The organism is Frigidibacter sp. MR17.24, assembly GCF_037095655.1.
Classification (GTDB): domain Bacteria; phylum Pseudomonadota; class Alphaproteobacteria; order Rhodobacterales; family Rhodobacteraceae; genus Frigidibacter.
Map to the genome: position 1 here is coordinate 910463 of NZ_JBAWKE010000002.1, position 55405 is coordinate 965867.

52 protein-coding genes (1 of these 52 only partly in view) are annotated in these 55405 nt (G+C 69.7%); 19 read left to right on the top strand and 33 right to left on the bottom strand.

Annotated elements, in window-relative coordinates; all coding sequences use genetic code 11:
* On the bottom strand, positions 1-91 hold the 5' portion of the coding sequence (locus tag V8J39_RS11660; protein ID WP_336461049.1) for a uroporphyrinogen-III synthase. Its footprint begins 632 nt before the window's first position; the window shows 91 of its 723 coding nt (coding positions 1-91); its start codon is at positions 89-91; its stop codon lies beyond the left edge, outside the window.
* Between the two features lie 93 nt (positions 92-184).
* On the opposite strand from V8J39_RS11660, the gene tsaD reads away from it, so the two are divergent.
* The 4 genes from tsaD to V8J39_RS11680 are packed head-to-tail and all read left to right on the top strand — an operon-like array spanning position 185 to position 2998.
* Complete coding sequence (tsaD, locus tag V8J39_RS11665) at positions 185-1357, top strand: tRNA (adenosine(37)-N6)-threonylcarbamoyltransferase complex transferase subunit TsaD (RefSeq protein ID WP_336461050.1); 1173 nt, start codon at positions 185-187, stop codon at positions 1355-1357.
* Entirely contained in the window at positions 1354-2304 is a 951-nt protein-coding gene (locus V8J39_RS11670) for an NAD(P)H-dependent glycerol-3-phosphate dehydrogenase (RefSeq protein ID WP_336461051.1), read from the top strand. The genes tsaD and V8J39_RS11670 overlap by 4 nt, the downstream gene beginning before the upstream one ends.
* A gap of 2 nt (positions 2305-2306) precedes the next feature.
* Positions 2307-2573 (top strand): YciI family protein, encoded by a 267-nt coding sequence (locus V8J39_RS11675; protein WP_336461052.1) that lies wholly within the window; start codon positions 2307-2309, stop codon positions 2571-2573.
* Complete coding sequence (locus V8J39_RS11680; RefSeq protein ID WP_336461053.1) at positions 2573-2998, top strand: EVE domain-containing protein; 426 nt, start codon at positions 2573-2575, stop codon at positions 2996-2998. Before V8J39_RS11675 ends, V8J39_RS11680 begins: the two co-directional genes overlap by 1 nt.
* Positions 2999-3270: 272 nt before the next feature.
* On the opposite strand, the gene V8J39_RS11685 is transcribed toward V8J39_RS11680, so the two are convergent.
* The 4 genes from V8J39_RS11685 to V8J39_RS11700 form a co-directional block, all read right to left on the bottom strand.
* The gene (locus V8J39_RS11685; RefSeq protein WP_336461054.1) at positions 3271-3612 is read right to left on the bottom strand and encodes a DUF2853 family protein; all 342 of its coding nucleotides are present in this window, start codon (positions 3610-3612) and stop codon (positions 3271-3273) included.
* 121 nt (positions 3613-3733) lie between these two features.
* Complete coding sequence (locus V8J39_RS11690; protein ID WP_336461055.1) at positions 3734-4351, bottom strand: trimeric intracellular cation channel family protein; 618 nt, start codon at positions 4349-4351, stop codon at positions 3734-3736.
* An 83-nt stretch (positions 4352-4434) separates the two neighbouring features.
* Positions 4435-5826, bottom strand: coding sequence for an adenosylhomocysteinase (ahcY, locus tag V8J39_RS11695; protein WP_336461056.1), 1392 nt, complete (start codon positions 5824-5826; stop codon positions 4435-4437).
* Between the two features lie 115 nt (positions 5827-5941).
* A complete protein-coding gene (locus tag V8J39_RS11700; RefSeq protein WP_336461057.1) occupies positions 5942-6397 on the bottom strand; it encodes a hypothetical protein in 456 nt (151 codons plus the stop codon).
* Positions 6398-6678: 281 nt separating this feature from the next.
* On the opposite strand from V8J39_RS11700, the gene V8J39_RS11705 reads away from it, so the two are divergent.
* Complete coding sequence (locus V8J39_RS11705; RefSeq protein ID WP_336461058.1) at positions 6679-7284, top strand: HD domain-containing protein; 606 nt, start codon at positions 6679-6681, stop codon at positions 7282-7284.
* Between the two features lie 106 nt (positions 7285-7390).
* Here V8J39_RS11705 and V8J39_RS11710 read toward each other — a convergent pair whose 3' ends face one another.
* From V8J39_RS11710 to regB, 3 genes are all read right to left on the bottom strand, one after another.
* The gene (locus tag V8J39_RS11710) at positions 7391-7708 is read right to left on the bottom strand and encodes an H-NS histone family protein (RefSeq protein WP_336461059.1); all 318 of its coding nucleotides are present in this window, start codon (positions 7706-7708) and stop codon (positions 7391-7393) included.
* 835 nt (positions 7709-8543) lie between these two features.
* On the bottom strand, positions 8544-10262 hold the full coding sequence (locus V8J39_RS11715) for a PAS-domain containing protein (RefSeq protein ID WP_336461060.1): 1719 nt from the start codon (positions 10260-10262) through the stop codon (positions 8544-8546).
* A gap of 178 nt (positions 10263-10440) precedes the next feature.
* Positions 10441-11850 (bottom strand): sensor histidine kinase RegB, encoded by a 1410-nt coding sequence (gene regB / locus V8J39_RS11720; RefSeq protein ID WP_336461061.1) that lies wholly within the window; start codon positions 11848-11850, stop codon positions 10441-10443.
* Positions 11851-11984: 134 nt separating this feature from the next.
* Here regB and V8J39_RS11725 point away from each other — a divergent pair, with 134 nt between their 5' ends.
* On the top strand, positions 11985-12629 hold the full coding sequence (locus V8J39_RS11725; RefSeq protein WP_336461062.1) for an SCO family protein: 645 nt from the start codon (positions 11985-11987) through the stop codon (positions 12627-12629).
* Positions 12630-12646: 17 nt separating this feature from the next.
* On the top strand, positions 12647-13234 hold the full coding sequence (locus V8J39_RS11730) for an ActR/PrrA/RegA family redox response regulator transcription factor (protein WP_336461063.1): 588 nt from the start codon (positions 12647-12649) through the stop codon (positions 13232-13234).
* 86 nt (positions 13235-13320) lie between these two features.
* On the opposite strand, the gene infB is transcribed toward V8J39_RS11730, so the two are convergent.
* From infB to V8J39_RS11765, 7 genes are all read right to left on the bottom strand, one after another.
* The gene (gene infB / locus V8J39_RS11735; RefSeq protein WP_336461064.1) at positions 13321-15846 is read right to left on the bottom strand and encodes a translation initiation factor IF-2; all 2526 of its coding nucleotides are present in this window, start codon (positions 15844-15846) and stop codon (positions 13321-13323) included.
* Positions 15843-16484 (bottom strand): RNA-binding protein, encoded by a 642-nt coding sequence (locus V8J39_RS11740; protein WP_336461065.1) that lies wholly within the window; start codon positions 16482-16484, stop codon positions 15843-15845. Before V8J39_RS11740 ends, infB begins: the two co-directional genes overlap by 4 nt.
* 12 nt (positions 16485-16496) lie before the next feature.
* A complete protein-coding gene (gene nusA, locus V8J39_RS11745) occupies positions 16497-18113 on the bottom strand; it encodes a transcription termination factor NusA (RefSeq protein WP_336461066.1) in 1617 nt (538 codons plus the stop codon).
* A gap of 3 nt (positions 18114-18116) precedes the next feature.
* On the bottom strand, positions 18117-18722 hold the full coding sequence (gene rimP / locus V8J39_RS11750) for a ribosome maturation factor RimP (protein WP_336461067.1): 606 nt from the start codon (positions 18720-18722) through the stop codon (positions 18117-18119).
* A 149-nt stretch (positions 18723-18871) separates the two neighbouring features.
* Entirely contained in the window at positions 18872-19273 is a 402-nt protein-coding gene (locus V8J39_RS11755) for a (deoxy)nucleoside triphosphate pyrophosphohydrolase (RefSeq protein ID WP_336461068.1), read from the bottom strand.
* Positions 19273-20637 (bottom strand): bifunctional glutamate N-acetyltransferase/amino-acid acetyltransferase ArgJ, encoded by a 1365-nt coding sequence (gene argJ / locus V8J39_RS11760; protein WP_336461069.1) that lies wholly within the window; start codon positions 20635-20637, stop codon positions 19273-19275. The genes V8J39_RS11755 and argJ overlap by 1 nt, the downstream gene beginning before the upstream one ends.
* A 48-nt stretch (positions 20638-20685) precedes the next feature.
* A complete protein-coding gene (locus V8J39_RS11765) occupies positions 20686-21597 on the bottom strand; it encodes a peptidylprolyl isomerase (RefSeq protein WP_336461070.1) in 912 nt (303 codons plus the stop codon).
* A gap of 202 nt (positions 21598-21799) precedes the next feature.
* Between V8J39_RS11765 and secA the strand changes: the two genes are divergently transcribed.
* Positions 21800-24607: a preprotein translocase subunit SecA gene (gene secA / locus V8J39_RS11770; RefSeq protein WP_336461071.1), complete on the top strand. Its 2808-nt coding sequence runs from the start codon at positions 21800-21802 to the stop codon at positions 24605-24607.
* A gap of 191 nt (positions 24608-24798) precedes the next feature.
* Positions 24799-25749, top strand: coding sequence for a hypothetical protein (locus V8J39_RS11775; protein ID WP_336461072.1), 951 nt, complete (start codon positions 24799-24801; stop codon positions 25747-25749).
* 37 nt (positions 25750-25786) lie between these two features.
* On the opposite strand, the gene radC is transcribed toward V8J39_RS11775, so the two are convergent.
* The 3 genes from radC to dnaK form a co-directional block, all read right to left on the bottom strand.
* On the bottom strand, positions 25787-26563 hold the full coding sequence (gene radC / locus V8J39_RS11780; RefSeq protein ID WP_442902582.1) for a RadC family protein: 777 nt from the start codon (positions 26561-26563) through the stop codon (positions 25787-25789).
* 170 nt (positions 26564-26733) lie between these two features.
* Positions 26734-27900 carry a molecular chaperone DnaJ gene (gene dnaJ / locus V8J39_RS11785; RefSeq protein WP_336461073.1) on the bottom strand — a complete coding sequence of 389 codons (1167 nt, stop codon included), beginning with the start codon at positions 27898-27900 and terminating at the stop codon, positions 26734-26736.
* Positions 27901-28049: 149 nt separating this feature from the next.
* A complete protein-coding gene (dnaK, locus tag V8J39_RS11790) occupies positions 28050-29969 on the bottom strand; it encodes a molecular chaperone DnaK (RefSeq protein WP_336461074.1) in 1920 nt (639 codons plus the stop codon).
* 179 nt (positions 29970-30148) lie between these two features.
* On the opposite strand from dnaK, the gene V8J39_RS11795 reads away from it, so the two are divergent.
* Positions 30149-30781 (top strand): alpha-ketoglutarate-dependent dioxygenase AlkB family protein, encoded by a 633-nt coding sequence (locus V8J39_RS11795; RefSeq protein WP_336461075.1) that lies wholly within the window; start codon positions 30149-30151, stop codon positions 30779-30781.
* Here the strand turns inward: V8J39_RS11795 and V8J39_RS11800 are convergent.
* The gene (locus tag V8J39_RS11800) at positions 30778-31236 is read right to left on the bottom strand and encodes an SRPBCC family protein (RefSeq protein WP_336461076.1); all 459 of its coding nucleotides are present in this window, start codon (positions 31234-31236) and stop codon (positions 30778-30780) included. The two genes, V8J39_RS11795 and V8J39_RS11800, sit on opposite strands and share 4 nt — an antisense overlap.
* Positions 31233-32057 (bottom strand): ABC transporter permease, encoded by an 825-nt coding sequence (locus V8J39_RS11805; RefSeq protein ID WP_336461077.1) that lies wholly within the window; start codon positions 32055-32057, stop codon positions 31233-31235. The genes V8J39_RS11800 and V8J39_RS11805 overlap by 4 nt, the downstream gene beginning before the upstream one ends.
* A gap of 203 nt (positions 32058-32260) precedes the next feature.
* On the opposite strand from V8J39_RS11805, the gene cysQ reads away from it, so the two are divergent.
* From cysQ to V8J39_RS11845, 8 genes are all read left to right on the top strand, one after another.
* A complete protein-coding gene (gene cysQ, locus V8J39_RS11810; protein WP_336461078.1) occupies positions 32261-33058 on the top strand; it encodes a 3'(2'),5'-bisphosphate nucleotidase CysQ in 798 nt (265 codons plus the stop codon).
* A 9-nt stretch (positions 33059-33067) separates the two neighbouring features.
* Positions 33068-33892: a 3-deoxy-manno-octulosonate cytidylyltransferase gene (locus V8J39_RS11815; protein ID WP_336461079.1), complete on the top strand. Its 825-nt coding sequence runs from the start codon at positions 33068-33070 to the stop codon at positions 33890-33892.
* A gap of 38 nt (positions 33893-33930) precedes the next feature.
* Complete coding sequence (locus V8J39_RS11820; RefSeq protein WP_336461080.1) at positions 33931-35184, top strand: glycosyltransferase family 2 protein; 1254 nt, start codon at positions 33931-33933, stop codon at positions 35182-35184.
* 148 nt (positions 35185-35332) lie between these two features.
* Positions 35333-36229, top strand: coding sequence for a UTP--glucose-1-phosphate uridylyltransferase GalU (gene galU, locus V8J39_RS11825; RefSeq protein ID WP_336461081.1), 897 nt, complete (start codon positions 35333-35335; stop codon positions 36227-36229).
* A 106-nt stretch (positions 36230-36335) separates the two neighbouring features.
* Positions 36336-37592 (top strand): glycosyltransferase, encoded by a 1257-nt coding sequence (locus V8J39_RS11830; RefSeq protein WP_336461082.1) that lies wholly within the window; start codon positions 36336-36338, stop codon positions 37590-37592.
* A 33-nt stretch (positions 37593-37625) separates the two neighbouring features.
* Positions 37626-38636: a glycosyltransferase family 2 protein gene (locus V8J39_RS11835; RefSeq protein WP_336461083.1), complete on the top strand. Its 1011-nt coding sequence runs from the start codon at positions 37626-37628 to the stop codon at positions 38634-38636.
* Positions 38633-40333 carry a DUF5927 domain-containing protein gene (locus tag V8J39_RS11840; protein ID WP_442902583.1) on the top strand — a complete coding sequence of 567 codons (1701 nt, stop codon included), beginning with the start codon at positions 38633-38635 and terminating at the stop codon, positions 40331-40333. The genes V8J39_RS11835 and V8J39_RS11840 overlap by 4 nt, the downstream gene beginning before the upstream one ends.
* Before the next feature lie 19 nt (positions 40334-40352).
* Positions 40353-41765, top strand: coding sequence for a sulfotransferase family 2 domain-containing protein (locus V8J39_RS11845; RefSeq protein ID WP_336461084.1), 1413 nt, complete (start codon positions 40353-40355; stop codon positions 41763-41765).
* A gap of 84 nt (positions 41766-41849) precedes the next feature.
* On the opposite strand, the gene V8J39_RS11850 is transcribed toward V8J39_RS11845, so the two are convergent.
* The 7 genes from V8J39_RS11850 to V8J39_RS11880 form a co-directional block, all read right to left on the bottom strand.
* Positions 41850-42314, bottom strand: coding sequence for a PTS sugar transporter subunit IIA (locus V8J39_RS11850; RefSeq protein ID WP_336461085.1), 465 nt, complete (start codon positions 42312-42314; stop codon positions 41850-41852).
* Positions 42315-42355: 41 nt separating this feature from the next.
* Positions 42356-42931 carry a ribosome hibernation-promoting factor, HPF/YfiA family gene (gene hpf, locus V8J39_RS11855; protein ID WP_336461086.1) on the bottom strand — a complete coding sequence of 192 codons (576 nt, stop codon included), beginning with the start codon at positions 42929-42931 and terminating at the stop codon, positions 42356-42358.
* A 308-nt stretch (positions 42932-43239) separates the two neighbouring features.
* Complete coding sequence (gene lptB, locus V8J39_RS11860) at positions 43240-43998, bottom strand: LPS export ABC transporter ATP-binding protein (RefSeq protein WP_442902592.1); 759 nt, start codon at positions 43996-43998, stop codon at positions 43240-43242.
* Between the two features lie 2 nt (positions 43999-44000).
* On the bottom strand, positions 44001-44582 hold the full coding sequence (locus V8J39_RS11865) for an LptA/OstA family protein (RefSeq protein ID WP_336461088.1): 582 nt from the start codon (positions 44580-44582) through the stop codon (positions 44001-44003).
* The gene (lptC, locus tag V8J39_RS11870; protein WP_336461089.1) at positions 44579-45292 is read right to left on the bottom strand and encodes an LPS export ABC transporter periplasmic protein LptC; all 714 of its coding nucleotides are present in this window, start codon (positions 45290-45292) and stop codon (positions 44579-44581) included. Before lptC ends, V8J39_RS11865 begins: the two co-directional genes overlap by 4 nt.
* A gap of 19 nt (positions 45293-45311) precedes the next feature.
* Complete coding sequence (locus tag V8J39_RS11875; protein ID WP_336461090.1) at positions 45312-46292, bottom strand: KpsF/GutQ family sugar-phosphate isomerase; 981 nt, start codon at positions 46290-46292, stop codon at positions 45312-45314.
* A 9-nt stretch (positions 46293-46301) separates the two neighbouring features.
* Complete coding sequence (locus V8J39_RS11880) at positions 46302-46916, bottom strand: ribonuclease D (RefSeq protein WP_336461091.1); 615 nt, start codon at positions 46914-46916, stop codon at positions 46302-46304.
* Positions 46917-47066: 150 nt separating this feature from the next.
* Between V8J39_RS11880 and V8J39_RS11885 the strand changes: the two genes are divergently transcribed.
* Positions 47067-48287 (top strand): M20/M25/M40 family metallo-hydrolase, encoded by a 1221-nt coding sequence (locus V8J39_RS11885; RefSeq protein WP_336461092.1) that lies wholly within the window; start codon positions 47067-47069, stop codon positions 48285-48287.
* 62 nt (positions 48288-48349) lie between these two features.
* Here the strand turns inward: V8J39_RS11885 and V8J39_RS11890 are convergent, their stop codons facing one another.
* The 6 genes from V8J39_RS11890 to V8J39_RS11915 form a co-directional block, all read right to left on the bottom strand.
* Complete coding sequence (locus V8J39_RS11890; RefSeq protein WP_336461093.1) at positions 48350-48568, bottom strand: formate dehydrogenase subunit delta; 219 nt, start codon at positions 48566-48568, stop codon at positions 48350-48352.
* Positions 48561-49349, bottom strand: a complete 789-nt coding sequence (gene fdhD, locus V8J39_RS11895) for a formate dehydrogenase accessory sulfurtransferase FdhD (RefSeq protein WP_336461094.1) — start codon at positions 49347-49349, stop codon at positions 48561-48563. Before fdhD ends, V8J39_RS11890 begins: the two co-directional genes overlap by 8 nt.
* Before the next feature lie 8 nt (positions 49350-49357).
* The gene (fdhF, locus tag V8J39_RS11900) at positions 49358-52252 is read right to left on the bottom strand and encodes a formate dehydrogenase subunit alpha (RefSeq protein ID WP_336461095.1); all 2895 of its coding nucleotides are present in this window, start codon (positions 52250-52252) and stop codon (positions 49358-49360) included.
* Between the two features lie 97 nt (positions 52253-52349).
* On the bottom strand, positions 52350-53879 hold the full coding sequence (locus V8J39_RS11905) for a formate dehydrogenase beta subunit (protein ID WP_336461210.1): 1530 nt from the start codon (positions 53877-53879) through the stop codon (positions 52350-52352).
* Between the two features lie 2 nt (positions 53880-53881).
* Positions 53882-54343 (bottom strand): formate dehydrogenase subunit gamma, encoded by a 462-nt coding sequence (locus tag V8J39_RS11910; protein WP_336461096.1) that lies wholly within the window; start codon positions 54341-54343, stop codon positions 53882-53884.
* Positions 54344-54436: 93 nt separating this feature from the next.
* Positions 54437-55330, bottom strand: a complete 894-nt coding sequence (locus V8J39_RS11915) for a LysR family transcriptional regulator (RefSeq protein WP_336461097.1) — start codon at positions 55328-55330, stop codon at positions 54437-54439.
* Between the last annotated feature and the right edge of the window lie 75 nt (positions 55331-55405).

The following is a 55405-nucleotide window of genomic DNA, read 5'->3' on the forward strand; positions in this document are numbered from 1 at the left end:
CGGTCTCAATCCCCTCCAGGTCGCGCGTCACCTCCTCCGCGAAGCGGGCCGCGGCGGCGGCGGGGCGGGTGAGCAGCAGCGAGGGCGTCATCAGGGCGGGGCTCCCGGCATTGTAAGGGCGCAGGCGCGATGCTACCTGCCGTCTCGTCCGGTGTAGTGGGCCGGGCCCGAAAGGCAACGCGAGATGGCCGGCACGATCACCTTCCTGGGGCTGGAGAGCAGCTGCGACGACACGGCCGCGGCGGTGGTGCGGCTGACCGGCGCGGGCCCCGAGATCCTCAGCTCGGTCGTCTCGAGCCAGACCGAGCTGCATGCCGAGTTCGGCGGCGTCGTGCCCGAGATCGCGGCCCGGGCCCATGTCGAGAAGCTGGATCTCTGTGTCGAGCAGGCGCTTGAGGATGCAGGGCTAAGCCTTTCGGATGTCGACGGAATCGCTGTCACGGCCGGGCCGGGTCTGATCGGCGGGGTGATGGCCGGGGTGATGTGCGCCAAGGGTCTGGCGATCGGCTCGGGCAAGCCGCTGGTGGGGGTGAACCACCTGGCGGGCCACGCGCTGACGCCGCGGCTGACCGACGGGCTGGCCTTCCCCTATCTGATGCTGCTGGTCTCGGGCGGGCATTGCCAGTTCCTGCTGGCCGAGGGGCCCGAGCGGTTCCGGCGGCTGGGGGGCACGATCGACGACGCCCCGGGTGAGGCCTTCGACAAGACCGCGAAGCTGATGGGCCTGCCGCAGCCCGGCGGCCCGTCGGTCGAGCGCGCGGCCGCGGCGGGCGATGCGGGGCGGTTCGACTTCCCGCGCCCGCTGATGGACCGGCCGGGCTGCGACATGAGCTTTTCTGGGCTGAAGACCGCGTTGATGCGGGCGCGCGACGCCGCGGTGGCCGAGGCGGGCGGGCTGACGGAACGCGACCGGGCCGACCTGTGCGCGGGCTTTCAGGAGGCGGTGGCGGCGGTTTTGGCGGGCAAGGCGCGCCGGGCGCTGAAAATCGCCTTTGATCAGCAGGTTGAGGGGGGTGACATCGGTACACCCCCTGTACACCCCCCGTACACCGCCGCAGCGCGGCATCGGGCGCAGGACCAGGGCTGGCGGCCGATGCTGGCGGTGGCCGGAGGCGTTGCCGCCAATGCCCGGATCCGCGCCGCGCTGGAGGCGGTGGCGGCCGAGGCGGGCGCCGGCTTCGTGGCGCCGCCGCTCAGGCTGTGCACCGACAATGCCGCGATGATCGCCTGGGCCGGGATCGAGCGGTTCCGCACCGGCGCCCGCGACGGGTTGGACCTGGCCGCGCGGCCGCGCTGGCCGCTGGACGACCGCGCCGCGCCGATGCTGGGCGCGGGCAAGCGCGGGGCCAAGGCATGATCGCGGTGATCGGCGCCGGCGCCTTCGGCGCGGCCCTGGCGGTGGCGCTGGGCCGGGCGGGGCGCGAGGTCGCGCTTTGGGCCCGGTCGGGAACGGAGGAGATGGCCACGCGGCGCGCGGTGCCGCGGCTGCCGGGGGTGACGCTGCCCGACGCGGTGCGGGTCGAGCCCGACCTGGCGCGGGCGGTCGACGGCGCGGCGGCGGTGCTGATGGCGCTGCCGATGCAGGCGACGGGCGCGTTCCTGGCGCAGCACGGGCCGCTGATGGCGGGGCGGCCGGTGGTCGCCTGTTCCAAGGGCATCGACGTTGCGACGCTTGAAGGCCCTTCGGGGCTGATTGCGCGCCACTGCCCGCAGGCGCGGCCGGCGGTGCTGACGGGGCCGAGCTTTGCCGCCGACATCGCGGCGGGCAAGCCGACGGCGCTGACGCTGGCCTGCGGCGGCGACGCGGACGGGGTGCAGCGGCTGCTGTCGACGCCGGTGCTGCGGCTGTACCTGACCGACGACCTGCGCGGGGCCGAGCTGGGCGGCGCGCTGAAGAACGTGGTCGCGATCGCGGCCGGGGTGGCGATCGGCGCGGGGCTGGGCGACAGCGCCCGCGCGGCGCTGATGACGCGCGGCTTTGCCGAGATGGGCCGGATCGCGGTGCATCTGGGCGCGCGGCCCGAGACGCTGGGCGGGCTGTCGGGCTTTGGCGACCTGGTGCTGACCTGCACCTCGGAAGGGTCGCGCAACTTCCGCTTCGGCCTGGCGCTGGGCCGGGGCGAGGGCTTCGACCCCTCGGTCACGGTCGAGGGGCTTGCCACGGCCGAGGCGGTGGTGAAGCTTGCCGCGCGCGAAGGGGTCGAGATGCCGGTGGCCGGGATGGTCACGGCGCTGGCCCGGGGAAAGATCACCGTGGCGGAGGCGGCCGAGGCGCTGCTGACCCGCCCGCTCAGGAAGGAATGAGAATGCTTTATGCCGTCATCTGCCGCGACAAGCCCGGCCATCTGCAGCTGCGCCTCGACACGCGCGAGCGTCACGTCGCCTATCTGAAATCGACGCCGGTGGTGATGGCGGGGCCGTTCCTCGACGGGGGCGAGATGTCGGGGTCGCTGGTGGTGATCGAGGCCGAGACCCCGGCGGCGGCCGAGGCCTGGGCGGCGAACGATCCCTATGCGCTGGCGGGCCTGTTCGAGCGGGTCGAGATCAGCGAGTGGAAGAAGGTGATCGGCTGATGGCCTACTGGCTGTTCAAGTCCGAGCCCGACACCTGGAGCTGGGACCAGCAGGTCGCCAAGGGCCAGGTCGGCGAGGAATGGGGCGGGGTGCGCAACTATCAGGCGCGCAACAACATGCGGGCGATGAAGATCGGCGACCGCGGCTTCTTCTACCATTCGAACGTCGGCAAGGAGATCGTCGGCATCGTCGAGGTCTGTGCCGAAAGCCATCCCGACTCGACCACCGAGGATGCGCGCTGGGACTGCGTCGACATCCGCGCGGTGGCACCGATGGCCAGGCCGATCAGCCTGGAGATGGCCAAGGCCGAGCCGCGGCTGAAGGACATGGCGCTGGTGCAGAACACGCGCCTGTCCGTCCAGCCGGTGACCGAGGCCGAATGGGCCGTGGTGCTGGAATTGTCGGGCACGGCCGATCCGGCCTGAGGTTCGGTGCCCGGCGCTGGCCCTTCGGGGCCGGCGCAGGATCGGGCCCGGGGCTGCAGCCTGCCGGGGCCGGGGTGTCAAGCTAGGGGGATTCCGGCGACAACGAGACGACGAAACCCCCCTGCCACCCCACGCGACGTTCCACCCACGCGTGATCCGAGAAGAGAGGTCGGCCGTCCTGGCCGGTTCGCGATCTGTACCGCATCGGCGGGCGGGAACAAAGCGTGAAGCGCGGGCAAGTTTAACGACCTGCCCGGCGCCGTCCCGTGGCCTCAGGCGTAGACCGTCTCGCGGCCCAGCTGCTTGACCAGCAGGTAATAGATCGCGGCGCGGTACTTGTGCCGGTCGGACTTGCCCCAGGTCTCGATCGCGGCATCGATGGCGGGCATCAGGTCGGGGCCGTCGGACAGGCCCAGCTTCTTGACGAGGAAGCTGTTCTTGACCCGCTCCAGCTCTGCCGGGTCCGAGGCGGCGATGGTCTCGGCGTCGTCGCTGTAGATCGCCGGGCCGCAGCCGATGGTGACCTTGGTGAGCAGGTCCATGTCGGGCTCGATCCCGCATTTGCTGCGGATCGCCTCGGCATATTTCGCGATCAGGTCGTCACGTTTTCCCATGGGATTTTCCCTCGTCCTCGGCCGGAGTTCCCGGCGGTGCACCTGTCGGGCACGAGGCGTTGCCCGCTCGCGTCCCGGGGCAAGGATGGGAGCGCCGGCGCCGCTTGGCAAGGAAAACGGCTCAGCGCCGGCGGGCGCGGGGCAGCCGCCAGCCGAGGCGGACCGAGGCGAGGCGGATCGCGACGGCGAGAAGTGCCGCGCCGGCGGCCGAGGCGGTTTCGGGCCAGGCGAGGTGGTGGGCGGCGGCATAGGCGGCGGCCCCGGCCAGCGCGGCGAGGGCATAGACCTCCTCGCGCAGGACGCGGGGGATCTCGGCGGCCATGATGTCGCGCAGGATGCCGCCGCCGATCGCGGTGATCACGCCCAGCAGCACCGCCCCCGGCGGCGCGAGGCCGGCGGCGAGCGCCTTCTGGCAGCCGGCGACCGCGAAGAGGCCAAGGCCCATCGCGTCGAGCAGCATCACCGGGCGGGGAAAGCGCTCGATCGTCGGCGCGGCGGCGAAGGCCACGAGGCCGGCAGCGGCGGAGAGGGCGAGCGGGGCAAGGTCGGTCAGCGCCTCGGGCGGGGTACGGCCCAGCATCAGGTCGCGGGTGATGCCGCCGGCGGTGCCGGTGGCGGCGGCGAGGACGAGGATGCCGAACAGGTCGAGCTCGCGCCGGATCGCGACCATCGCGCCCGAGAGGCCGAAGGCGAGGGTGCCGAGGATGTCGAGAAGCGGGAAGAGGCTGAGAGCGGACATGGGCGCGCCTTTCGGGGTCGCGCGATCCTAGCAGCTGTCGGCGCGTTGGCGAGGGGGCGGCGGTGCCGCCCCCCGCGCCCGGGTCAGTAGCGGTAGTGGTCCGACTTGAACGGGCCCTCGACGGTGACGCCGATGTAGTCGGCCTGATCCTTGCGCAGCTCGGTCAGCTTGACGCCGATCTTGGCGAGATGCAGGCGCGCGACCTTCTCGTCGAGCTGCTTGGGCAGGATGTAGACGCCCGGCGCATACTCGCCTTCCTTGGTGTAAAGCTCGATCTGCGCCAGCACCTGGTTGGTGAACGAGGCCGACATCACGAAGGACGGGTGGCCGGTCGCGTTGCCGAGGTTCAGCAGGCGGCCTTCGGACAGCAGGATGATCTTGTTGCCCGAGGGCATCTCGATCATGTCGACCTGGTCCTTGATGTTGGTCCACTTGTGGTTCTTCAGGCTCGCGACCTGAATTTCATTGTCGAAGTGGCCGATGTTGCCGACGATGGCCATGTTCTTCATCTCGCGCATGTGCTCGATGCGGATCACGTCCTTGTTGCCGGTGGTGGTGATGAAGATGTCGGCGTCGGCGACGACGTCCTCCAGCACCACGACCTCGAACCCGTCCATCGCGGCCTGCAGCGCGCAGATCGGGTCGACCTCGGTCACCTTGACGCGAGCGCCCGCGCCCTGCAGCGAGGCGGCCGAGCCCTTGCCCACGTCTCCGTAGCCGCAGACCACCGCGACCTTGCCGGCCATCATCACGTCGGTCGCGCGGCGGATGCCGTCGACGAGCGATTCCTTGCAGCCGTACTTGTTGTCGAACTTCGACTTGGTGACGCTGTCGTTGACGTTGATCGCCGGGAAGGGCAGCAGGCCCTTCTTGTGCAGGTCGTAGAGGCGGTGCACGCCCGTGGTCGTCTCTTCCGACACGCCCTTGATCGCGGCGCGCTGCTTGGCGAACCAGCCCGGCGACGCGGCGAGGCGCTTCCTGATCTGGTTGAACAGGCAGATCTCCTCTTCCGAGGTCGGCGTCTCGATCAGCGCGGTCTCGCCGGCCTCGACGCGGGCGCCGAGCAGGATGTAGAGCGTCGCGTCGCCGCCATCGTCGAGGATCATGTTCGCGCCATCGGCGAAATCGAAGATCCGGTCGGTGTAGGTCCAGTACTCTTCCAGCGTCTCGCCCTTGATGGCGAAGACCGGGATGCCGGCCTCGGCGATCGCCGCCGCGGCATGGTCCTGGGTCGAGAAGATGTTGCACGAGGCCCAGCGGACCTCGGCGCCGAGCGCGACGAGCGTCTCGATCAGCACGGCGGTCTGGATGGTCATGTGCAGCGAGCCGGCGATGCGCGCGCCGGTGAGCGGCTTCGAGGCGCCGAATTCCTCGCGCAGGGCCATGAGGCCCGGCATCTCGATCTCGGCGATGTCGAGTTCCTTGCGGCCATAACCGGCCAGAGCGATGTCCTTGACGATGTAGTCCTGGGCCACGGCGCCTATCCTTCGGGGAATGTGATGTCGCGCGCAGCGATACCAGCCGAAGGGGTGGGTGACAACCGAGGCCCTGACGGAGCCCTTCCGAACCCCTGCCGGGGCGGTGCCGGGCTCAGGCGTCGGCCTTGGCCTGCAGCTGGGCCAGGCTCTGCTCGCCGTTCCAGTCGCGGCCGGTCTGCACCACGCAGGAAATGCCGTCGGGGCGGGTCGCCAGCGCCGACCAGGTGCGGAAGCTGTCCGAGGCCCAAAGCTCGACATAGATGCCGTCGACGACATCGGGCTGGCCGATGCGCTGCTCCTCGAACTCGTTGCTCAGCTTCTCGGTCACGCTGACGCGCAGGTCGCAGTAGGGCTCGTCATAGGATTGCTCGTCGCCGTAGGTGTCGACGAGGTTCATCACCGCGAGGTTGTCGAGCGTCGGGCGCACCGGGTCGGTGCGGATCGCGCTCGGCGGCTCGGGGAAGCGGTAGGGGGCGTAGGATTCCGCAGGCTGGGTGAAGATCGCGGTCGCGACAGCGGTGCTGAATGCGAGGCTTCCGAGGACTGCGGCAGTCTGGAAGAGCTTCATAGCGTTTCCTTTCTGTCCCTGATCGGCGCGGTCGCGGTCCCTTGTCGGGGAACACCGCGGACGGGCGCCAATTTGCAAAACGTTTCGCCGGCTTTGCTAATGCGGCGGTTCGCGGAAATAATGCGGAAGCGGTGCAAAAGGTTCCGCAGCGGCGGTTTCGGCGCGGTTTACAGGCGGCCTGGGCGCGGCTAGCACCGGGACAACCGGCACCGGGGCCCCTGGCCCGCGACGGCCGGACATCAGGCGGCGCCCGACGCAGGCGCCCTTCGAGGGAGACCGCAATGCCCAAAGCCGCCAGACAGCCGCGCGCCTGGCAAAGGATGCTGTCTGGACGACGGCTGGATCTTCTGGATCCGACCCCGGTCGATATCGAGATCGAGGATATTGCCCACGGGCTTGCATTCGTCGCGCGCTGGAATGGGCAGACGCGCGGCGATTGGCCCTATTCGGTGGCCGAGCATTCGCTGCTGGTGGAAGAGATCTTCCATCGTGCCGATCCCGGCGTCGGCGCGCGCTGGCGGCTGGCGGCGCTGTTGCACGATGCGCCCGAATACGTGATCGGCGACATGATCAGCCCGGTGAAGGACGCGGTCGGCCCGAATTACGGCGAGTTGGACCGGCGGCTGACGGCGGCGATCCATATCCGGTTCGGATTGCCCGCGGCCCTGCCGGTGGCGGTGAAAAAGGCGGTGAAAAAGGCCGACCGGATTTCCGCCTGGCTGGAGGCGGTGCAGATCGCCGGATTTTCCGCGGCCGAGGCCGACCGTTTCTTCGGCCGCCCCGATGCCACGCTGACCGAGGGCCTGCAGATCCGGCTGCGGCCGCCGGCGGAGGTGCGGGCGGATTACACCCGCCGGCACCTGGATTTGCTGTCGCTGCTGCCCTGACGCGAAGGCCGCTCGGGCCAGGCGCGCCAAATGGGCCCATCAAACCGGCCTATGAAACGGGCCCTTCAAACCGGCCCTTCAAACCGGCCCGCGCAGGCCCGGTCGCTCAGATGGCGAGGTCGGACAGTTCGCGCCCCGAGGCCAGCGCCTGCTCGACCCAGCGGGGGCGGCGGCCACGGCCCGACCAGGTATCGTCGGGATTGTCCGGGTTGGCATATTTGGGATCGGCGGGACGGCGCTTTTTCGTTGCGGCCACGGCGGCGAGTTCGGTCAGCGAGAAACCGCGTTCGCGGGCGAAGGCTTCGACTTCTTCGCGGGCTTTCAGTTTCTGGCGATCCTCGTAGGAGGCGATCGCGCGATCGATCTTGGCGCGAAGATCCTTGAGATCCTTCAGCTCCATCGTCTCGAGTTCGATTTCTGTCACGGGTGTCCGTCTCCGGGAATTGTGTCGCTGCCGACCGGTCTGCCGGCGAATTGTCATGCGACAAATATAGCGGATTTCCGGATCCGGCAAATGACTAGATTATTAGAAAGCGCAATTCGGCCATTAAATAGGAAGCGCTTTGCCGCAATTCGCAACGGTTCAAAACGTCGCGCCTGCTTCGGCGTGGCGAGCTTTCCGCCAAGCCTCGGCTGCGGCGGGCGGTATGGGCCGGGTTTTGGGAAAGTGCGTTCTGCGGGGCGGTGGCAAAACGAAAAAAGGGGAGCCTAAGCTCCCCTTTTCACTGGACCGAACGACCGACTGTCCTCCCTCAGTCGATCTTCCGGGCCACCGGGCTACCCACGTAAACGCGCTCCCCAACGCGCACCTGGATCTTGCCATTCTCGAGCTGCCCCTCGAAGGTCCCCTGGACCGAAACGCAGCTTCCAACCGTGATCGTTCTCAGCATGTGACCAGCTCCCCAGCGTTGGCCTGTTATCATTCTGCCTAAATCGAAGTCCCTCTAGGCGTCCCCATGCCTATGTTCTTGCCACAAAATCCATACAATCCGCAAGAAGAATCTTTCGTTTCCGGTGTCTTAAACGTTACTTTGCTGCGTTGCGGCAGAATTTCGTATTGTGCGCGGAATCTTGCGATTTTCGTTTCATATTTGCCGGAAAATCCGAGTTTCCGCTAAACCATATGGCGCAAACCATTGCGTTTGCAGCATATTTCGTTTGGATGGAAACAATCGCAGGGGCTGCATCCTCGGGCATTTCGATACCTGAGGATGGCCAAGACGGGGCCTAGGGGCGGGGGATTCGCCGCGGCGGCGCGGTCAATGGTTGCCGCGGCCGGCGCCGCGGGGGCCGGGCGGCTTCAGGGCCGGGGCGGGCTCCTCGGCCAGGCCCGGGATCGCGGCCTCGCCCGAGGCGGCCATCGCGAGCGGGCCGGCCGCCGCGCGGTCGCCGAAGCCCACCATGGTCATGCCACCGGTCAGCGGCACGGTCCGCACGGCCAGCCGACGGCCGTCGCGCAGCGGCATCGGCGCCGCCCAGGGCTGGCGCGGGCCGTCGCCCGACAGCCGCTCGGACAGGTCGGTCCACAGCACGCCGGGCAGGCCGCGGTCCTGCCACAGCGTCAGCGCCCCGTCGGCATCGCGGGCGCCGGGCGCGGTGCCGGCCTCGCCCCAGAGCGCGTCATAGGCGGCATTGGCCAGCACGAGGCCGCCCGAGGGCGAGAACACGGCCACCGCCTCGGGCATCTGGTCGATGACGGCGCGGCCAAGGTCGATCTCGCCGCGGAACCGGCGGGTCAGGGTGATCTCGCCGGTGATGTCCTCGATCATCATCGCGAGGCCGCCGTCGGTATGCGGGCGGGCGGTGACGCGGTAGGTCTCGCCGCTGGGGATCTGCCAGGTGTCCTGATAGAAGCCCTGCGCCGCGGCGCGCTCGATCTCGGTCATCTGGCGGTGCCAGCTGCGGTAGTTGCGCGGCTCGGGCAGCATGTGTTCTTCGCGCAGGCGGTCGAGCACGCTGCCCAGCGTCGGGCGCTCGGCCAGAAACTGCGGGCTGAGGCCGGTGAGGTCGGTGACGGCCGGGTTGAACAGGGCCAGCCGGCGGTCGTGGTCGAAGATCGCAAGCGCCGTGGGCAGCTGGGCGAAGGTGCGCGTCAGGGTCTGGATGAAGTCCTTCAGCGCGCGTTCGGCACCGACCAGCGCATCGACGGGCACGGCGAAGCACAGGAAGCCGCCGTCGGGCGTCGGGTGGCGGCTGCACTGGAACCAGCCCGAGGCGGGGCCGGCGGCCCCCGCGATCTGCAGCCGCGTCAGCCGGTCGGGGCTGATCGAGGCGGTGGCGAACAGCTGCGGCGGCGGCCACAGGTCGCGCGGCATCTCGCCGTCGGGCGCGGCGCCGTCGCGGGGATCGTGGTCGTCCTCGGCGGCCAGCGGCGGCTCGGCGGCGGGGGCAGGATCGGCGGGCGCCGACAGCTCGGCCGCGCGCAGCAGGTAGGCGCGGTTCGCCCAGACCAGCGCCTCGGTCGCGTCGCCGCGCCAGCACAGCAGCGGCAGTTCGTCCACGACCTCGCGCAGCTCGGTCAGCTCGTCCTCCATCGCGCGCAGGCTGAGCGCGTCCATCCGGGTCGCCGGCCCTTCGGCCCGCGGATCGACCAGCGTCAGCCGGGCAAGGCCCGCGACATTCTCGAGCCGCAGGCGCAGCGGGTCGTTCCCCGTGGCCGAGAGTTCGAGCCGCCCGGCCCGGGCAAGGTCCTGAAGCTCCTGATCGAAGCGGGGGAAGCGCGGGCGCAGGAAGGACAGCAGCCGTTCCCAGTCGCCGCTGGCGGGCGGCAGGCTTTCCAGCAGGGCGCGCGCGGGCGCGGTCGCGTCGATCAGGCTGCGGTTGTCGAAGAGGAAGGTGGTTTCCTCGATCTCGGGCCCGACCGGGTCCGACAGCCGCGGCCGCCGCGGCCCGGCGGGCTGCAGCAGACTGAGCAGGATCAGCGCGACCATCGCCGAACCCACGGCGGTGGTCACGAAGATGACAGGCCAGAACAGCATCGTCTCTACCGTGCCTCCCCCAAAGCCGGTTCGCGGTCCACCTTCGCTGCCCATCGTTCCGCGCGGCGGTGCAGCAAGGAGTGACACGATGCTTCGCGTCAAAGGTTAACAAATCTATAAATGCCGAAGCGTTGCGGCGCCGTGGCAACAGTTGGTAACGCAGCGTTGCGCCGCCGGCTCAGTCGGCGAAGCCGCGGTTGGGGCCGAGCGGGCCGGCCGCGGCCTCGACCCGGCTGCGCGGCCAGACAAGCTCGATCACCGCGCCCGAACGGGCGGGCGTTTCGCGCGCGGTCAGGAACGGGTCGGAACCGTTGGCGAAGCTGATCTGCGCCCCGGTTCGTTCGAGCAGCGTCTTGGCGATGAAGAGCCCAAGCCCCATCCCCTCGTAGCCCGGGCGGGCGCCGGCGGTGGTGTCGGGCAGCTCGGCGGCGGGGGCGGGGCCGGCGCCGGCGCGGCGGCGGATGAACGGGTCGCCCAGCCGGTCGATCTGGTGCGGCGGGAAGCCGGGGCCGTTGTCGGCGATGCGCACGGTGATGCGCGAGCCCGACCAGCCGAGGTCGATCCAGACCGTGTCGCGGGCGAAGTCGACGGCGTTCTGGATCAGGTTGCGCAGGCCGTGGATGATCTCGGGCCGCCGTGTCACCAGCGGCTGGCGCCCGGCGAGCGAGACGTCGGGCAGCGTGACGACCAGCCGCTTGCCGCGGTCCGCATGCGGCTCGGCCGCCTCGCGCAGCAGCTCCTCGAGCGGGGCCGAGTGCATCTGCAGGTCGTCCTTCCCGGCCCGGCCCATGTCGCGCAGGATGTCGCGGCAGCGGTCGGCCTGCGAGCGGATCAGCAGCGCGTCGTCGCGCAGGTCGGGATCGTCCTCAAGCTCGTCGGCAAGCTCGGCGCTGACGAGGGTGATGGTGGCGAGCGGGGTGCCAAGCTCGTGCGCGGCCGCGGCGACGACGCCGCCCAGATCGGTCAGCTTCTGTTCGCGCGCCAGCGCCATCTGGGTGGCCAGCAGCGCCTCGGACATGCCGTGGATCTCGAAGGCGACGCGGCGGGCATAGCCGGCGAGGAAGGCGACGCCGATCGAGATCGCGAGCCAGTGGCCGAATTCGAAGATCTCGGGCACCCGGATCTCGCCGCCGTCGATCAGGCGCAGCGGCAGGTTCCACCAGCCGATCACGGTGACAAGCCCGATCGTCGCGGCCGCGAGCACCATCGTCGGCCCGGTCTGCAGCGCGGTGGCGCCGATCGTGGCGGGGGCGACCATCAGCAGCGCGAAAGGGTTGTTCAGCCCGCCGGTCAGCGCCAGCAGCAGCGCGAGCTGCCCGGTGTCGAACAGCAGCACCGCCACCGCCTGGCGCTGGCCGAGCCGGGTCGAGCGCGGGTAGACGAACTGCAGCACGAGGTTCGCGATCACCGCGGCACCGATCGTGGCGAGACAGGCGCCCATCGGGATCTCGACGCCGTAGAGCCGGCGCGCGGCCAGGATCGCGGCCAGCTGGCCGGTGATCGCGGCCCAGCGCAGCAGCACCAGCGTCTGAAGCCGCAGCCATTCGCTGTGCATTCCGGCGGGGCCCGGCAGGCGGCGCTGCGGCATTTTGCGGCTCCTTCGGCCTGCAGGGCAGGTTTGCGGCCCCGCGGGATTGATACTGCGGCCCCGATGGGGGATCAATGCGCCGGACCAAAGCCCGGAGCGGGGCTGTGGACTGGGGCAAAGCAACGGGGGCCGGCATGGCGATCTCGACGGGCCGGCTGGCGGCAGCGGCGACCGCATTCGTGGCGATCGGGCTGGTGGTGACCTATGCGCTGACGCGGCAGGCGGTCGAGGGCGACATCTTCGCCGATTGCCGGCAGGGCGTGGTGTCGGGCGCGGCGACCATCGGCGGGCCGTTCACGCTGACCGATCAGGCCGGGCGCCGGGTCACCGACCGCGAGGTGATCACCGGCCCGACACTGGTCTATTTCGGCTATACCTTCTGCCCCGATGTCTGCCCGATCGACGCGGCCCGCAATGCCGAGGCGACCGACGCGCTGGAAGAGATGGGCTATCAGGTCACGCCGGTCTTCGTCACCGTCGACCCCAAGCGCGACACGCCCGAGGTGCTGGCCGACTACACCGCGCTGATGCATCCGCGGATGATCGGCCTGACCGGGTCCGAGGCCGATGTCGATGGCGCGGCCAAGGCCTACAAGGTCTATTACCGTTCGCACGAGGGGGACGATCCCGAATTCTATCTGGTGGATCATTCCACGCAGACGTATCTCATGTTCCCGAAACTCGGCTTCGCGGAGTTCTTCAACCGCGATGTGAACGCCCAGCAGATGGCAGAGCGCTCGGCCTGTTTCATCGAGGCCGCCCGAGCGGCCGGGATCTGACGCGAAGGACTGGACCCATGACCCCCCCCGAACCCGAACAGGACCCCGCGACCGGGGCCGCCGCCGGATCGACGCTTGCCGCCGATCCCTCGCTGCTGCTGGTCGATGACGACAGCGCCTTCGTCACCCGGCTTGCCAAGGCGATGGAAAAGCGCGGCTTCGCCCCCGTCACCGCCGAGACCGTGGCCGAGGGTCTGCGGATCGCGCGCGAGACCCGGCCCGCCTATGCGGTGATCGACCTGCGGCTGGAGGACGGCAACGGGCTCGACGTGGTCGAGACGCTGCGCGAGGCGCGCGAGGATGCGCGGATCGTGGTGCTGACCGGCTATGGCGCGATCGCGACGGCGGTGGCGGCGGTGAAGCTGGGCGCGACCGACTACCTGTCGAAGCCCGCCGACGCGAACGCGATCGCCGCGGCGCTGCTGGCGCAGGGCGACGCGATGCCGGCCCCGCCCGAGAACCCGATGTCGGCCGACCGGGTGCGGTGGGAGCACATCCAGCGCGTCTACGAGATGTGCGACCGCAACGTCTCGGAAACCGCGCGGCGTCTGAACATGCACCGCCGCACGCTGCAGCGGATCCTCGCGAAGCGCAGCCCGAAATAGGCGCGGCGCGGGCGACCGAATGGAAAAAGGCCCCGGCGATCGCATCGCCGGGGCCTTTTCGTATCGGGTGAGCGTCCCGGGCGGGATCAGGCGAGCGTGCGCTCGACCTCTTCCCGCTCGAAGATCTCGATGACATCGCCCTTGCGGATGTCCTCGTAGCGTTCGAACGCCATGCCGCATTCCTGGCCCGAGATGACTTCCTTCACCTCGTCCTTGAAGCGCTTGAGCGTCTTCAGCGTGCCCTCGTGGATCACGACGTTGTCGCGCAGCAGGCGCACGCCGGCCGAACGACGCGCGACGCCCTCGGTGACGAGGCAGCCCGCGACCATGCCGACGTCCGAAACGCGGAAGACTTCCTTGATCTCGGCATAGCCGATGAAGTTCTCGCGGATCTCTTTCTTCAGCATGCCCGAGGCGGCCTGCTTCAGGTCGTCGACCAGATCGTAGATGATCGAGTAGTAGCGGATCTCGACGCCCTTCTGGTTCGCCGCCCCGCGCGCAGGCGCGTTGGCACGAACGTTGAAGCCGATGACCGGAGCGCCCGACGCCTCGGCGAGGCCGACGTCGCTTTCGGTGATCGCGCCGACGCCCGAGTGCAGGACCCGAACGCGGACCTCGTCGTTGCCGATCTTCTCGAGCGCCTGGACGATCGCCTCGGCCGAACCCTGCACGTCGGCCTTCACCACCACCGGCAGCTCCGAGACGTTCTGGTCGGCCTTGTGCTTGGCCATCAGCTGCTCGAGCGTGGTGGCGGCACCGGCGGCAGCGCGCTTGTCCTTGGCGGCCTGCTCGCGGTAGTCCGCGATCTCGCGCGCCTGGGCTTCGGTCTCGACCACGTTGACGACGTCGCCGGCGGCCGGCGTGCCGTTCAGGCCCAGAACCTCGACCGGGACCGAGGGGCCGGCCTCGTCGACGCGCTCGCCCTTGTCGTTGATCAGCGCCCGCACCTTGCCCCACTGCTCGCCGACGACGAAGATGTCGCCCTTGTGCAGGGTGCCGTGCTGGATCAGCACCGTGGCGACGGGGCCGCGGCCGACGTCCAGCTTGGCTTCGATCACCGCGCCCATGGCCGCCCGGTTCGGGTTGGCCCGCAGGTCGAGGATCTCGGCCTGAAGCGCGATGCTTTCCAGCAGGTTGTCCAGACCCTTGCCGGTCTTGGCCGAAACCTCGACGGTCAGCACGTCGCCGCCCATCTCTTCGACCACGACCTCGTGCTGCAGCAGGTCCGTGCGGACCTTCTGCGGGTTGGCGTCGGGCTTGTCGACCTTGTTGATCGCCACGATCATCGGCACCTTGGCCGCCTTGGCGTGGTTGATCGCCTCGATCGTCTGCGGCATCACCGCGTCATCGGCGGCAACCACCAGCACGACGATGTCGGTGACGTTGGCGCCGCGGGCGCGCATCGAGGTGAAGGCCGCGTGGCCGGGCGTGTCGAGGAAGGTCAGCACCGAACCCGATTCCGTCGTCACCTGGTAGGCGCCGATGTGCTGGGTGATGCCGCCGGCCTCGCCCGAGACCACCGAGGTCTTGCGCAGCGCGTCCAGAAGCGAGGTCTTGCCGTGGTCGACGTGACCCATGATCGTGATGATCGGCGGACGCGCGGCCAGATCCTCGGCCTTGTCCTCGACCGAATCGATGACCTGTTCCACGTCGGCATCCGACACGCGCACCGCGCGGTGGCCGAATTCCTCGATCACCAGTTCGGCGGTGTCGGCGTCGATGGGCTGGTTCATCGAAACCATCATGCCCATCTTCATCAGGCTCTTGACCACGTCGGCGGCGCGCTCCGCCATCCGGTTGGCCAGTTCCTGCACGACGATGGTTTCCGGCAGCTGCACGTCGCGCGACTGCTTCTCGGCCTTCTGGCCGAAGCCCATCGCCTTCTGGCGCGCCTTCTCCTGCTTGCGCTTCATCGCGGCGAGCGAGCGGGTGCGGCCACCCTCGCCACCGGCGAGCGCGTCGTTGAGGCTCAGCTTGCCCGAGCGACGGTCCTCGCCGCCGCGGCCGCTCTTGCGGTCACGGTCGTTCGAGGTGTCGCGATCGCGGTCGGTCTTGCGCGGGGCCGCGGTCGACACGCCCTTGGTCGCGGCACGCGACGCGGCGGCCTCGGCGGCGGCCGGGTCGGCGGGGGCGGCAGCAGCGGCGGGCTTGGCGCGGGTCTCTTCGCGCTTCTGGGCGCGCAGCTCGGCCTCGCGGGCCTTGCGCTCGTCCTCTTCCGCCTTGAGGCGCAGGGCCTCCTGGTGCTCGCGCTCCTCGCGCTCTTTCTTCTCGATCTCGGCGCGGCGCTCTTCACGCTCGCGCTCGCGCTCGGCCTCTTCCGCCGCGCGCTGCGCAGCCTCCTCGGCCTCGCGGGCCTTGGCGGCGCGCACCGCGGCGAGGCGGCGCTCCATCTCGGCGTCCGAGATGCCGGCGGGACGACGCGACGGGTCACCGAGCGCGCCGGAGCCGCCCGACTTGCCCGAGGACGTGCCCGGCTTCGTCGGCACCACAACGCGCTTGCGCTTGGTCTCGACCTGGACAGTCTTCGTCCGGCCGTGGCTGAAGCTTTGCTTCACCTGACCAGAACGCCCGCCACCGAGCCCAAGGGGTTTCTTGCCGTCCGTATCACTCATGCCGATGTCGTATCCTTCCCGGCGGACCTGCCGCCGTCGTACTTGCCGTCAGAGCCACGCAGCCCGTGAAGCTTCGCGGCGTCCTCTACTACACGACTGGCGAGTCCGCCAGCGGCAAGCGCGGCGTGTATCGCATAGTCGCGACCGAATGCCAAACCCAATTCCTGGGCGGTCAGGCAGCCGAAATAGCGCCCTCCCGGCGGAGTCCAGAGCTTCTGCTTGCCCCGTTCGGAACCGTCCGAGGCCTGCAGCAGCACCTTCGCCTGGCCCTTGTCGAGCCAGTCCTTCACCTTCTCGAACCCGCAGACCGCCCCGCCCGGTCGCCGGGCGAGGGATATCAGGCTCACGACTCGGTCCGCCAGGCCGGCCTCGATCGTCTCGATCAGGTCCGCGGGAACCGTCACCTGCATCCGCGCGGCGCGGGTGAACAGGTTCTTCTTGATCGCGGTCTCGAGCGTGGCCCGGTCGGCCGTCACCCAGATCCCGCGGCCGGGAAGCTTCCCGGCCAGATCCGGCACCACCTGAGCATTGGGTCCGACCACGAAACGGATCAGACCCTGCTTCGGTTGCACCTCGCCCGAGACGATGCAGCGACGCTCCGGCTCGTCGCGATCCTTGTCGCGTCCACCACGGCTCATCGCTCAGATCCCTCAGGCGTCTTCCTCGTCGGCCGCGGCTTCGTCATCCGCCTCGGCCTCGGCATCCAGCTCGGCGGGGTCGACCCAGCCCAGCGAGATCCGCGCGGTCATCACCAGACGCTGCGCTTCCTCGAGGCTGACGTCGAACTTCTCGAGGATGCCTTCGTCCTTGACGCGCTCGCCGTTGACCGTGGTCCAGCCGCCGGCCAGTTCCCAGTCGGCGCAGGTCGCAAAATCTTCGAGCGTCTTGACGCCATCCTTCGCGAGCGCCTCCACCATCTGGGGAGTGAGGCCCTCGAAGTCAATGAGCGCGTCCTCGACGCCGAGCGCTTTCGCGGCCTCGAGCGCCTTGGCGTTCTGCGCCTCGATGTAGTCGCGGGCGCGGGCCTGAAGTTCCTCGGCCGTGCCCTCGTCGACGCCGTCGATCACCAGAAGCTCGTCGAGGTCGACATAGGCGACCTCCTCGAGGTTGGTGAAGCCCTCGGCGACCAGCAGCTGGGCGAAGGTCTCGTCGAGGTCGAGCGCTTCCATGAACATGCCGGTGCGGCTGGCGAATTCCGCCTGGCGGCGTTCGCTTTCCTGCGCCTCGGTCAGGATGTCGATGTCGAGTGCGGTCAGCTGCGAGGCGAGGCGCACGTTCTGGCCGCGGCGGCCGATGGCGAGCGAGAGCTGCTCGTCGGGCACGACGACCTCGATCTTGCCGGCTTCCTCGTCGATGACGACCTTCGAGACTTCCGCGGGCTGAAGCGCGTTCACGAGGAAGGTGGCCTGATCCTCGTTCCACGGGATGATGTCGATCTTCTCGCCCTGCAGCTCGTTCACCACGGCCTGCACGCGCGAGCCGCGCATGCCGACGCAGGCGCCGACCGGGTCGATCGAGTTGTCATAGGAGATCACGGCGATCTTGGCGCGCGACCCGGGATCGCGGGCGCAGGCCTTGATCTCGATGATGCCGTCGTAGATCTCCGGCACTTCCATCTTGAACAGCTCGGCCATGAACATCGGGTCGGTGCGCGACAGGAAGACCTGCGGCCCGCGGGGTTCGCGGCGCACGTCCTTGATGTAGCAGCGGATGCGGTCGTTCGGGCGATAGCTCTCGCGGCCGATCTTCTCGTTGCGGCGCAGGATCGCCTCGCCACGGCCGATGTCGACGATGATGTTGCCGTATTCCTCGCGCTTGACCATGCCGTTGATGATCGAGCCCTTGCGGTCCTTGAATTCCTCGAACTGGCGGTCGCGCTCGGCTTCCCGGACCTTCTGCAGGATGACCTGCTTGGCCGATTGCGCGGCGATGCGGCCGAGGTCGACGGGCGGGACCTCGTCGATGACCTCGTCGCCGATCTGCGGGTCGGCCAGGTACTGCTTGGCCTGCTTGACGGTCAGCTCGGCCTGATAGTTCTCGACCGCGTCATCCTCGACGACGGTGCGCACGCGGGTGAAGGTGGCGCGGCCGGTCTTGCGGTCGATCGCGACTCGGATGTCCATCTCGGCCCCGTAGCGCGACTTGGCGGCGCGGGCGAGGCTGTCCTCCATGGCTTCGATGACCAGCTCGGGGTCGATCATCTTCTCGCGCGCGACCGCCTCGGCGGTCTGCAGCAGTTCAAGCTGGTTGGCAGAAGTGATGGCCATCTGTCACGCCTCCTGGGACGGGTTGCCGGCCTCTGCCGGGTCTTCTTCGGTTTCGATGTCGTCGAACTGGTCTTCGTCGATGACGCCCGACGCCTTCTTCTGGCGCAGCATCTCGGCGATCAGCTCGTCGGTCAGGATCAGTTTCGCATCGGCCAGCAGCTCGAAGTTCAGGCCGATCACGACCGCTTCGCCCTGGTCCTCGATCTCGATCAGCGCCTCGTCGCCTTCCGAGCCGCGGATGATGCCCTTGAAGCGCTTGCGCCCGTCGATCTGCTCGGTCGTCTCGAGGCGGGCCTCGTAGCCCTCCCACATGTCGAAGTCCTTGAGCCGGGTGAGCGGCCGGTCGATCCCGGGGGACGAGACCTCGAGGTGGTAGTTGTCCTCGATCGGGTCCTCGACATCCATGATCGCCGACACCGCGGTCGAGATCTTGGCGCAGTCGTCGACGTCGATGCCGCCCTCGGGGCGGTCGGCCATGACCTGCAGGGTCTTGGTCTGACCGCCCATCAGGCGGATGCGGACGAGTTCGTAGCCCAGGCCCTCGATGACGGGCTGGACGATTTCGGCGAGACGCCGGTCGATCGCGGTCTTGGCGATGAGGTCGGTCATGGATCCGATCCCTGAAAACAAAAAAGCGGGCCGAAGCGGCCCGCATGCGTTTCGGTTGGGCTGAAGGTTTGGACCCGTCCAGCGCCGCTGTTGAGCTGCATATACGCGTGCCCCCCCGAATCTGCAAGCGCCCTTGAGTCAGCCCGGCGTCAGAGCCAGTCGCGCAGGATCGGGATCAGCGGAATGTCGGCGGGCGGCATCGGGTAATCGGCAAGATCGCGCGCCCGCACCCAGGCCAGGGTCTGGCCCTCGCGCGGGGTGGGGATGCCGTTCCACTTGCGGCAGGCGAAGAGCGGCATCAGCAGGTGGAAGTCGTCATAGGCATGGCTGGCGAAGGTCAGCGGCGCGAGGCAGCTGGCCCAGGTGTCGATGCCCAGCTCCTCGTGCAGCTCGCGGATCAGCGCCTCTTCGGGGCGCTCGCCGGGCTCGATCTTGCCGCCCGGGAATTCCCACAGCCCCGCCAGCGACTTGCCGGGCGGGCGCTGCGCCAGAAGCACGCGGCCCTCGACATCGACGAGGGCCACGGCGGAAACGAGGACGACCCGGGTCATCAGCTGCGGTAATCCGCGTTGATGTCGATGTAGCCATGCGTCAGGTCGCAGGTCCAGGCGGTGAAGGCGCCCTTGCCCAGCCCCATGTCGACGCCGATCACCAGCTCTTGGCGCTTCATGTAGGCCGAGGCCGCCTCTTCCGAGTAGTCGGGCGCGCGCCAGCCGTTCTCGGCCACGGTGATGTCGCCGAAGCGGATCGCCAGCCGGTCGCGGTCGGCCTCGGCGCCGCACTTGCCGACGGCCATCACCACGCGGCCCCAGTTCGCGTCCTGGCCCGCGATCGCGGTCTTCACCAGCGGCGAGTTCGCAATCGCCATCGCCACGGTCTTGGCATCGGCATCCGACGCGGCACCGGTGACCTGCACCTCGACGAACTTGGTCGCGCCCTCGCCGTCGCGCACGACCTGGTGGGCGAGCGAGGTCATCACCTCGCGCAGCGCCGTCTCGAAATCCCTGGCGACCTTCGAGCGCATGTCGGTGATCGGCTTCGCGGCCGAGGCGCCGGTGGCGGCGATCAGCAGCGCGTCCGAGGTCGAGGTGTCGCTGTCGACGGTGATCGCGTTGAAGGTGGTGTCGGTCAGGCGCGACACGATCCTTTGCAGCGCCTTCGTCTCGATCGTGGCGTCGGTGAAGATGTAGACCAGCATCGTCGCCATGTCGGGCGCGATCATGCCCGAGCCCTTGGCGATGCCCGCGATCTTGATCGCGCCGCCCTCGCCCGCGATCTCGGCCGCGGCGCCCTTGGGGAAGGTGTCGGTGGTCATGATCGCGCGTGCCGCGCCCTCGATCCCCTCGGGGTCGAGAAGGCCCTTCAGGTCCTCGATCTTCGCGGTGATCCGTTCCCAGGGCAGCGGCTCGCCGATCACGCCGGTCGAGGAGGAGAACACGCGGCTTGCGGGCAGGCCCAGCGCATCGGCCACGCCGCCGGTCAGCCGGTCGACCGCCTCTTGCCCGTTCGAGCCGGTGAAGGCGTTGGCATTGCCCGAATTGACCACGATCGCGGCGCCGGCGCCCTCGGGCACCTTGACGGTCAGCTTGCGCTGGCAGTCATGCACGCAGGCGGCGCGGGTCTTCGAGCGGGTGAAGGTGCCGGCCATCGCGGTGCCGGGGGCGAGGCGCGCCAGCATCACGTCGGTGCGCCCGGCATAGCGCACGCCGGCGGCGGCGGCGGCGAACTCGACCCCGCCGATCACCGGCAGTGCCGGGAAGCCCGCGGGGGCGAGGGGCGAGACCGCGAGGGGCTTCTTCACCTTCGGGGTCTCGATGGTGGGGGTCGAGGCTTCCTTGGCCGCCGCGAGCTTGGTCTTCAGCTTCGCGACCTTGGCCTTGAGCTTCTTGGCTTCGACCTTCGCCTTCTTCGCCATCTGCCGGTCCTTTCCGTCTCTCGGGCGGACCGGCAGCGGCCGGTCACGTCATTCCGGGAGAATCGTGTCGTCTTTCACGACCGAAGGGTCAATACCGTCCGTGTTGCGCTCGACCGTCGCGGCAGCGGAAACGCGCGCGATCTCGTCGGTCACGGCCTTTTCCTGGATCTCGGCGGCCAGCTGGTCGCGCACGTCGTCGAGCGCCGGCGCCGAGGCTTCGCGGGTGTCGTTGAGCTTGATGATGTGCCAGCCGAACTGGGTCTGCACCGGCTCGGACACGTCGCCCGGCTTCATCGCCATCACGGCCTTCTCGAACGGCTCGACCATCATGCCCGCGCCGAACCAGCCGAGGTCGCCGCCATCGGGACCCGACGGGCCGGTCGACTTCTCTTTCGCCACCTCGGCGAAGTCCTTGCCGCCGTCGATCTCGGCCTTCACGGCCTTGGCCTCGTCCTCGGTGGTCACGAGGATGTGCGAGGCGTTGTATTCGGTCGAGGGCTCGACGTTGGCGTACTTGGCGTCATAGGCGGCCTGCACGGCCTCGTCGGTCACGGCGGCGGTGGCGATCTTGTCCAGCGCGATGCCGGCGACATAGGCCAGGCGCTGGGTCTTGAGCAGCAGCTGGTCGCGGGCGGTCAGCTCGCCCTCGCCGATCTTGGCCAGCGCGGTCTGCTGCACCAGCTGGTCGAGGATGCCCTTGAACAGCTGGTCGTCGGGCAGCGCGAGGTACTGCTGCGGCAGCGCCGAGCGCAGCGCGATCATGTCGCCCAGGGTGATGTCGGTGCCGTCGACGGTGGCGACGACGGTCTCGGCGGTCAGGTCGGTGCGGGCCGGGGCGGTCTCGGTCGCCGTCTCGGTCGCGGGGGCGGCGGGCGCGGTGTCCTGGGCCATCGCGGGGATCGCGGGCAGCAGGGCGAGACCGGCCAGCAGGGCGCGGACAGAGGTTGCGGTCAGGGTCATCAGTGCACTCCGGCAGGGCTGCATGAGGCTTGCAGCGTTGACAGTATTGCGGGCGGACCTTACATCGCCAAGGGTCCCCGCGGGGGCCGTCCGTCCGACGATTGCCGCCGTTCTAGGCTTGGCGAGACAGGGCGGCAAGGCTGCCCGTCACACGATCCCGTCAGGCTGGGAGGCCGGGACGGGATGCCAGGCCGGAGAAAGCATGCTGGGCATCGGAAGTCTCGCACGGAAGGTCTTCGGTACGCCGAACGACCGCAAGGTCAGTTCCGTGCGCCCGCTCGTCGCGAAGATCAACGCGCTGGAACCCGAGTTCCAGGCGCTGTCGGACGAGGGGCTGAAACAGAAGACCGCGGAATTCAAGGAGCGCTACGCCAACGGGGAGAGCCTTGACGCGCTGCTGCCCGAGGCCTTCGCGAACTGCCGCGAGGGCGCGCGCCGCGCGCTGGGCCTGCGGGCCTTCGACGTGCAGCTGATGGCGGGGATCTTCCTGCACCAGGGCAACATCGCCGAGATGAAGACCGGCGAGGGCAAGACGCTGATGGCGACCTTCCCGGTCTACCTCAACGCGCTGGCGGGCAAGGGCGTGCACGTCGTCACCGTCAACGACTACCTCGCCAAGCGCGACGCGGAGTGGATGAGCAAGGTCTATGCCCAGCTGGGCATGACGACCGGCGTCGTGGTGCCGTTCCAGCCCGACCCGGACAAGCGCGCGGCCTATCGCGCCGACATCACCTATGCGACCAACAACGAGCTTGGGTTCGACTATCTTCGCGACAACATGAAGAACTCGGTCGAGGAGATGGCGCAGCGCGGGCACTTCTTCGCGATCGTCGACGAGGTCGATTCGATCCTGGTCGACGAGGCGCGGACGCCGCTGATCATCTCGGGCCCGTCGCAGGACCGCTCGGAGCTGTACAAGACCCTCGACCAGTTCATCCCCGAGCTGACCGAGGAGCACTTCACCCTCGACGAGAAGCAGCGCCAGGCGACCTTCACCGAGGAAGGCAACGAATACCTCGAGAAGCGGCTGCAGGGCGCGGGCGTGCTGCCGGCCGGGCAGACGCTGTACGATCCCGAATCGACCACGATCGTGCACCACGTCACCCAGGCCCTGCGCGCGCACAAGCTGTTCCTGAAGGACCAGCACTACATCGTGCGCGACGGCGAGGTGATGCTGATCGACGAGTTCACCGGCCGGATGATGAAGGGCCGCCGCCTGTCCGACGGCCTGCACCAGGCGATCGAGGCCAAGGAAGGCGTCACCGTCCAGCCCGAGAACGTGACGCTGGCGAGCGTGACGTTCCAGAACTACTTCCGTCTCTACGACAAGCTGGCCGGCATGACCGGCACCGCGGCCACCGAGGCCGAGGAGTTCATGGAGATCTACAAGCTCGGCGTCGTCGAGGTGCCGACCAACCGCCCGGTGCAGCGCGTCGACGAGCACGACGCCGTCTACCGCACCGCGCGCGAGAAGTACGAGGCGATCGTCAAGGCGATCCACGAGGCCCATGCCAAGGGCCAGCCGATCCTGGTGGGCACCACCTCGATCGAGAAGTCCGAGATGCTGTCGCAGCTGCTGACGGCCGCGAAGGTGCCCCACAACGTGCTGAACGCCCGCCAGCACGAGCAGGAGGCCCATATCGTCGCCGAGGCCGGCAAGCTTGGCGCGGTGACCATCGCCACCAACATGGCCGGCCGCGGCACCGACATCCAGCTGGGCGGCAACGTCGAGATGAAGGTGATGCAGGCGCTGGCCGAGACGCCCGAGGCGCATCCCGACGAGCTGCGCGCCCGGATCGAGGCCGAGCATGCCGCCGACAAGCAGAAGGTGCTGGAGGCCGGCGGCCTGTACGTGCTGGCGACCGAGCGGCACGAAAGCCGGCGGATCGACAACCAGCTGCGCGGCCGCTCGGGCCGGCAGGGCGACCCGGGCCGGTCGTCGTTCTTCCTGAGCCTCGAAGACGACCTGATGCGGATCTTCGGCTCGGAACGGCTGGAAAAGGTGCTTTCGACGCTGGGGATGAAGGAAGGCGAGGCGATCGTGCACCCTTGGGTGAACAAGTCGCTGGAGCGCGCGCAGGCCAAGGTCGAGGCGCGCAACTTCGACATCCGCAAGCAGCTGCTGAAGTTCGACGACGTGATGAACGACCAGCGCAAGGCGATCTTCGCCCAGCGGCGCGAGATCATGGAGACGGGCGATCTGTCGGAGATCGCGGCCGACATGCGCCACCAGGTGATCGACGACCTTGTCGACGATTACGCGCCGCCGAAGACCTATGCCGACCAGTGGAACACCGCCGGCCTCGCCGAGGCCTGCCGCGGGATCCTGATGCTCGACCTGCCGGTCGCCGACTGGGCGGCCGAGGACGGCGTCGACCAGGAGGTGCTGCGCGAGCGCATCGAGGCGCGCAGCGACGCCTTCATGGACGAGAAGGCCGCGGCCTTCGGCCCCGAGACCATGCGCAACATCGAAAAGCAGGTGCTGCTGCAGACCATCGACGGCAAGTGGCGCGAGCATCTGGTGACGCTCGAGCATCTGCGCTCGGTCGTGGGCTTCCGCGGCTATGCCCAGCGCGACCCGCTGTCGGAATACAAGACCGAGGGCTTCGCGCTGTTCGAGGCGCTGCTTGACGGGCTGCGCAGCGAGGTCACGCAGAAGCTGTCGGCCGTGCGGCCGCTGACGCAAGAGGAGCAGGAGCAGATGATGCGCCAGTTCCTTGCCCAGCAGCAGGCCGCGCGCGGTCCGCAGGCCCCCGCCGCCCCGGCGCCGGAAACGCAGGCGGAGCCGCAGCCCGAGCCCGCGCTGGCCGGAGCGGAGCCGGCAGAGGCCGCGCTGGCCCCCGCGCCGCGCGCCGAGGCGCTGGCCGCGCCCGAGCCCGCCCCGGCGCCGGCCGCGGTCGCGGGCTTCGACCCCGAGGATCAGGCGACCTGGGGCAATCCCTCACGTAACGATCCCTGCCCCTGCGGGTCGGGCGAGAAGTTCAAGCACTGCCACGGCCGGCTGGCCTGAGCCGGACCGTCGCGCCCGGCCGGTCTGGCCGCAGCTGACATGACCATCGCGGCGGGGTCTTCCAGACGGGAAGGTCCCGCCGCGACGCATTTCGGCGCCCGATCGCGGCGCCAGCGCCACCTTGGCGCCCAGCGTTTGCCGGATTCGGGTATTAACGATGATGCCCGAAGATCCAGCGCGCGGAGGGACCGATGCAGCTTCAGGCAGGACGAATGCGGATCGCCGCGGTGTCGGTGGTGGCGGCGCTGGCGCTGCTGAGCGGCGGCCAGATGCTGGCGCGAGGCTGGGCCCCGGCGCCGGGCCCCGGCGACGTGCCGGCGGCCGATGTCGTCGGGCAGGCGGATGCGGCGGTGCCGGCAGAGGCGACCTTGGACAGCCTGGCGGCTGGAACCGGGGCGGCGGGGCCGCAGGGGCCCGTACCCGTGCCCGTGCCCGTGCCCGCACCGGTGGCGGCCGTTGCGGCGGCGCCGGATTGCCGCACCCGGCTGGCGCTGAAGGCCGACGGTCCGCTGCTGGAGCTGTCGGCGACGCTGCCCTGCGACGCGGGCGAGGTGGTGCACATCGCGCATGCCGGTGTCCGCTTCAGCCGCCCCGTGGCGGCCGACGGCACGCTTCGCGTCGTGTTCCCGGCGCTTGCCGCCGAGGCGCTGGTGAACGTGACGCTGCCGGGCGAGGAATCGCCCCAGCTGATCGAGACCCCGGTGCCGGGGTTCGACATGCGTTCGGTGCTGGGGCTGGCCTGGACCGCCGGCGACCCGGTGGCGGTGAACGTGTTCGAGAACGGCGCCGCCTTCGGCGAGCCGGGCCATTTGCGCGCGGCACGCGGAGTGAACGGGGCGGGCGCGGTGGGGCGGCTGTTCCTCCTTGGCGATCCCGGCAAGGCGGGCACGCCGCTGACGGCGATCTACCTCGTGCCAAAGGGCGGGATCGATGCCGCGATCGAGCTGGAAGTGTCGAGTGGCAAGGGCCGGACCTGCGGGCGCGACGTGGTCACGACCCGGCTCGGTGCCGGGCCCGACGGCGATCTCGAGCGTGCGGTGATGCGGGTGACGCTGCCCGACTGCGGCGAGCCTGCCGGCTGGGTGCTGCTGCCGATCGCCCGGCTCGAGGGGCCGCGACTGGCCGAGGCCGAGAACGGCTGAGACCGGGCGGGCCCGCGCTTACGGGGCGCGCACGGCGCTACAGCAGGCCCTCGGACCGAAAACTCGTCTCGCGCGAGCGGCCGATGATCAGGTGATCGTGGATCGCGATTCCCAGCGCTTCGGCGGCGGCGCGGATCTGGTCGGTCATCGCGATGTCGGCCTGCGACGGCGTCGGATCGCCCGAGGGGTGGTTGTGCACGAGGATCAGCGCCGAGGCGTTCAGTTCGAGCGCGCGCCTGACGACCTCGCGCGGGTAGACCGGCACGTGGTCGACCGTGCCGCGCGCCTGTTCCTCGTCGGCGATCAGCGTGTTGCGCCGGTCAAGGAACAGGATCCGGAACTGCTCGGTCTCGCGGTGGGCCATGGTCATGTGGCAATAGTCGAGAAGCGCGTCCCAAGACGAGATCACCTGCCGGTTCAGCACCCGCGCCCGCGTCATCCGCTGCGCCGCCGCCGCGACCAGCGCAAGGTCCTGCGCCACCGCGGGGCCCGCGCCCTCGACCGCGGTCAGGGCGGGGGCGGGGGCGGCGAGCACGCCGGCCAGGTCGCCGAAGCGGTCGATCAGGCGGCGGGCGAGCGGCTTGACGTCCTGGCGCGGGATCGCGCGGAACAGCAGCAGTTCAAGCAGTTCGTAATCCGGCATCGCCGCGGCGCCGCCGTCGGTGAAGCGCTGGCGCAGGCGGGCGCGGTGGTCGCGGATGTAGCTGGGCAGCCGTGCCCCCGCGAGCGCCGCCCCCGCGGGCTCGGCCTCGTCCCCGGCGAGGTCGAAGGCGGTCTGCGCGTCGGAAAGGCCGGGGCTGCGATGGGGCATCATGCCGCCAGCCTCGCGCGGCATGGTGAAGGAAGCGTTAAGGCTGGGGTGCGGGTGGCTCCGGCGCGGGCAGCGGCGGTCCGGGAGGGGGCGCTGCCCCCGCGGCCCGTGCCGGGCCGCCCCCCGGGATATTTCGGCCAAGGCGAAAGGGCGCGGGTCGCGCGCCCCTCCGGTCAGTTCTTCATCCCGTCCCAGAAGTTCTTGACCTTCGAGAAGAAGGTCGAGCTTTCGGGGTTGTTGTCCTCGCTCAGGCGGTCGAACTCGCGCAGCAGGTCCTTCTGGCGCGAGGTGAGGTTCACCGGCGTCTCGACCGCGAGTTCGATCATCATGTCGCCGGTGCCGCCCCCGCGCAGCGCGGGCATGCCCTTGCCGCGCAGCCGCATCTGCCGCCCGGTCTGGCTGCCGGCGGGGATCTTCACCCGCGAGCGGCCGCCGTCGATCGTCGGCACCTCGACCTCGCCGCCGAGCGCCGCATCGACCATGCCCACCGGGACCCGGCAGTAGAGATTCGTGCCCTCGCGCTGGAACAGCGCGTGGTCGCGCACCTCGAGGAAGATGTAGAGATCGCCCGAGGGGCCGCCGCGCAGGCCGGCCTCGCCCTCGCCGGCGAGGCGGATGCGGGTGCCGGTCTCGACCCCGGCGGGGATGTTGACCGAAAGCGCGCGATCCTTCTCGACCCGCCCGGCGCCGTGGCAGACCTTGCAGGGGTTCTTGATCGTCTGACCGAGGCCGCCGCAGGTCGGGCAGGTGCGCTCGACCGTGAAGAAGCCCTGCTGCGCGCGCACCTTGCCCATGCCCGAGCAGGTCGGGCAGACGGCGGGCTCGGCGCCGCCCTCGGCCCCGGTGCCGGTGCAGGCGCCGCAGGTGACCGAGCTGGGCACGTTGATCTGCTTCTGGACGCCGGTGAAGGCCTCCTCGAGCGTGACGCGCAGGTTGTAGCGCAGGTCCGAGCCGCGCTGGGCGCGCGAGCGTCCGCCGCCGCCGCCGCCACCCGGGCCGCGACCGCCCATGAAATCGCCGAACAGGTCCTCGAACACGTCCGAGAAGGCCGAGGCGAAATCGCCCTGGCCGCCGCCGCCGAAGCCGCCGCGCCCGCCACCGCCGCCCATGCCGCCCTCGAAGGCCGCGTGGCCGTAGCGGTCGTAGGCCGCCTTCTTGGTGTCGTCCTTCAGGACGTCATAGGCCTCGTTCACTTCCTTGAACTGGGCCTCGGCCTCGGGGTTGTCCTGGTTGCGGTCGGGGTGAAGCTCTTTCGCCTTCTGGCGATAGCCCTTCTTGATCTCATCGGCCGAGGCGCCCTTCGAGACCCCCAGAATTTCGTAGTAATCCCGTTTTGCCATCGAAATCCCCAGATGCCGGTGCCGCAGCGATCTGCCTGCCCCGGAGGGTCCGTCACGCCTGTCACAGCGCGCCTAACCCGCCGGTCCCTGCAAAGCAAGGGCCGGCCCGCCTTTCGGCAGGCCGGCCACGCGTCGTCACCCGCGCCGCGTCAGCGGCGCTTGTCCTCGCCCAGATCCTCGAAATCGGCATCGACGATGTCGTCGTCCGCCGACCGGGGCCCATCTTCCTCGTCGTCCGAGGAGGACTTGCCGCCCTCGGTCTGCTGGGCCTTGTAGATCGCCTCGCCGAGCTTCATCGCCGCCTCGGTGAGGTTCTGCATCGCGCCCTTGATCTTGCCGGCGTCGTCGCCCTTGAGCGCCTCTTCCAGCGGGTTCATCGCGAACTCGATCGCCTCGACGGTCGAGCCGTCGACCTTGTCGCCATGCTCTTCCAGCGACTTGCGGGTCGAGTGCAGCAGGTTCTCGCCCTGGTTCTTCGCCTCGACGACCTCGCGGCGCTTCTTGTCGGCCTCGGCATTCGCCTCGGCGTCGCGGACCATCTTGTCGATCTCGTCGTCGGAGAGGCCCCCGGACGCCTGGATCGTGATGTTCTGCGACTTGCCGGTGCCCTTGTCCTTGGCCGAGACCGAGACGATGCCGTTGGCGTCGATGTCGAAGGTCACCTCGATCTGCGGCATGCCGCGCGGCGCCGGCGGGATGTCTTCAAGGTTGAACTGGCCCAGCAGTTTGTTGTCGCTGGCCATTTCGCGCTCGCCCTGGAAGACGCGGATCGTCACGGCGTTCTGGTTGTCCTCGGCCGTGGAGAAGATCTGCGACTTCTTGGTCGGGATCGTGGTGTTGCGGTCGATCAGGCGGGTGAACACGCCGCCCAGCGTCTCGATGCCCAGCGACAGCGGGGTCACGTCGAGCAGCACGACGTCCTTCACGTCACCCTGCAGCACGCCGGCCTGGATCGCCGCGCCAAGCGCCACGACCTCGTCCGGGTTCACGCCCTTGTGGGGTTCCTTGCCGAAGAACTCGGTCACGGCTTCCACGACCTTGGGCATGCGGGTCATGCCGCCGACGAGGACGACCTCGTCGATCTCGCCCTTCGAGACGCCGGCGTCCTTGAGCGCGTCGGCGCAGGGCTTGAGCGACTTCTTGATCAGGTCGGCCACCAGCTGCTCGAGCTTCGAGCGGGTCAGCTTCATGACCATGTGCAGCGGCGTGCCGGACTTCATGTCCATCGAGATGAACGGCTGGTTGATCTCGGTCTGCTGGCTGGACGAAAGCTCGATCTTCGCTTTCTCGGCGGCTTCCTTCAGGCGCTGAAGGGCCATCTTGTCCTTGGTCAGGTCGACGCCATGCTCTTTTTTGAACTCCTCGGCGAGGTAGTTCACGATGCGCATGTCGAAGTCTTCGCCACCCAGGAAGGTGTCGCCGTTCGTCGACTTGACCTCGAACAGACCGTCGTCGATTTCCAGGATCGTGATGTCGAAGGTGCCGCCGCCGAGGTCATAGACCGCGATCGTCTTGCTGTCCTTCTTGTCCAGACCATAGGCCAGCGCGGCCGCGGTCGGCTCGTTGATGATGCGCAGCACCTCGAGGCCGGCGATCTTGCCGGCGTCCTTGGTGGCCTGGCGCTGGGCGTCGTTGAAATAGGCCGGCACGGTGATCACGGCTTGGGTGACCGTCTCGCCGAGATACGACTCGGCGGTTTCCTTCATCTTCTGAAGGATCATCGCCGAGACCTGCGCGGGCGAGAACTTCTCGCCCCGGGTTTCGACCCAGGCGTCGCCGTTGCCGCCGTCCACGATGTTGTACGGGACGAGGTTCTTGTCCTTCTCGACTTCCGCGTCGCCGACGCGGCGGCCGATCAGGCGCTTGACGGCGAAGATCGTGTTGGTCGGGTTGGTCACGGCCTGGCGCTTGGCGGCCTGGCCGACAAGGCGCTCGCTGTCGGTGAAACCGACGATGGACGGCGTGGTCCGGGCCCCTTCGGAGTTCTCGATGACGCGCGGCTGCGACCCATCCATGATGGCGACGCAGGAGTTCGTGGTCCCGAGGTCGATGCCGATGACTTTGGCCATATGTCTTCCTCTCTTAGGCGATATCTTGGAACGCAGGCCCGATGCGCGGCCCCTGCTTTCCTATCCCAGGGTGGTTGCGCGATCCGGTGGCCGGGGAACCCGGTTCCGGTGTCCGGACGTATATAGGGAGGGCGTTTTGGGGCTGCAAGCGCCGCAAGCGGCCCTCTGGGGGGCAGCACATGCAGAAATCGGACGAACTTCCCGCGCTGCCGGCGCCGCAGGCGATCCGCGGCTTCCGGCTCTATGAGGCCGCGTTTGACCGGGCGGGGCAGGCGGCGCTGGTCGAGGACCTGCGCGGCGTGATCGCGGCGGCGCCGCTCTTCTCGCCCGAGACCCGGTTCGGGCGGAAGATGAGCGTGCGGATGACCTCGGCCGGGCGCTTCGGCTGGGTCTCGGACCGGCGCGGCTATCGCTACGAGGCGCGCCATCCCGCGGGCGGCGAATGGCCGCCGATCCCGGCGCGCGTGCTGGCGCTGTGGCACGCGGCGACGGGGCTCGCGCGCGAGCCGGACTGCTGCCTGCTGAACTTCTATGGCGAGGGGGCGCGGATGGGCCTGCACCAGGACCGCGACGAGGCGGACTTCCGCTGGCCCGTGGTGTCGATCAGCCTGGGCGACCGGGCGCTGTTCCGCATCGGCACCACCGAGCGCGGCGGGCCGACGCAAAGCCTGTGGCTGACCTCGGGCGACCTGCTGGTGATGGGCGACGCGGCGCGCCTCGTGCATCACGGCGTCGACCGGATCGACTTCGGATCGTCGCCGCTGCTGCCGCGGGGCGGGCGCATCAACCTGACGCTGCGGGTGGTCGACTAGCCGCGCATCACCAGCGTCGCCAGCTGCATCAGCGCCGCGGTCCAGCCCATCTCGGCGCCGGCGAAGACGCCGGGCGGGCAGGCGGGCCCGGGCGTGTAGCTTTGGGTCACCGACAGCAGGCAGCCCATCGGCTGGGCGGTGATTCGCGCCTCGGTCGCGGCACCGAACAGGCGGGTGCCGTCGGGCCCGTGCGCGCCGAGGTCGAGGCTGATCGCCGCGTCGGGTTCGAGCGCGGTGATCGTCCCGCGGGTCCACATCCGGCTGCCGTCGGGGCCGGCCATGCAGACCTCGAACCGGCCGCCGACCTTCGGTTCGACCACCGCCTCGGGCGCGGTGAAGGGGAAGGGCGCGAACCAGCCGCGCAGATCCTCGGCCGTGGTCCAGGCGGCGAAGACGCGGGCGGCGGTCGCCGGCATCGGGCGCGAGATCTTCAGGACGGGGGGCGTGTCGGTCATCGGGCGCTCCAGCTCATCGAGGCACGGCGGCGGGTGTAGAATTCGCCCATCAGCCCGATCAGGATCACGATCGGGGTGATCATCAGCGGGTATTCCCAGTTGGTGTGGAACGGGCTGTAGTTGACGAAGATGAAGCCGCGCAGCTGGTCGATGATGTGGAAGAGCGGGTTCCACTCGAAGAACGGCAGCATCGACCAGCTGAGCGTGTTGCCGACGAACATCTTGCCCGACGCGATCATGCTGGCGCGCGAATAGAGCGCCTGCAGGATCGAGGTGGCCTGCGGCGACCAGGGCCGGATCGCCAGCAGGATCAGCCCCAGCCCGATGCCGTAGAACCACCCGAGCAGGATCATCGCCATCGCCGCGACCGGGTATTCGAATTCCAGCGGCTCCGGCGCGAACATGACGTGGTAGCCGTACAGCAGCACCGCCATCGTCAGCACCTGCAGGTACAGCGAGGCGAGCGCGGCCGAGATGATCGCCACCGCCGTCGTCATCGGCCCGTGCATCTGCATCTGCGAGGTCGACGAGCCCGACGAGGCGACGGCGCCCATCGCCTTGGTATGCGCCATGAAGGTGGCGATGCCCGACATCATGTACAGGAAATAGTCGCCGCGGATCGCCGAGCCGCGCATCCGCATCATCTGCATCAGCACGTAGAACACCAGCAGCAGCGCCGCGGTCTGCAGCACGTTCATCAGCAGCCCGTAGACGGCATTGCCATGCCCCTTGCGGATCGCGCGCACGGTCGAATGGAAGATGAGCTCGCCGATCGACAGCGCGGTCGCGACGGTCCCTGTTCGGCGCGGCGTGTAGAACATGCCCGCAATCCCCTGTGGGCGCCGGTCTTGGCGGCGCGGTGTCCTGCCCGAGGCCCGGCAGTCTAGTGCCGGGCGGCCGCGCGGGCGATCTCTTCTTGCTGAAAACCTTGCCGATCCCGCGCGCCGCCAGCATAAGGGGGGCGACATGCTTTCACAACCGCGGCCTCGATCCCGGGGCGGCGGCGGAACAGGGGGGACGTGCCTTGGATCTCGACCGGCTGACGACCGTCATGCGCAGGCTCGCCCTCGAGGCGGGCGACCGGATCATGGAGATCTACGAGGCCCCCGACTTCGATGTCCGCTCGAAATCCGACGACAGCCCGGTGACTGCCGCCGACGAGGCCGCCGACGCCCTGATCTCGGCCGGTCTGGCCGAGGCCTTCCCGGGCATCGCGCTGGTGACCGAGGAACAGGCGGCCAGCCACGCGCAGGAGGTCGACACCTTCCTGATCGTCGACCCGCTGGACGGCACCAAGGAATTCGTGCAGCGCCGCGGCGATTTCACCGTCAACATCGCCTATGTCGAGAAGGGCGTGCCGCTGCGCGGCGTCGTCTATGCCCCGGCCAAGGGCCGGCTGTTCTACACCCTCGCCGATGGCCGCGCCGTCGAGGAGAAGGGCGCCTTCGCCAAGGATGCCGCGGGCGAGCAGGTGCCGATCGCCGTCTCGACCCCCGACAACCGCGGCCTGATGGTCGTCGCCTCGAAGTCGCACCGCGACCAGGCCACCGACGACTACATCGCGGGCTATGCCGTGCGCGACATGACCTCGGCCGGCTCGTCGCTGAAATTCTGCCTCGTCGCCACCGGCGAGGCCGACCTCTACCCCCGCCTCGGGCGGACGATGGAATGGGACACCGCCGCGGGCGATGCCGTGCTGCGCGGCGCCGGCGGCGAGGTCGTGACCTTTGAGGGTCACGCGCCGCTCGCCTATGGCAAGGCGGGCTTTGCCAATCCGTTCTTCATCGCCTATGCCCCGGGCGTTCTGCTGGCCAAGGGCTGACCCACCACCATGACCACCGCTTCCGCCTCTGACCCGGGCGTCCTGATCGTCGTTCCCGCCCGCTATGCCTCGAGCCGCTATCCCGGCAAGCCGCTGGTCGCGCTGCGGGGTGCCGACGGCGTCGCCCGCACCCTGATCGAGCGCAGCTGGCGCGCCGCGACCGAGGTCGCGGGCGTGGCGCGGGTCGTCGTCGCCACCGATGACGACCGCATCCGCACCCATGCCGAGGGCTTCGGGGCCGAGGTCGTGATGACCTCGGAAACCTGCCGCAACGGCACCGAGCGCTGCGCCGAGGCGCACGAGGCGCTGGGCGGCGGCTATGAGATGGTGGTCAACCTGCAGGGCGATGCGCCGCTGACGCCGCCCTGGTTCGTCGAGGCGCTGATCGCGGGCCTGCGGGCCGATGCCGAGGCCGAGATCGCGACCCCGGTCCTGCGCTGCGAGGGCGCGATGCTCTCGAGCCTGCTCGAGGACCGCCGCAACGGCCGGGTCGGCGGCACCACCGCCGTCTTCGGCGTCGCGGGCCAGGCGCTCTACTTCTCCAAGGAAGTCGTGCCCTTCACCGGGCGGGACTATGCCCCCGCCGAGCCGACCCCGGTCTTCCACCACGTCGGCGTCTATGCCTATCGGCCCGCGGCGCTGGCCGCCTATCCGGGATGGACGATCGGGCCGCTCGAGACGCTCGAAGGGCTGGAACAGCTGCGCTTCCTCGAGAACGGGCGCCGCATCGCCTGCGTCGAGGTCGAGGCCCGCGACCGCCAGTTCTGGGAGCTGAACAACCCCAGCGACGTGCCGCGGCTCGAGGCCATGATGGCCGAGATGGGGATGGCGTGAGCGCCTTCGGGCCCGATCCCCACGACAGTCCCGGCGCCATGCCGCTTCCCGCCACCAGCCTCGTCATCGTCTCGCGCCACCGCGAGGCCACGCTGCTGCGCTGCCTGCGCGGCGTGGCCCAGATGGCGCATCCCTGCGCCGAGCTGGTCGTCGTCGCCGATCCCGCCGCCTGCGCCGCGGTCCGCGCCAGCGGGATCGCGGCCAAGGTGCTGGAGTTCGACCGCCCCAACATCTCGCTGGCCCGCAACCTGGGGATCCGCGCGGCGGCCGGAGAGGTCGTGGCCTTTCTCGACGACGACGCCGTGCCCGAGCCGACCTGGCTCGCGCGGCTGAGCGCGCCCTTCGCCGATCCGGACGTCGCGGCCGCCGGCGGCTGGGTGCGCGCGCGCAACGGCTTCGGCTGGCAGTGGCGCGCCGGCACCGTCGACCGGCTGACCCGTCCCGGTCCGCTGGCGGCGCCCGCCGACCGCACCAGCCTGCACCGCGCCACCCCGGGCACCGCGATCGAGATCAAGGGGGTGAACTGCGCCTATCGCCGTGACCTCTTGCTCCAGATCGGCGGCTTCGATCCCGAGCTGGCCTATTACCTCGACGAGACCGAGCTGAACCTGCGGCTGGCCGCGCGCGGCGCGCTGGTGGCGGTGGTGCCCGATGCCGTCGTCCATCACTTCAAGGCCGGGTCGCGCCAGCGCAGCGCGCGCCGGGTGCCGGTCTCGCTGCACGACGTCGGCGCGAGCACGGTCGTCACCCTGCGCCGCCACGGCGCCACCCCGGACGAGACCGCGGCCCGGCTTGGCACCCTTGCCGAGGAAGAGCGCGCCAAGCTGCTGCGGCTGATGCTGCGCGGGGATGTCGAGCCGCGCGATGTCGGGCGGCTGCTGGCGACGCTGGCCGACGGGATCGCCGGGGCGCGGTCGCGCGCGCTGGCACCGCTGGTGCCGCTGGTGCCGCTGCCCGAGGCGGCGCGCCTCCAGCCGCTGGCGCTGCCGCCGCGTCCGGGCCGGGTGCTGTGCGGCCGGCCGCTCGCGTGGCGCCGGCTGCGCCGCGAGGCCCGGGCCTGCGCCGCCGCCGGCGAGGTGGTGACCCTGATCGCGATGGAATCCTCGCCGCGCTGGCACTGGATGCGGTATGATGGCGCAGGTTTCTGGGAACAAAGCGGCGGGGTCTGGGGTTGGTCCCGTCGCGAGGGGCCTAAGGTTGTTTCTCTGCGATTCGCCTCAAGGGCGAAATTGGAGAGGGGTATTCTGTCGCGTTTTCGACCAGTGGGTCCGATATTGCGGCAGGAGTTGTAGATGCGCCGGCCTCTATGGCGTGAAGCGGGCGGATTGTCTCGGCAACGTCACCGTAACGTGACAGCAGGGTTGTTAGAGACGACGAGTTCGGAGACAGTTTTCCCATCGCCCGCTGCACTGCGGCATGTGGATCAGACAAGGTAGGACCATGAAGCGTAAAGTCACCAAGGCGATCTTCCCCGTAGCGGGTCTGGGTACCCGGTTTCTCCCCGCGACGAAGTCGATTCCCAAGGAAATCATGACGCTGGTCGATCGCCCGCTGATCCAGTACGCGATCGACGAGGCCCGCGCCGCCGGCATCGAGGAATTCATCTTCGTGACCTCGCGCGGCAAGTCCGCGCTCGAGGACTATTTCGACGCGGCGCCGGTGATCCAGGCCGAGCTGGAAGCCAAGGGCAAGAAGGACCTGCTCGAGGTCCTGAAGAAGACCACCATGGATTCGGGGCAGATCGCCTACATCCGCCAGCAGAAGGCGCTGGGCCTTGGCCACGCCGTCTGGTGCGCGCGCCGCCTGCTGCAGGATGACGAGGCCTTCGCCGTCCTGCTGCCCGACGACGTGATCGCGGCCGAGAAGCCCTGCCTGCAACAGATGGTCGAGGCCTACGAGGAGACCGGCGGCAACATGGTCGCCACGATGGAAGTCTCGATGGACAAGGTGTCGTCCTACGGCGTGCTGGACGTGGCCGAGGACATGGGGTCGGTCGTGCGCGCCAAGGGCATGGTCGAGAAGCCCAAGAAAGAGGAGGCGCCCTCGAACCTCGCCGTGATCGGCCGCTACATCCTGCAGCCCGAGATCATGGAGACGCTGAACCAGAAGAAGATCGGCGCCGGCGGCGAGATCCAGCTGACCGACGCGATCGCGCAGGAGATCACCGCCAACGACAACGTCTACGGCCTGCGCTTCCGCGGCCAGCGGTTCGACTGCGGTTCGAAATCCGGCTTCCTGCAGGCGACCGTGGCCTTCGGCCTGGCCCGCCCGGACCTGTCGGCCGAATTCTCGGACTTCCTGGGCGAGATCGTCGCGATGCGCCAGGCGGCGGAGTGAGCCGTAAGGCCTGACTAACCAAGGGGGTGCGCCTGCCGTTGACAGGCGCACCCCTCTGGCCGCACACCGGGTCGGGGTCCATCGGGCCAGATCACCGGGGCGATGCGTGCCGACACCCTCCGACATCACAGCGACCGATCCGACCGCAGCGGCCACGCCGGGGCGTCTTCTGGACGTGACGCGGCTTGTGCGGCGCATCGGCCGGCCGGTCCTGACCGGGATCGACCGGGTCGAGCTTGCGTGGCTCGACCACCTGCTTGCCCGGCCCGATCCGCTGTGGCTGCTGGTGGGCGGACGCCGGCGCCAGCTGCTGCTGCCGCGCGCGGCGGGGGCGCTGATCCGCGGCTGGCTGAACGCGCCGCCGCAGCCCAAGGGCTTTGTCGAGCAGGCGATCGCGGGCCGCCGCGGGATCGCGGCCGTCGCGCGGCGCCGGCTGGCGCGGCAGGCGGTGGCGAGCGCGGGTCCGGGCAACATTGCGCGCGCCGTCGCCGCGCGGATGCCGGCGGGCGGGTGGTACCTGAACCTTGGCCATCTGAATGCCGAGGCGCCGCGGCTGGCGGGCCTTGGCCGGGTGCCGGGGCTGAAGCGCGCGCTGATGCTGCATGACGCGATCCCGCTCGACCATCCCGAATGGTCCGAACCGCACGCGGTGTCGCAGGTGGCGGCGCTGATCGCCGCCGCCAATCGCCAGAGCGAGCGGGTGATCGCGATCTCCGGCGCGACCCGCGACGCGCTGCACCGCCACGGGCTGACGCGCACGACCCGCGTCGTGCCGCTGGGCGTCGCCACCGCCGTGCCCGACCGCGCCCGGCTGCCCGATGCGCTTGACCGCGACCGGCCCTGGTTCGTCGTGCTGGGCACCGTCGAGCCGCGCAAGGACCACGAGATGCTGCTCGACCTGTGGGAAAGCCTGCGCGCGGATCCGCCCCCGGGCGGCCTGCCGCAGCTGCTGGTCATCGGCCGGCGCGGCTGGCAGAGCGACGCGCTGCTCGAACGTCTCGCGGCCGCGGCGGCCGACCCGGCGACCGGCGTCATCCACTGCGAGGCGCTCGACGATGCCGGGACCGCCGCGGCGATGGCGGAGGCCGTCGCGCTGCTGATGCCCAGCCGCGCCGAGGGCTTCGGCCTGCCGGTCTTCGAAGCGGTGGCGCTGGGCTGCCCCGTGATCGCCGCGCCGCTGCCGGCCTATCGTGAAATTCTCGGCGACTCGGTCGTTTACGCACCGGCGGGCGATCTGTATGCATGGAGATCGGAAGTCGTGCGGGCCCTGGAGCAGGCCGCTGCGGCGTCGGAGAGACGGGCGGCCGGTCCGGTGCCGGACTGGGCCGCGCATTTCAACGCCGTCTTAGCGGATCTGGCCTAGAAGGGCCCCGGCGGAGTTGCGGGCGAGGGCGTCTTGGGGGCTTGGGAAAACTACCGGCTGCGGCTGCTGCGCAAGCGCCGGCTCTGGCGCGCGTTCCGCCGCCGGCGCGAGCTGACGGCCGTCCACGACCGCACCGACGCGATCCGCAAGCACGACATCCTGCTGTTCTCGACCCTGCGCAACGAACGGATCCGCCTGCCCTATTTCCTGCGCTACTACCGCGAGCTGGGCGTGCGCCACTTCCTGATCGTCGACAACGGGTCCGACGACGGCAGCCGCGAATACCTGGCCGAGCAGAAGGACGTCTCGCTCTGGTCGAGCACGGCCAGCTACAAGCAGTCGCGCTTCGGGGTCGACTGGCTGAACTGGCTGCAGATGCGCTATGGCCACGGCCACTGGACGCTGGTCGTCGATCCCGACGAATTCTTCGTCTACCCGTTCTGCGACACCCGGCCGCTGTCGGCGCTGACCGACTGGCTGGACACGATGGCGGTGCGCTCGTTCCCGGCGATGCTGCTGGACATGTACCCCAAGGGCCCGATCGACGCCCAGCCCTATCGCGAAGGGCAGAACCCGCTTGAGATCGCCTGCTGGTTCGACAGCGGCAACTACATGATCTCGAAGAACTGGACGCTGTGGAACATCTGGATCCAGGGCGGTCCGCGCGCGCGCACCATGTTCGCCGACGATCCCTATTCGGCGCCGTCGCTGAACAAGATCCCGCTGGTGAAATGGCACCGGTCCTATTGCTACATCAGCTCGACCCACGCGCTGCTGCCGCGCGGGCTGAACAGCGTGTTCGAGGAATGGGGCGGCGAAAAGCCGTCGGGCTGCCTGCTCCACGCCAAATTCCTGTCCACCCTGCCTGCCAAGGTCGAGGAGGAACTGACGCGCGGCCAGCACTATGCCGGCAGCCGCGAATACCGCGCCTATCAGGACGGCCTGCGCGAAAGCCCGGACCTGTGGTGCAAGTGGAGCGAGAAATACATCAACTGGCGCCAGCTCGAGATTCTGGGCCTGATGTCGAAAGGCAACTGGGCGTGACGGTCGGCTATGTGATGCTGTGCCATACCGCGCTGGACCGCGCGGCCCAGGTCGCCCGGTTCTGGGCCGAGGCCGGCTGTCCGGTCGTCATCCATGTCGACGCCCGCGTCTCGGACAAGGCCTTTGCCAGCTTCGGCCGGGTGCTGGGCGACCTTGCCAACGTCTCGTTCTCGCGCCGCTACCGCTGCGAATGGGGCACCTGGTCGCTGGTCGCCGCCTCGCTTGCCGCCTCGGAACAGCTTATCGCCCGTCACCCCGAGGCGCGCCACGTCTACCTCGCCTCGGGGTCCTGCCTGCCGCTGCGCCCGGCGCAGGACCTTGCCGACTACCTTGCCAAGCGCCCCGACACCGACTTCATCGAGAGTGTGACCACCGAAGAGGTCGGCTGGACCATGGGCGGGCTCGACATCGAGCGCTTCACCCTGCGCTTCCCGTTCTCGTGGAAGCGCCAGCGTTGGATCTTCGATCGCTATGTCGACCTGCAGCGACGGCTGAAGATCCGCCGGCGCATGCCCGCGGGCCTTGTCCCGCATCTGGGCAGCCAGTGGTGGTGCCTGAGCCGCGCGACGCTGAAGGCGATCCTCGAGGATCCCGAGCGTCCGGCGATCGACCGCTTCTTCCGTCGGGTCTGGATCCCCGACGAAAGCTATTTCCAGACCCTTGTCCGCCAGCATTCGCGCAAGGTGGAAAGCCGGTCGCTGACGCTGTTCAAGTTCGACTACGAAGGCAAGCCGCACATCTTCTACGACGATCACCTGCAGCTGCTGCGCCGGTCGGACTGCTTCGTCGCCCGGAAGATCTGGCCGAATGCCGAACGCCTGTACCGCAGCTTTCTCGAGCCGCAGGAGGGCGTGCAGATCCGGGCCGAGCCGCAGCCGGGCAAGATCGACAGGCTGTTCTCGAAGGCGGTCGAGCGGCGCCAGCGCGGCCGGCCGGGGCTGTACATGCAAAGCCGCTTCCCGCGCCGGGACCACGAGAACGGCAAGACCTCGTCGCAATATTCGGTCTTCCAGGGCTTTGCCGAGCTGTTCGACGACTTCCCGGGCTGGCTGACCCGCGCGACCGGCGTCGGCCGGGTGCATGGCCACCTCTTCGCGCCCGAGGGCGTCGAATTCGCCGGCGGCGAGCGGCTGGCCAACGGTGCGCTGACCGCGGACGCCAGCCTGCGCGACTACAACCCGCAGGCCTTCCTGACCAACCTGATCTGGAACACCCGCGGCGAGCGGCAGTGCTTCCAGTTCGGCCCGCGCGACCACCAGGGCGTCGACTGGTTCATGGCCACCGACCCGAACGCGCAGATCAGCGTGATCTCGGGCGCCTGGTCGGTGCCGCTGTTCCGGTCGGACCTGCCGTTCGCGACCGTGCGGGCCGAGGCGGCACGACTGCAGCGCATCGAGACCCGGTATCTCGAGATCCTGCGCTCGATGTACGTCAAGGCGAGGGTGCGGATCTGGACGATGTCGGACTTCATCGAGAACCCGATGGAGCCGCTGCAGGCCATCGTCGACGAGATCAGCCCCCGCGCCGCCCGCCGCCTGACCGAACCGCCGCAGATGGTCGACCTGACCGGCTTCGGCCGCTTCCTGCAGAACCTGCGCAACGAGGGCATGAAACCCACGCTGATGGGCGATTTCCCGGTCAATGGCGATCCCCGCATCGCCGCGCCGCGCGGCCGCCGGCCCTATCTCGTGCAATGACTCAGACGGACCCGACTGAATGACCCGTTTCGACAGCTTCGTGATCTTCGCCGAGATGCGCACCGGCTCGAACCTCCTCGAGGCGGCGCTGAACGCGGTCGAGGGGCTTTCCTGCCTGGGCGAGGCGTTCAACCCCAAGTTCCCGGGCTATCCGAACCGCGACGAGGTGCTGGGCGTCACCCTGGCCGAGCGTGTGGCCGACCCGGCGCGGCTGCTCGCGCGGATCCGCGCGGCCGAGGGGCTGAACGGGTTCCGCTTCTTCCACGACCACGAACCGCGCATTGTCGACGAGCTGATCGAGGACCGCCGCTGCGCCAAGATCGTGCTGACCCGCAACCCGGCCGAAAGCTTCGTGTCGCTGCAGATCGCGCGGCAGACCGGGCAGTGGCGGCTGAAGGACGCCAAGCACCAGAAGAGCGGGCAGATCGACTTTTCGTCGGACGATTTCGAGGCGCACCTGGAACAGCTGCAGGCCTTCCAGCTGCGGATCCAGCACGGGCTGCAGATCACCGGCCAGACCGCCTTCTACGTCGATTACGAGGACATTCAGGACCCCGCCGTGCTGGACGGCCTCGTGCGTCACCTCGGGATCGAGGCCGGGATCGACAGGCTGCCCTCGGATCTCGTGAAGCAGAACCCCGAGCCGATGGAGGCCAAGGTCGCCAACTTCCCGGCGATGGAACGGGCGCTCGCGCGGCTCGACCGGTTCAACCTGACCCGCACGCCGAATTTCGAGCCGCGCCGCGGGCCCGGCGTGCCGCAGTTCGTCGCCGCGGCGGCGGCGCCGCTGCTGTTCATGCCGGTCAAGGGCGGCCCCGTCGCCGCGGTCAGCGACTGGCTGGCGCAGCTGGGCGGGCTCGAGGGCGGCTTCACCCAGAAGACGCTGCGGCAGTGGCAGAAGGCGCACCCGGGGCATCGCAGCTTCACCGTGCTGCGCCACCCCGTCGCCCGCGCCCATGCCGCCTTCTGCGAGCATGTGCTGAACGGCGATTACGCCGAGATCCGCGAGCAGCTGAAGAAGTTCTACAAGCTGCCGCTGCCGCCGGTGGCCAAGGTCGACCAGATGACGCTGGACGAGCATCGCGCGGCCTTCCTCGGCTTCGTGCGGTTCCTGAAGGGCAATCTCGCCGGCCAGACCGCGATCCGCATCGACGGCGCCTGGGCCAGCCAGACCGCGGTGCTGCAGGGCCAGGCGCAATTCGCCTTCCCCGACCTGCTTGCCCGCGAGGAGACGCTGGCCGAGGATCTGGCAGCGCTGTGCGCGCGGCTGGGGATCGCGGCGCCGGCGTTCCGCGCCGCGCCGCCCGCGCGGCCGTTCCCGCTGGCCGAGGTGGTGACGCCCGAGATCGAGGCCGCGGTCTCCGAGGCCTATCAGCGCGATTACCTGGGATTTGGTTTCGCCGAGCGCTGCCCCGTGCCGGCCTCGGCCTGAAACAGGGGCGGGGGGAGGCGCGCCTCCCCCCGTGCCCCCCCTGCGCTCGGGTGCCCTTGCCCGGCGGCGGGTCAGGCGGCGGGGTCAGGCGGCCTGGGTGCCGCGGACCTCGGTCAGCAGGGCGTGCAGGATCGCGGGATCGGAATTGGCGCGCAGCTTGCTGCACACGCCCGAGTCGCGCATCGTGCGCGAAACCAGCGCCAGCGCCTTCAGATGATCGACGCCCGAGCTTTTCGGCGCGAGCAGCGCGAAGATGAGATCGACCGGCTGACGGTCGACCGCATCGAAATCCATCGGTTTCTCAAGCTTGAAGAAGATGCCGACCACGCGGTCGAGCCCGTGCAGCCGCGCATGCGGCAGGGCGACGCCGTGGCCGACCCCGGTCGGGCCAAGGCTTTCGCGTTCCTGCAGGGCGTCGACGGTGTCGGTCGCGCTGAGGCCGTAGATGGCCTGGGCGATGTCGCCCAGGTCCTGAAACAGGCGCTTCTTGGAAGTGACGTGACCCACGGCCTTGACGGCACCGGGATTGAGCAGCGTTGCGAGTTCCATGTGACCTTGCTGTTCCCACGCGCTTCCGCAGAGGCGCGTCCCTAGTTCGCGGCAGCCGGTTCGATCCAGCCGAAGTTCCCGTCGTCGCGGCGATGCACGACGTTCACCCGCCCGCTCTTCTCGTTGCGGAACACCAGAAGCGGTGCCGCGCTCAGTTCCATCTGCATCACCGCCTCGCCGACCGAGAGCGTGGGGACCTTGGTCTCCGTCTCGGCGATGATGATCGGTGCCAGACCGTCTGCCTCGGCCTCGTCGCCTTCTTCGTTTGCGGCGAGGATATACGAGGCGGCCCCGTCGAATTCAACCGGGCTCTGGCGCGTGCGACCGTGGTCCTTCAGCCGGCGCTTGTAGCGGCGGAGCTGCTTGTCCATCTTCTCGCGGCAGGCCTCGAAGGCGGCGTAGACTTCGGGCGACTTGCCGGTCGAGGCTGCGGTCAAACCGGTCGACAGGTGCACTGTCGCCTCGCAGTGATACTCGTAAGCCGCTTTCGAGAAGACGATGGTCGCGTCCGTGGGACGGCCCGCGTACTTCTCCAATGTCTCGCCAAGTTCGGATTTGACGTGGATCTGCAGGGCATCGCCCACATCCATCCCCTTGCCGCTGATCTGATAGCGCATGGCTCCTCCTTCTGTCTTGCACCGCCCGGTCAGGCTAGGGCCTGACCGTTTAGGCGCGGTTAGTGACTGCTCCGAAGTCGGCCGGATACACAGTGGCGGGGACCACTGCCGGGCGCGCCGGAACATCGGCGCGACCACCCGGAGAGGAAGCGATACTCGGGGCCTTTGACCCATTTGGCTCCCAAATCCGGGCGTCTGTCAACGCCTCTTACCGACGTGGGTCCGGACCCGGCCCCGGGCAAGATCGGCCTGCCGGATTCGGCGGCAACCTGCCGTCGGGGCCCGGCCGTCGGCGGAGAAGCGGTGGATCAGGAGATCGAGAAGGTCTGGCCGAGGTAGACGCGGCGCACGTTCTCGTCGGCGATGACCTCGTCGGTGGTGCCGCTCATCAGCACCGCGCCGTCGTGCAGGATATAGGCCCGGTCGACGATGCCCAGGGTCTCGCGCACGTTGTGGTCGGTGATCAGCACGCCGATGCCGCGCGACTTCAGGCCGTGCACCAGCGTGCGGATGTCGTCGACCGCGATCGGGTCGACACCGGCGAAGGGCTCGTCCAGCAGCAGGTACTTGGGATCGGCCGCAAGGCAGCGCGCGATCTCGACCCGCCGCCGCTCGCCGCCCGACAGCGCCAGCGCGGGCGCCCGGCGGATGTGGGTGATCGAGAATTCCGACAGCAGCTCCTCGAGCCGCTCGCGCCGCTTGTGGCGGTTGGGCTCGGTGATCTCGAGCACGGCGAGGATGTTGTCCTCGACCGTCAGGCCGCGGAAGATCGACACCTCCTGCGGCAGATAGCCGATGCCCATCCGCGCCCGGCGGTACATCGGCAGGCCGGTCACGTCGCGCCCGTCGATCGCGACCTGCCCGGCATCGGGGGTGATCAGGCCGGCGATCTGGTAGAAGCAGGTGGTCTTGCCCGAGCCGTTCGGCCCCAGAAGCGCCACGACCTCGCCGCGCTGCAGCTCCATCGAGACGTCGCGGATCACCATGCGCTTGCGATAGCTCTTGCGCAGCGAGGTCACGCGCAGGCCCGAGGTGTCCTGCGCCGCGGTCGGAACGTCGGCCGGCATCATCAGTTGCCGCCTCCGCCCTGCCCGGAGGGCTGGCTCTGGAACACGCTGCGGACCCGGCCGCCCGACATCAGCCCGGTGCCAGTGTCGACATCGACGGTCAGCCGCTGCCCGGCGACCGAGTTCGGCCCTTGCGTCAGCAGCACGTCGGTGGTCATCACGATCTCGCCGGTCTCGGGGCGATAGACCGCCTCGCGGCCCTCGGCGGCCTCGGTCGGCGTGGTCAGGGTCACGCCGTCGGTCGCGTCGATGCGGTCGATCTGGCTGATCGGCTTGCCGTCGGGGCCGCGCATGTAGGTGACCACGGCCTTGGGCGCGGTCATCCGCATCGTGCCCTGAACGACGATGACATTGCCGGTGAAGGTCGCGAGGCCCGCGTTCTGGTCGACCGAGAGCGCGTCCGAGGTCACCTCGACGGGCTCGTCGGGGTCCTGCTTCAGCCCCGACATCTGCACGCTGGTGCCCTGCTGCTGCTGCGCCAGCGCCGGGACCGGACCTGCGGCGCCGACCGCCGCGATCAGCGCGAGCGTCGGCACGAACCCGAACCCCGCGCGAAGCCTGCCTGCCGCAAAGGTGCCGATCATTGCCCGTCGTCTCCGTTCTGGGGGGTGCCGGTGCCCGTCGTCGCACCGGGCACGCTGCCTGCCGCCGTGTCCGTGGTTGTCACGTCGCTTCTAGCCGCATCCGCGCTGTCGCGCGACGGCTGATATACAAGGTGCACGTCGCCGTTGAAATCCGCCATCTGCGCGTCCGTGGGGCCGTAGATGTGCATCGCGTTCGCGGTCAGCGTGCCAAAGGGCGCCTCGCCCTCGACCGGCCCGGGAGAGATCGCCTCGCCGGTGCCCAGCACCATGTTCATCGCCTGGCTGCGCAGCTCCATCCCGTCGGAGGTGGTGATCACCACGTTGCCGTCGAGATAGAGCCGGTCCTCGGCGCTCTCCAGCCGGCCGTGGTCGGCGACGAGGTCGGTCAGCTTGCCGCCATCCCCCTGCAGCTGCGCCGCGACCGTCTCGGCCAGCGTGCGCCCGGTGCTTTCGAGATCGGGGCGCGCGGTGGCGGCGGTGACGGTCAGCACATCGCCCGAGTCGGTCAGCGTCGAATAGCGCGGCGCGGTCAGCCGCTGGTCGCGGGTCATCTCGGCCACGTCGACATCGGCATAGGGCAGCGCGTCCTCGGGCGAGATCCGCCGCGACACAAGGAACAGGGTCGACAACAGCACAAGCGCCGTCAGCGGCAGCACCAGCTTCAGCAGGGCCACGATCCGGGAATGGATGTTGTCGTATTCGCGTGCCACCGCTGCCGCGCTCCCCGCGTCAGGCCACGCCTGCCCGCAGGCAGTCGTGGATGTGGATGATCCCCTGCGGCCGGCCGTCGCCCTGCGGATCGACGGCGAAGAGCGAGGTGATCTTGAACTCGTTCATCAGCTTCACCGCCGCCTCGGCCAGCGCGCCGGGCGCGATGGTGCGCGGATTGCGGGTCATCACCTCGGCCGCGGTGTGATCCAGCAGACCGTCGAGGTGGCGCCGAAGGTCGCCGTCGGTCACGACGCCCGTCAGCCGGCCCGCGGCATCGGTCACGCCGACGGCGCCGAAGCCGCGCTGGCTCATGGTGATCAGCACCTCGCCCATGGCCTGTCCCTCGGGCACCAGCGGCATCTCGAGATGCATGAGGTCGGCGACCCGGCTCAGCCGCGCGCCGAGCTTGCCGCCAGGATGGTAGGTGCGGAAATCCTCGGGCGAGAACTGGCGGTGTTCCATCAGCGCGACGGCGAGCGCGTCGCCCAGCGCGATGGTCATGGTGGTCGAGGTCGTCGGCACGACGCCGGTGCCGCAGGCCTCTTCGGCCTTCGGCAGCAGGATCGCCACGTCCGACTGGCGCAGCAGCGTCGAGCCCTCGCGCGAGGCGACGCCGATCAGCGGGATCGCGAAGCGCCGGGTATGGGCGATGATGTCGGCAAGCTCGGGCGTCTCGCCCGAGTTCGACAGGACCAGCGCCACGTCCTCGGGCGTGACCATGCCGAGGTCGCCGTGGCTCGCCTCGGCCGGGTGGACGAATTGCGCGGGCGTCCCGGTCGAGGCGAGCGTCGCCGCGATCTTGCGCCCGACATGGCCCGACTTGCCCATGCCCGAGACGACGACGCGGCCGCGCGACTTCAGGATCAGGCGCAGGGCCTCGGCGAAGCTTTCGCCAAGGCTCTCGCCCAGCAGGTCGAGCGCGCGCGCCTCGATCCCGATCACCCGGCGGGCGGTGGCGAGGAAGACGTCGCTGTCGTCGGTGGTGGCAGTGGGGGACATGGGTCGCGATCAGTGGTTGAAGATGTCGGTGGTGTCGGACCAGCCCATCAGGTCCAGTTTCGCACGCGTGGGCAGGAAGTCGAAGCAGGCCTGCGCCAGCGGCAGCCGTCCCTCGCGGATCAGCCGCAGCTCCAGCTCGGCCTTCAGCCGGTGCAGGTGCAGCACGTCCGAGGCGGCGTAGTCCTTTTGCGCATCGCTCAGGCTGGCCGCCCCCCAGTCCGAGGTCTGCTGCTGCTTCGAGATGTCGGTGCCGACCATTTCGTGCAGCAGGTACTTCAGGCCGTGGCGGTCGGTATAGGTGCGGATCATCCGCGAGGCGATCTTGGTGCACCAGACCGGCGCGGTGGTGACGCCGAAGGCATTGTGCAGCGCGGCGATGTCGAACCGGCCGAAGTGGAACAGCTTCAGCACCGCCGGGTCGGCCAGCATCCGCTCGAGATTGGGGGCGCTGGTCTGGCCGCGGGCGATCTGCACCATATGCGCATCGCCGTCGCCCGAGGACATCTGCACCAGGCACAGCCGGTCGCGCCGCGGATCGAGCCCCATCGTCTCGGTGTCGATCGCGACCACCGGGCCAAGGTCGAGCCCGTCGGGCAGGTCGTTGTGATAGAGATGGTTCGCCAAGGGTCCGGGTCCGTCCGTGTTCGCGCGACCATATAGTCACCGTGGCGCCGGGATGCCAACGGGCAGGCGGATTTGCACTCGGCGCAGATCGCCGTAAAAGACGGGCGACGCCCGGGGCGCACCCGCCCGGGCCAAACCGGAGTGCTCCCCGTGCCGAACCCCGCGCAGACCCCCGCCGACATCGACGCGATCCTTGCCGATCCCCGCCTGCAGGCCGCCTTCGCGGCGCTCGAGGCCGGCCACGACCGCTTCGTCGAGGAGATCGTCGAGCTGACCGAGATCCCGGCGCCGCCGTTCAAGGAGGCGGTCCGGGCCGCCGCCTATCTCGAGAAGTTCCGCGCGCTGGGCCTGCAGGACTGCACGATCGACGCCGAGGGCAATGTCACCGGCCTGCGCCGCGGCCGCGGCAACGGCGGGCTGATCGTCGCCGCCGCGCATCTCGACACCGTGTTCCCCGAGGGCACCGACGTCACCGTCCGGCGCGAGGGCACGAAGCTTTTCGCCCCGGGTGTGGGCGACGACACCCGCGGGCTGGCGACGCTGCTGGCCTTCATCCGGGCGCTGGATGCCGGCGGCATCGAGACGGTGCAGGACATCCTCTTCGTCGGCGACGTCGGCGAGGAGGGCAAGGGCGACCTGCGCGGCATCCGCCACCTGTTCACCGCCAGCGCCCACAAGGACCGCATCGAGGGCTTCTTCAGCTTCGACGGCATCCACACCGCGGATCTGGTGACCTCGGCCGTGGGCTCGCTGCGCCACCGGGTGACCTTCTCGGGCCCGGGCGGGCACAGCCTGAACGCGTTCGGCACCGCGAACCCGGGCTATGCGCTGGGCGCCTTCCTGCAGGGCATGGCGGGCCTCGAGGTCCCGGCCGAGCCGCTGACCACCTTCTCGGCGGCGGTCTTCGGGGGCGGCACCTCGATCAACGCGATCCCGGAGGAGGCCTTCGTCGAGATCGACCTGCGCTCGGTCTCGGGCACCGAGCTTGCCCGGCTCGATGCAAGGGTGCACGAGATCGCCGAGGCGGCGGCCGCGGCCGAGACGGCACGGGCCACGACCGGCCGGATCGGGGTGAGCTGGCGGGCGCTGGGCAACCGCCCGGCGGGCGAGACCGCGCCGGGCACGCGGCTGCGTGCGGTGAGCGAGGCCGCGATCCGGGCGCTGGGCTTCGAGCTGAGCGTCAAGGCCTCGTCGACCGACGCGAACATCCCGATGAGCCTCGGCATCCCGGCGGTGACGGTGGGGACCGGCGGCGACGGCGGGCGGGCCCACAGCCTCGAGGAATGGATCGACGTGGCCGAGGGGCCGAGCCTGCAGGGGCAGAAGGCGGGGCTTCTGGCATTGGTGGGCGCGGCCGGGATCAGCGGCTGAGCCGGCAAGGAAGGAGCGGGGGGCATGCATGCCCCCCGCTCCCCCCGCTTCGGGGCCAGGCCTCAGGCGGCGGGAATGCGGATGTCGGGGGCGGCCTCGAGCACCAGCGGGTGCAGGCCCGTGCCGCCCGCCGCCAGCAGCCGGCCGAAGGCTGTGCGCATCCGCGGGTCCCAGAAGTCGTTCAGGTGCCTGGCCACGCCCTCGGCGCGTTCGGGCTGGGTCTCGAAGAAGGTGGCGATCTGGTTTGCCATCCGCACGAGCTTGGCATCGGTGTCAGACATCGGCGGGTACCTCGGTGATGCGGTCGGGATGGGTATGAAGTTCGAAGCCGGTGCCGCGGGCGCGGGTGACGAGCGTGAGGCCCGCGGCCATGGCCTCCTCGACCGCGAGCGTGGTCGGGGCAGAGGCCGCGACGACAATCGATGTTCCCAGCGTCGCCGCCTTCTGCACCATGTCGACCGAGACCCGGCTGGTCAGCAGCAGCGCGCCGCTGGCCGGGTCGACGCCGCCCCGGGTCAGCGCGCCCGCCAGCTTGTCGAGCGCATTGTGCCGGCCCACGTCCTCGCGCGCGATCATCGCCTGGCCTGCGCGCCAGAAGCCCGCGGCATGCACGGCGCGGGTCGCATCGTGCAGCCGCTGCTCGGCCGGCAGCGCGGCCACCGCCGACAGGACCTGCGCCGGCGACATCCGCAGCGTGCCGGTCACCCGCGGCAGCGGGCGCAGCGCCTCGGCCAGACTGTCGATGCCGCACAGCCCGCAGCCCACCGGCCCGGCCCTGTCGCGCCGGCGCCGCGCGACCCGCTCGGCCGCCGGCGCCGCCAGCCAGACCCGCGCCTCGAGGCCCCGGCCCTGCGGCAGGATCTCGATGCTCTCGATCTCCTCCGGCGCCGCGATCGCCTCGGTCCGCAGGAAGCCGGTCGCGAAATCCTCGAGATCGGCGGGCGTCGCCATCATCACCGCCACGGTCGAGCCGTTGACGGTGATCGCGACGGGCCGCTCCTCGGCCAGCGGCCGGTCGACCGGGCCCCAGCGCCCCTCGCGATGCGCTTTCGCCGGCGTCATGGCCGGGCTCACTCCGCCGCGGGCAGGATGCGGCGCGCGCGTTCCGACAGCGCCTCGTAATCCTCCTGCCAGTCCGTCGGCCCGTTCGAGGGCGAGACCTGCACCGCCGTCACCTTGTATTCCGGGCAGTTCGTCGCCCAGTCGGAATAGTCGGTGGTGATGACGTTGGCCTGCGTCGCGGGGTGGTGGAAGGTGGTGTAGACCACGCCCGGGCTGACCCGTTCGGTGATCTTCACCCGCAGCGTGGTCTCGCCGGCGCGCGAGGCGAGCCGGGCCCAGTCGCCCTCCTTCATCCCCCGGTTCTCGGCATCGTGCGGGTGCATCTCGAGAAGGTCCTCGGGGTGCCAGGCCACGTTCGCCGTACGCCGGGTCTGGGCGCCGACGTTGTAGTGGCTGAGGATCCGGCCCGTGGTCAGCAGCAGCGGGAAGCGCGGCCCGGTCTTTTCATCCGTCGCCACGTATTCGGTGTTGATGAACCGCCCCCGGCCCCGGACGAAGCCGTCGACATGCATCACCGGCGTGCCCTCGGGCGCGCTGTCGTTGCAGGGCCACTGCACCGAACCCATCTCTTCCAGCCGCTCGTAGCTGACGCCCGCGAACGAGGGCGTGGTCATCGCGATCTCGTCCATGATCTGGGCCGGGTGGGTATAGGTCCAGCCCGCGCCCATCGCGTTGGCAAGCCGCAGCGTCACCTCCCAGTCCGCCAGCCCGTTCTTGGGTGCCATCACCCTGCGCACGCGGTTGATGCGCCGCTCGGCATTGGTGAAGGTCCCGTCCTTTTCCAGGAAGGTCGAGCCCGGCAGGAAGACATGGGCGTAGTTCGCGGTCTCGTTCAGGAACAGGTCGTGCACGATTACGCAGTCCATCGCGGCGAGGCCCGCCGAGACGTGATGCGTGTCGGGGTCGGACTGCAGGATGTCCTCGCCCTGGATGTAGAGGCCGCGGAAGCTGCCATCCACCGCGGCATCCAGCATGTTGGGGATGCGCAGGCCGGGCTCGGGGTTCAGTTCCGTCCCCCAGAGCTTGTCGAAGATCGCGCGGACCTCGTCGCCCGAGACATGGCGATAGCCCGGAAGTTCATGCGGGAACGAGCCCATGTCGCACGAACCCTGCACGTTGTTCTGCCCGCGCAGCGGGTTCACGCCGACGCCGGGGCGGCCGATGTTGCCGGTCAGCATCGCGAGGTTGGCGATGCCCATGACGGTGGTCGAGCCCTGCGAATGCTCGGTCACGCCGAGCCCGTAGTAGATCGAGCCGTTGCCGCCGCGCGCGAAGGTGTGGGCCGCGGCGCGCAGCTCGGCCGACGGAACGCCGGTCAGAAGCTCCGTCGCCTCGGGCGCGTGACGCGGGTCGGCGATGAAGGCCGCATAGTCCTGGAACTCGTCCCAGTCGCAGCGCTCGCGGATGAAGGCCTCGTCGAAGAGGCCCTCGGTGACGATGACATGCGCCAGCGCCGAGACGACGGCGACGTTGGTCCCGGGGCGCAGCGGAAGGTGATGCGCGGCCTCGATATGCGGCGATTTCACAAGGTCGATGCGGCGGGGATCGATGACGATCAGCTTCGCGCCCTCGCGCAGCCGCTTCTTCAGCCGCGAGCCGAACACCGGGTGGCCGTCGGTCGGGTTGGCGCCGATGACGATGACGACGTCGGTCTGTTCGACCGAGTCGAAATCCTGCGTGCCGGCCGAGGTGCCGAAGGCGCGGCCCAGCCCGTAGCCCGTGGGCGAATGGCAGACGCGGGCGCAGGTGTCGACGTTGTTGGTGCCGAAGACCTGGCGCACCAGCTTCTGCACCAGATAGGTCTCCTCGTTGGTGCAGCGCGACGAGGTGATGCCGCCGATCGCGTTCTTGCCGTGCGCTTCCTGGATGGCGCGCATCCGGGTGGCGGCGAAGCCGAGCGCCTCGTCCCAGCTCACCTCTTTCCAGGGATCGTTGATGCTGTCGCGGATCATCGGCTTCAGGATCCGGTCGCTGTGGCTGGCATAGCCGTAGGCGAAGCGGCCCTTGACGCAGGAATGGCCGCGGTTCGCCTTGCCGTGCTTGTAGGGCACCATGCGCACCAGCTCGTCGCCGCGCATCTGCGCCTCGAACGAACAGCCGACGCCGCAATAGGCGCAGGTGGTGATGATCGACCGGTCGGGAGTGCCGATCTCGATCACCGACTTCTCCTGCAGCGTCGCGGTCGGGCAGGCCTGCACGCAGGCGCCGCAGGACACGCATTCGCTGCCCAGGAAGTCGTCCGAGGCCATCCCGGCCGAAACCCGGCTGTCGAAGCCACGGCCCTGGATCGTCAGCGCGAATGTCCCCTGCACCTCTTCGCAGGCGCGCACGCAGCGCGAGCAGACGATGCATTTCGACGGGTCGTAGGTGAAGTAGGGGTTGCTGTCGTCCTTCGGCATCCAGTCCGGGTTCGCCTCGCCCGAGGTGTCGCGGGCGCGGAAATGGTCGGCCTTGGGTTCGTAGCGCACGTCGCGCAGGCCGACGGCGCCGGCCATGTCCTGCAGTTCGCAATCGCCATTCGCCGCGCAGGTCAGGCAGTCGAGCGGGTGGTCGGAGATGTAGAGCTCCATCACCCCCTTGCGCAGGGTCTTGATCTCGGGGGTCTGGGTGTGGACGACCATGCCCTCGGCCACCGGCGTGGTGCACGAGGCGGGGGTGCCGTTGCGCCCCTCGATCTGCACGAGGCAGAGCCGGCACGAGCCGAAGGCGGCCATGTTGTCGCTGGCGCAAAGCTTCGGGATCTGGATCCCGGCGATCGAGGCCGCGCGCATCACCGAGGTCCCCGCCGGGACGGTCACCGGGAAGCCGTCGACGGTCAGCGTGACGGTCACGTCAGAGTTGACGGCGGGCGTTCCGAAGTCGCGCCCGTCGGGCGTCTTCGTGGGCAGGATGAAGTCCTTCATGGGCGGGCACCCCCTGTACACCCCCTGTACACCCCCCGTGCATCTTCAACGGGTTGGCGGCAGGGGCCGGTTTCGCGGGAAAGGATGGCGGGGCGGCTCATTCGGCGGCCTCGCGCGCGGTCTGGAAGTCTTCGGGGAAGTGGGTCAGCGCCGACATCACCGGATAGGGCGTGAAGCCGCCCAGCGCGCAGAGCGAGCCGAGCTTCATCGTGTTGCACAGGTCCTTCAGCAGCGGCACCGCCGTCGCGTCGCCGCGCGCGATGCGGTCGACGGTCTCGACCCCGCGCACGGCGCCCAGGCGGCAGGGCGTGCACTTGCCGCAGCTTTCGATCGCGCAGAATTCCAGCGCGAAGCGCGCCTGCGCCAGCATGTCCGCGGTCTCGTCGAAGACCACGATGCCCGCGTGGCCGATCAGCCCGCCCTTGCCCGCGTAATCCTCGTAGCCGAAGGGCGTGTCGAACAGCGCGCGCGGGAAGTAGGCGCCAAGCGGCCCGCCGACCTGCACCGCCTTGACCGGGCGCCCGCTCGCGGTGCCGCCGCCGATGTCCTCGACGATCTCGCCGAGCGACAGGCCGAAGGCGGCCTCGAACAGCCCGCCGCGCTTCACGTTGCCGGCGATCTGCAGCGGCATCGTGCCGCGCGACCGGCCATGGCCGAACTCGGCGTACCAGGCCCCGCCATGGGCGAGGATCGCGGGCACCGTCGCCAGCGACAGCACGTTGTTGACGATCGTCGGCTGGCCGAACAGCCCCTCGAGCGCGGGGATCGGCGGCTTCGCCCGCACGACGCCGCGCTTGCCCTCGAGCGAGTTCAGCAGCGAGGTCTCCTCGCCGCAGACATAGGCGCCGGCACCGACGCGCAGCTCAAGCTCGAAGGCGCGGCCCGAGCCCAGCACCGACGGGCCAAGCAGGTCGGCGCCGCGCGCGATCTCGATCGCGGCCTGCATCACCCGGTTCGCATCGGGATATTCCGAGCGCGAGTAGATGTAGCCCCGCGTCGCGCCGACCGCGAGCGCGGCGATCGCCATGCCCTCGATCAGGCAGAACGGGTCGCCCTCCATCAGCATCCGGTCGGCGAAGGTGCCGCTGTCGCCCTCGTCGGCATTGGCGACGACGTATTTCTGCGGCGCGACCGCGTCGTGGACGGTCTTCCACTTGATGCCGGTCGGGAAGCCCGCGCCGCCGCGGCCGCGCAGGCCCGAGGCGGTGACCTCCTCGACGATCGCCGCGCCGGTCATGCCGACGGCCCGGCGAAGGCCCGAAAGGCCGCCGTGGGCCTCGTAGTCGGGCAGGCTCAGCGGATCGGTGAGGCCGCAGCGCGCGAAGGTGATCCTGGTCTGGCGCTTCAGCCAGGGAATGTCCTCGGTCAGCCCCAGCGCCGTCGGATGCGCGCCGAACTCCGCGTCGAACAGCGCCGGCACGTCGGCGGCGGTGACCGGCCCGAAGGCGATGCGGCCGTCCGGCGTCGCCACTTCCAGCAACGGCTCCAGCCAGACCGCGCCGCGCGAGCCGTTGCGCACCAGCGTCACCGGCAGGCCGCGCTTCGCCGCCTCGTCGGACACGGCGCGGGCGACCGCCTCGGCCCCGAGGGCCTTGGCGGCGGCATCGGCGGGAACGTAGATCGTCAGGGTCACAGGCCGGCCTCCGTCGCGATCGCCTCGATCTTCTCCATGTCCATCCGGCCGATGACCTCGCCGTCATAGAGCGCCGAGGGGCCGCAGGCGCACAGCCCGAGGCAGAACACCGGCTCGAGCGTCAGCTGCCCGTTCGCCGAGGTTTCGTGCCAGTCGAGGCCGAGCCGGGCGAGGGCGCGGGCGGCGAGATCGTCGCAGCCCATCGCCTGGCAGGCCTCGGCCCGGCAGAGCTTGAGCGTGTGGGTCCCGGCGGACGAGGTCCGGAAGTCGTGGTAGAACGACATCACGCCATGCGCCTCGGCGCGCGAGATGTTCAGCGCCTCGGCGATCTGCGGCAGCGCCTCCTGCGGCACGTGGCCGAATTCGGCCTGGACCGCGTGCAGGATCGGCAGCATCGGCCCTTCCAGGTGCCGGTGCGCTGCGATGATCTCGGCCAGGCGGCCTTCGGTTGCTGCCACGGGTGTCCTCCCCCCTTCGGTTGCGGTGCCGACTCTAGGCGAATTGGGCTGCCGATCAATATCGACGGTCCGTCAGTCGATTTGAAATGTCTATCAAGCCGCCTGCGGTTCGGCGATGGCCTGTGCCGCGGCGATCAGCGCGGCGATCATCGGCGGATGCGGTTCGCGGTGCGGGGCGACAAGGCCGACGGAATGGCTGGCCCCGGGCCCGGCGATCGGCCGCGACACCAGCCCCGCGCCCCGGGCGAACATCGCCGCAAGCGCCGCGGGCACGATCGAGACCCAGGCCCCGGTCGCGACATGGGCCGCAAGCGCGATGGTCGAATTCGACTCGACCTGCGGCGCCGGCGTCGCGCCCGACTGGCGCAGCAGCCGGTCGATGATCCGGCGGTTCTGCATCTCGGCGGTCAGCAGGCACAGCGGCTCCTGCGCGATCCGGTCCCAGCCGACCTCGGGCAGGGCGGCCAGCGGCGAGGCCCCGGCGCACAGCAGCCGGTAATCCTCGCGCCAGAGTGCGACCTGCGCGACCCGGCCCAGCGGCTCGTTGTCGAGGTAGGAGAGCCCCGCATCGAGGTCGAGCGCCTCGATCCCGTCGAGGATCTCGGCCGAGGGGCGGGAATAGACGGCAAGCCGCAGGCCGGGATTGCGGGCGAGGAAGGGGCCCGTCAGCTCGGCCACCCGCGGCAGCGCGGTCGGGATCACGCCCAGGCGCAGCGTGCCGGTCAGGCCGTGGCGGGCGGCGCGCATCTCCTCGCGCAGGGCGCGGGTGTCGGCGACGATGGCCTGCGCGCGGGCCAGCGCCCGCTCGCCCTCGGGCGTCAGGCCCTGGAAGCGCGAGCCGCGGAACACCAGCTGCACCCCGAGCTGGTCCTCGAGCTGGCGGATCGCGGAGCTGAGCGTCGGCTGGGTCACGCCCACGGCCTCGGCCGCCCGGCCGAAATGGCGGTGGCGGGCAAGGGCGATGAACATCTCGAGCCGGTCGATCATGGCGCGACGCTACACCGCCGCCGCCATCCGCGCCAAGGCCGGGCGGTGGCCCCGGCGCGGGGGGGCTCGGGGGGG

What these genes read in the sequence shown, in the direction of transcription:
- tsaD (WP_336461050.1), top strand. Translation starts at nt 185, where the DNA reads ATGGCCGGCACGATCACCTTCCTGGGGCTGGAGAGCAGCTGCGACGAC.
- V8J39_RS11670 (WP_336461051.1), top strand. Translation starts at nt 1,354, where the DNA reads ATGATCGCGGTGATCGGCGCCGGCGCCTTCGGCGCGGCCCTGGCGGTG.
- V8J39_RS11675 (WP_336461052.1), top strand. Translation starts at nt 2,307, where the DNA reads ATGCTTTATGCCGTCATCTGCCGCGACAAGCCCGGCCATCTGCAGCTG.
- V8J39_RS11680 (WP_336461053.1), top strand. Translation starts at nt 2,573, where the DNA reads ATGGCCTACTGGCTGTTCAAGTCCGAGCCCGACACCTGGAGCTGGGAC.
- V8J39_RS11685 (WP_336461054.1), bottom strand. Translation starts at nt 3,612, where the DNA reads ATGGGAAAACGTGACGACCTGATCGCGAAATATGCCGAGGCGATCCGC.
- V8J39_RS11690 (WP_336461055.1), bottom strand. Translation starts at nt 4,351, where the DNA reads ATGTCCGCTCTCAGCCTCTTCCCGCTTCTCGACATCCTCGGCACCCTC.
- V8J39_RS11700 (WP_336461057.1), bottom strand. Translation starts at nt 6,397, where the DNA reads ATGAAGCTCTTCCAGACTGCCGCAGTCCTCGGAAGCCTCGCATTCAGC.
- V8J39_RS11705 (WP_336461058.1), top strand. Translation starts at nt 6,679, where the DNA reads ATGCCCAAAGCCGCCAGACAGCCGCGCGCCTGGCAAAGGATGCTGTCT.
- V8J39_RS11715 (WP_336461060.1), bottom strand. Translation starts at nt 10,262, where the DNA reads ATGCTGTTCTGGCCTGTCATCTTCGTGACCACCGCCGTGGGTTCGGCG.
- regB (WP_336461061.1), bottom strand. Translation starts at nt 11,850, where the DNA reads ATGCCGCAGCGCCGCCTGCCGGGCCCCGCCGGAATGCACAGCGAATGG.
- V8J39_RS11725 (WP_336461062.1), top strand. Translation starts at nt 11,985, where the DNA reads ATGGCGATCTCGACGGGCCGGCTGGCGGCAGCGGCGACCGCATTCGTG.
- V8J39_RS11730 (WP_336461063.1), top strand. Translation starts at nt 12,647, where the DNA reads ATGACCCCCCCCGAACCCGAACAGGACCCCGCGACCGGGGCCGCCGCC.
- infB (WP_336461064.1), bottom strand. Translation starts at nt 15,846, where the DNA reads ATGAGTGATACGGACGGCAAGAAACCCCTTGGGCTCGGTGGCGGGCGT.
- V8J39_RS11740 (WP_336461065.1), bottom strand. Translation starts at nt 16,484, where the DNA reads ATGAGCCGTGGTGGACGCGACAAGGATCGCGACGAGCCGGAGCGTCGC.
- nusA (WP_336461066.1), bottom strand. Translation starts at nt 18,113, where the DNA reads ATGGCCATCACTTCTGCCAACCAGCTTGAACTGCTGCAGACCGCCGAG.
- rimP (WP_336461067.1), bottom strand. Translation starts at nt 18,722, where the DNA reads ATGACCGACCTCATCGCCAAGACCGCGATCGACCGGCGTCTCGCCGAA.
- V8J39_RS11755 (WP_336461068.1), bottom strand. Translation starts at nt 19,273, where the DNA reads ATGACCCGGGTCGTCCTCGTTTCCGCCGTGGCCCTCGTCGATGTCGAG.
- argJ (WP_336461069.1), bottom strand. Translation starts at nt 20,637, where the DNA reads ATGGCGAAGAAGGCGAAGGTCGAAGCCAAGAAGCTCAAGGCCAAGGTC.
- V8J39_RS11765 (WP_336461070.1), bottom strand. Translation starts at nt 21,597, where the DNA reads ATGACCCTGACCGCAACCTCTGTCCGCGCCCTGCTGGCCGGTCTCGCC.
- secA (WP_336461071.1), top strand. Translation starts at nt 21,800, where the DNA reads ATGCTGGGCATCGGAAGTCTCGCACGGAAGGTCTTCGGTACGCCGAAC.
- V8J39_RS11775 (WP_336461072.1), top strand. Translation starts at nt 24,799, where the DNA reads ATGCAGCTTCAGGCAGGACGAATGCGGATCGCCGCGGTGTCGGTGGTG.
- radC (WP_442902582.1), bottom strand. Translation starts at nt 26,563, where the DNA reads ATGATGCCCCATCGCAGCCCCGGCCTTTCCGACGCGCAGACCGCCTTC.
- dnaJ (WP_336461073.1), bottom strand. Translation starts at nt 27,900, where the DNA reads ATGGCAAAACGGGATTACTACGAAATTCTGGGGGTCTCGAAGGGCGCC.
- dnaK (WP_336461074.1), bottom strand. Translation starts at nt 29,969, where the DNA reads ATGGCCAAAGTCATCGGCATCGACCTCGGGACCACGAACTCCTGCGTC.
- V8J39_RS11795 (WP_336461075.1), top strand. Translation starts at nt 30,149, where the DNA reads ATGCAGAAATCGGACGAACTTCCCGCGCTGCCGGCGCCGCAGGCGATC.
- V8J39_RS11800 (WP_336461076.1), bottom strand. Translation starts at nt 31,236, where the DNA reads ATGACCGACACGCCCCCCGTCCTGAAGATCTCGCGCCCGATGCCGGCG.
- V8J39_RS11805 (WP_336461077.1), bottom strand. Translation starts at nt 32,057, where the DNA reads ATGTTCTACACGCCGCGCCGAACAGGGACCGTCGCGACCGCGCTGTCG.
- V8J39_RS11815 (WP_336461079.1), top strand. Translation starts at nt 33,068, where the DNA reads ATGACCACCGCTTCCGCCTCTGACCCGGGCGTCCTGATCGTCGTTCCC.
- V8J39_RS11820 (WP_336461080.1), top strand. Translation starts at nt 33,931, where the DNA reads ATGCCGCTTCCCGCCACCAGCCTCGTCATCGTCTCGCGCCACCGCGAG.
- galU (WP_336461081.1), top strand. Translation starts at nt 35,333, where the DNA reads ATGAAGCGTAAAGTCACCAAGGCGATCTTCCCCGTAGCGGGTCTGGGT.
- V8J39_RS11845 (WP_336461084.1), top strand. Translation starts at nt 40,353, where the DNA reads ATGACCCGTTTCGACAGCTTCGTGATCTTCGCCGAGATGCGCACCGGC.
- V8J39_RS11850 (WP_336461085.1), bottom strand. Translation starts at nt 42,314, where the DNA reads ATGGAACTCGCAACGCTGCTCAATCCCGGTGCCGTCAAGGCCGTGGGT.
- hpf (WP_336461086.1), bottom strand. Translation starts at nt 42,931, where the DNA reads ATGCGCTATCAGATCAGCGGCAAGGGGATGGATGTGGGCGATGCCCTG.
- lptB (WP_442902592.1), bottom strand. Translation starts at nt 43,998, where the DNA reads ATGCCGGCCGACGTTCCGACCGCGGCGCAGGACACCTCGGGCCTGCGC.
- V8J39_RS11865 (WP_336461088.1), bottom strand. Translation starts at nt 44,582, where the DNA reads ATGATCGGCACCTTTGCGGCAGGCAGGCTTCGCGCGGGGTTCGGGTTC.
- V8J39_RS11875 (WP_336461090.1), bottom strand. Translation starts at nt 46,292, where the DNA reads ATGTCCCCCACTGCCACCACCGACGACAGCGACGTCTTCCTCGCCACC.
- V8J39_RS11890 (WP_336461093.1), bottom strand. Translation starts at nt 48,568, where the DNA reads ATGTCTGACACCGATGCCAAGCTCGTGCGGATGGCAAACCAGATCGCC.
- fdhD (WP_336461094.1), bottom strand. Translation starts at nt 49,349, where the DNA reads ATGACGCCGGCGAAAGCGCATCGCGAGGGGCGCTGGGGCCCGGTCGAC.
- fdhF (WP_336461095.1), bottom strand. Translation starts at nt 52,252, where the DNA reads ATGAAGGACTTCATCCTGCCCACGAAGACGCCCGACGGGCGCGACTTC.
- V8J39_RS11915 (WP_336461097.1), bottom strand. Translation starts at nt 55,330, where the DNA reads ATGATCGACCGGCTCGAGATGTTCATCGCCCTTGCCCGCCACCGCCAT.